Source organism: Halomonas sp. DP5N14-9, from assembly GCF_019802175.1.
Lineage (GTDB): Bacteria > Pseudomonadota > Gammaproteobacteria > Pseudomonadales > Halomonadaceae > Halomonas > Halomonas litopenaei.
In genome coordinates this window covers 287,391-330,144 of sequence record NZ_JAHVHR010000009.1, presented here as the reverse complement: position 1 = coordinate 330,144, position 42,754 = coordinate 287,391, and the positions used below count along the sequence as shown (strand labels likewise).

Annotated in this window: 38 protein-coding genes (1 of these 38 running past the window's edge); 23 read left to right on the top strand and 15 right to left on the bottom strand. The window is 65.8% G+C overall.

The window, feature by feature from the left end; genetic code table 11:
• Positions 1–951 precede the first annotated feature (951 nt).
• Positions 952–2,154, bottom strand: a complete 1,203-nt coding sequence (gene tyrS, locus KUW00_RS08170) for a tyrosine--tRNA ligase (protein WP_222568762.1) — start codon at positions 2,152–2,154, stop codon at positions 952–954.
• Between the two features lie 178 nt (positions 2,155–2,332).
• On the opposite strand from tyrS, the gene KUW00_RS08165 reads away from it, so the two are divergent.
• Positions 2,333–3,466, top strand: a complete 1,134-nt coding sequence (locus KUW00_RS08165; RefSeq protein WP_108448704.1) for an anhydro-N-acetylmuramic acid kinase — start codon at positions 2,333–2,335, stop codon at positions 3,464–3,466.
• Positions 3,467–3,495: 29 nt separating this feature from the next.
• On the opposite strand, the gene KUW00_RS08160 is transcribed toward KUW00_RS08165, so the two are convergent.
• The gene (locus KUW00_RS08160; protein ID WP_213229420.1) at positions 3,496–4,602 is read right to left on the bottom strand and encodes a type IV pilus twitching motility protein PilT; all 1,107 of its coding nucleotides are present in this window, start codon (positions 4,600–4,602) and stop codon (positions 3,496–3,498) included.
• 66 nt (positions 4,603–4,668) lie between these two features.
• Between KUW00_RS08160 and KUW00_RS08155 the strand changes: the two genes are divergently transcribed.
• The 7 genes from KUW00_RS08155 to KUW00_RS08125 all read left to right on the top strand — a co-directional run bounded on the left by KUW00_RS08155 (position 4,669) and on the right by KUW00_RS08125 (position 10,608).
• Positions 4,669–5,364 (top strand): YggS family pyridoxal phosphate-dependent enzyme, encoded by a 696-nt coding sequence (locus KUW00_RS08155; protein ID WP_222568761.1) that lies wholly within the window; start codon positions 4,669–4,671, stop codon positions 5,362–5,364.
• 78 nt (positions 5,365–5,442) lie between these two features.
• Complete coding sequence (proC, locus tag KUW00_RS08150) at positions 5,443–6,267, top strand: pyrroline-5-carboxylate reductase (protein ID WP_108132181.1); 825 nt, start codon at positions 5,443–5,445, stop codon at positions 6,265–6,267.
• A 20-nt stretch (positions 6,268–6,287) separates the two neighbouring features.
• Positions 6,288–6,881, top strand: coding sequence for a YggT family protein (locus KUW00_RS08145; protein ID WP_045993284.1), 594 nt, complete (start codon positions 6,288–6,290; stop codon positions 6,879–6,881).
• Positions 6,882–6,944: 63 nt separating this feature from the next.
• The gene (locus KUW00_RS08140) at positions 6,945–8,120 is read left to right on the top strand and encodes a homoserine O-acetyltransferase (protein ID WP_045993285.1); all 1,176 of its coding nucleotides are present in this window, start codon (positions 6,945–6,947) and stop codon (positions 8,118–8,120) included.
• Entirely contained in the window at positions 8,110–8,706 is a 597-nt protein-coding gene (gene metW, locus KUW00_RS08135; RefSeq protein ID WP_222568760.1) for a methionine biosynthesis protein MetW, read from the top strand. The genes KUW00_RS08140 and metW overlap by 11 nt, the downstream gene beginning before the upstream one ends.
• Before the next feature lie 107 nt (positions 8,707–8,813).
• A complete protein-coding gene (locus KUW00_RS08130; RefSeq protein WP_162816430.1) occupies positions 8,814–9,284 on the top strand; it encodes a DUF4426 domain-containing protein in 471 nt (156 codons plus the stop codon).
• Entirely contained in the window at positions 9,274–10,608 is a 1,335-nt protein-coding gene (locus tag KUW00_RS08125) for an RNA polymerase sigma factor (RefSeq protein WP_222568759.1), read from the top strand. The genes KUW00_RS08130 and KUW00_RS08125 overlap by 11 nt, the downstream gene beginning before the upstream one ends.
• A 25-nt stretch (positions 10,609–10,633) precedes the next feature.
• On the opposite strand, the gene sfsA is transcribed toward KUW00_RS08125, so the two are convergent.
• Both sfsA and KUW00_RS08115 read right to left on the bottom strand, forming a co-directional pair.
• On the bottom strand, positions 10,634–11,395 hold the full coding sequence (gene sfsA, locus KUW00_RS08120; RefSeq protein WP_222568758.1) for a DNA/RNA nuclease SfsA: 762 nt from the start codon (positions 11,393–11,395) through the stop codon (positions 10,634–10,636).
• On the bottom strand, positions 11,392–12,558 hold the full coding sequence (locus KUW00_RS08115; RefSeq protein WP_124805260.1) for an aminotransferase class I/II-fold pyridoxal phosphate-dependent enzyme: 1,167 nt from the start codon (positions 12,556–12,558) through the stop codon (positions 11,392–11,394). The genes sfsA and KUW00_RS08115 overlap by 4 nt, the downstream gene beginning before the upstream one ends.
• A 283-nt stretch (positions 12,559–12,841) precedes the next feature.
• Here KUW00_RS08115 and dksA point away from each other — a divergent pair, with 283 nt between their 5' ends.
• The 11 genes from dksA to KUW00_RS08060 all read left to right on the top strand — a co-directional run bounded on the left by dksA (position 12,842) and on the right by KUW00_RS08060 (position 24,585).
• Positions 12,842–13,279, top strand: coding sequence for an RNA polymerase-binding protein DksA (gene dksA, locus KUW00_RS08110; RefSeq protein ID WP_045993290.1), 438 nt, complete (start codon positions 12,842–12,844; stop codon positions 13,277–13,279).
• Between the two features lie 117 nt (positions 13,280–13,396).
• Positions 13,397–14,314: a tRNA glutamyl-Q(34) synthetase GluQRS gene (gluQRS, locus tag KUW00_RS08105; protein WP_108448697.1), complete on the top strand. Its 918-nt coding sequence runs from the start codon at positions 13,397–13,399 to the stop codon at positions 14,312–14,314.
• A 7-nt stretch (positions 14,315–14,321) separates the two neighbouring features.
• Positions 14,322–14,498 carry a hypothetical protein gene (locus tag KUW00_RS08100; RefSeq protein WP_045993292.1) on the top strand — a complete coding sequence of 59 codons (177 nt, stop codon included), beginning with the start codon at positions 14,322–14,324 and terminating at the stop codon, positions 14,496–14,498.
• Positions 14,488–17,484, top strand: coding sequence for an ATP-binding protein (locus KUW00_RS08095; protein ID WP_222568757.1), 2,997 nt, complete (start codon positions 14,488–14,490; stop codon positions 17,482–17,484). The genes KUW00_RS08100 and KUW00_RS08095 overlap by 11 nt, the downstream gene beginning before the upstream one ends.
• Entirely contained in the window at positions 17,462–18,856 is a 1,395-nt protein-coding gene (locus KUW00_RS08090) for a sigma-54-dependent transcriptional regulator (protein WP_108448695.1), read from the top strand. The genes KUW00_RS08095 and KUW00_RS08090 overlap by 23 nt, the downstream gene beginning before the upstream one ends.
• A gap of 1,134 nt (positions 18,857–19,990) precedes the next feature.
• The gene (gene pcnB / locus KUW00_RS08085; RefSeq protein WP_222568756.1) at positions 19,991–21,397 is read left to right on the top strand and encodes a polynucleotide adenylyltransferase PcnB; all 1,407 of its coding nucleotides are present in this window, start codon (positions 19,991–19,993) and stop codon (positions 21,395–21,397) included.
• Positions 21,398–21,402: 5 nt separating this feature from the next.
• Positions 21,403–21,921, top strand: a complete 519-nt coding sequence (gene folK, locus KUW00_RS08080) for a 2-amino-4-hydroxy-6-hydroxymethyldihydropteridine diphosphokinase (RefSeq protein ID WP_222568755.1) — start codon at positions 21,403–21,405, stop codon at positions 21,919–21,921.
• 205 nt (positions 21,922–22,126) lie between these two features.
• Complete coding sequence (panB, locus tag KUW00_RS08075; RefSeq protein WP_045993297.1) at positions 22,127–22,918, top strand: 3-methyl-2-oxobutanoate hydroxymethyltransferase; 792 nt, start codon at positions 22,127–22,129, stop codon at positions 22,916–22,918.
• A 10-nt stretch (positions 22,919–22,928) separates the two neighbouring features.
• Positions 22,929–23,777 carry a pantoate--beta-alanine ligase gene (panC, locus tag KUW00_RS08070; RefSeq protein WP_222568754.1) on the top strand — a complete coding sequence of 283 codons (849 nt, stop codon included), beginning with the start codon at positions 22,929–22,931 and terminating at the stop codon, positions 23,775–23,777.
• An 11-nt stretch (positions 23,778–23,788) separates the two neighbouring features.
• Positions 23,789–24,169, top strand: coding sequence for an aspartate 1-decarboxylase (gene panD / locus KUW00_RS08065; protein WP_045993299.1), 381 nt, complete (start codon positions 23,789–23,791; stop codon positions 24,167–24,169).
• 41 nt (positions 24,170–24,210) lie between these two features.
• Positions 24,211–24,585, top strand: coding sequence for a translation initiation factor Sui1 (locus KUW00_RS08060; protein ID WP_045993300.1), 375 nt, complete (start codon positions 24,211–24,213; stop codon positions 24,583–24,585).
• A 35-nt stretch (positions 24,586–24,620) separates the two neighbouring features.
• Here the strand turns inward: KUW00_RS08060 and KUW00_RS08055 are convergent, their stop codons facing one another.
• Positions 24,621–25,505 (bottom strand): NAD-dependent protein deacetylase, encoded by an 885-nt coding sequence (locus tag KUW00_RS08055; protein ID WP_108448693.1) that lies wholly within the window; start codon positions 25,503–25,505, stop codon positions 24,621–24,623.
• 165 nt (positions 25,506–25,670) lie between these two features.
• Here KUW00_RS08055 and KUW00_RS08050 point away from each other — a divergent pair, with 165 nt between their 5' ends.
• Positions 25,671–26,588, top strand: a complete 918-nt coding sequence (locus KUW00_RS08050; RefSeq protein ID WP_222568753.1) for a nuclease-related domain-containing protein — start codon at positions 25,671–25,673, stop codon at positions 26,586–26,588.
• A gap of 139 nt (positions 26,589–26,727) precedes the next feature.
• Here the strand turns inward: KUW00_RS08050 and KUW00_RS08045 are convergent, their stop codons facing one another.
• Complete coding sequence (locus KUW00_RS08045) at positions 26,728–27,471, bottom strand: ribonuclease T2 family protein (protein ID WP_222568752.1); 744 nt, start codon at positions 27,469–27,471, stop codon at positions 26,728–26,730.
• 151 nt (positions 27,472–27,622) lie between these two features.
• Here KUW00_RS08045 and KUW00_RS08040 point away from each other — a divergent pair, with 151 nt between their 5' ends.
• Positions 27,623–28,402 carry a RimK family alpha-L-glutamate ligase gene (locus KUW00_RS08040; protein ID WP_045992374.1) on the top strand — a complete coding sequence of 260 codons (780 nt, stop codon included), beginning with the start codon at positions 27,623–27,625 and terminating at the stop codon, positions 28,400–28,402.
• Between the two features lie 116 nt (positions 28,403–28,518).
• Here KUW00_RS08040 and KUW00_RS08035 read toward each other — a convergent pair whose 3' ends face one another.
• The 7 genes from KUW00_RS08035 to KUW00_RS08005 form a co-directional block, all read right to left on the bottom strand.
• Entirely contained in the window at positions 28,519–30,237 is a 1,719-nt protein-coding gene (locus KUW00_RS08035; RefSeq protein WP_045992375.1) for a BCCT family transporter, read from the bottom strand.
• Positions 30,238–30,412: 175 nt separating this feature from the next.
• Positions 30,413–31,750, bottom strand: a complete 1,338-nt coding sequence (locus KUW00_RS08030) for a deoxyguanosinetriphosphate triphosphohydrolase (protein ID WP_213229398.1) — start codon at positions 31,748–31,750, stop codon at positions 30,413–30,415.
• Between the two features lie 184 nt (positions 31,751–31,934).
• Positions 31,935–33,431, bottom strand: coding sequence for a tripartite tricarboxylate transporter permease (locus tag KUW00_RS08025; RefSeq protein ID WP_045992377.1), 1,497 nt, complete (start codon positions 33,429–33,431; stop codon positions 31,935–31,937).
• A gap of 2 nt (positions 33,432–33,433) precedes the next feature.
• Complete coding sequence (locus KUW00_RS08020) at positions 33,434–33,913, bottom strand: tripartite tricarboxylate transporter TctB family protein (RefSeq protein ID WP_222568750.1); 480 nt, start codon at positions 33,911–33,913, stop codon at positions 33,434–33,436.
• 5 nt (positions 33,914–33,918) lie between these two features.
• Positions 33,919–34,905, bottom strand: coding sequence for a Bug family tripartite tricarboxylate transporter substrate binding protein (locus KUW00_RS08015; RefSeq protein WP_222568749.1), 987 nt, complete (start codon positions 34,903–34,905; stop codon positions 33,919–33,921).
• Positions 34,906–35,080: 175 nt separating this feature from the next.
• A complete protein-coding gene (locus KUW00_RS08010; protein ID WP_222568748.1) occupies positions 35,081–36,334 on the bottom strand; it encodes a CaiB/BaiF CoA transferase family protein in 1,254 nt (417 codons plus the stop codon).
• Positions 36,335–36,401: 67 nt separating this feature from the next.
• Entirely contained in the window at positions 36,402–37,358 is a 957-nt protein-coding gene (locus tag KUW00_RS08005; protein ID WP_045992380.1) for a hydroxymethylglutaryl-CoA lyase, read from the bottom strand.
• Positions 37,359–37,659: 301 nt separating this feature from the next.
• On the opposite strand from KUW00_RS08005, the gene KUW00_RS08000 reads away from it, so the two are divergent.
• Both KUW00_RS08000 and KUW00_RS07995 read left to right on the top strand, forming a co-directional pair.
• Complete coding sequence (locus tag KUW00_RS08000) at positions 37,660–39,243, top strand: peptide MFS transporter (protein WP_222568747.1); 1,584 nt, start codon at positions 37,660–37,662, stop codon at positions 39,241–39,243.
• Between the two features lie 2 nt (positions 39,244–39,245).
• A complete protein-coding gene (locus tag KUW00_RS07995) occupies positions 39,246–41,063 on the top strand; it encodes an aminopeptidase P family protein (protein WP_222568746.1) in 1,818 nt (605 codons plus the stop codon).
• 78 nt (positions 41,064–41,141) lie between these two features.
• On the opposite strand, the gene KUW00_RS07990 is transcribed toward KUW00_RS07995, so the two are convergent.
• Together KUW00_RS07990 and ntrC are read right to left on the bottom strand one after the other, a co-directional pair.
• The gene (locus KUW00_RS07990) at positions 41,142–42,110 is read right to left on the bottom strand and encodes a hypothetical protein (protein ID WP_222568745.1); all 969 of its coding nucleotides are present in this window, start codon (positions 42,108–42,110) and stop codon (positions 41,142–41,144) included.
• Between the two features lie 168 nt (positions 42,111–42,278).
• A protein-coding gene (gene ntrC, locus KUW00_RS07985; RefSeq protein ID WP_045992383.1) for a nitrogen regulation protein NR(I) crosses the window boundary here: on the bottom strand, positions 42,279–42,754 show its end. 940 nt of this gene lie beyond the right edge of the window; the window shows 476 of its 1,416 coding nt (coding positions 941–1,416); the start codon falls outside the window, past its right edge; its stop codon occupies positions 42,279–42,281.

The following is a 42,754-nucleotide window of genomic DNA, read 5'->3' as shown; positions in this document are numbered from 1 at the left end:
TAAGCGGACCAAACTTGGCTCAAGGTTCAAACGTCTCGTTTGACGAGTCGCTTGCCTTGATATTTCAGTGACAGTGTCACTGACTCATCGGCAAGCGCCCACATGAATTACCTGATCAATTTTTAAAGAGCTTCTCGCTTTGCAGCGCCTGTTGGCGCAGCGCCCTGCGAGGAAGGCGTATTCTACAGAATCGAAGTGTTTCGTCAAGGCTTTCTTTTTTCGCCGTGCAAGCGATGCCTGCAGGACCCAAGAGAAAGCGAAGCGAGCCTGACGCGCATCCTGCGATGCCGTCCTGGCGACTCCGATCGAGTGGCGAGCATTTTACCGATTTCTCGTTGCCCGTCAAGTGGAGAATTTTTCGGAGACTTGAAAAAGCCTTTTCAAAACAATCACTTTTACCACTCTTTACCGCCTGTGACGTTTGCTCGTCGCCGGCAGCGGATGCGTACTTTACGGATCGGGACCGGCCTTGGCAAGCACTTCGTGTAAAAAAACTTCACGCCGGCGTCATCACATCGTCATGAGCCAGAAGCCTCCAACACCCACCCCATACTTCACGTCTCTACTGCGCTATTTCTACTGCGCTATTCCACACCATTGCTCAATAGCTGATTGGTGCAGCGAGCCGGCCTGTCCTTTCACTTGCCGCTACGCCCCCGGAAGCCGCACCTGTCGTTACCAAGCCACCCTTGCTGCGTCTCTTCCTTGCTGCGCCGTGCTTGATGCACCTTGCCTGCTGCACCTTGCTTGATGCACCTTCCTTGCTGCGCCAGCTTTCCTTGCTGCGCCAGCCTTGGCCCTGGCCTTCGCCTGCCCCACGACTCGCGCCTTCATGTTACCCACAGCCATCTTCTCGCACCCGCCTGTGGACAGGTCGCAGGCAGGCGGGTGGCAAAACGAAGGACGCCCGCCAGTGGCGAGCGTCCCGGAAGCGATGGTCACACCGGCGGATCAGCCGCGCAGCGTCACTCTGGCGTAACGCTTCTTGCCGGCCTGGATGACATAGCTCTGGCCGAGCGCCAGCATCAGATCCTTGGCCACCACTTCGCCATCGACGCGCACACGTCCATTACCCAGCATGTCCTTGGCCTGGGCGCTGTTGTTGGCAAGTCCCGAGCGATTGAGCACTGCCGCAATCGGCGCCTGATCGCTGCCTTCAAAGACCACCTCGACCTCGGGCAGGTCTTCGGGCAGCTCACCTTCCGCCAACTGGTTACCGGCGCTTCGGTGTGCGTTCGCCGCCGCTTCATCACCGTGATAGCGGGCAATCAGCTCGCGCGCCAGCTCCATCTTGATGTCACGAGGGTTGTCACCGCGCTCGATCCGCGCGCGCAGATCCTCGATGGCGGCATTGTCCTTGAGCGACAAGAGTTCGAAATAGCGCCACATCAGGCTGTCGGGCATCGATACCAGCTTGTTGAACATCGCCCCCGGCGCTTCGTCGACGCCGACATAGTTGCCCAGCGACTTGGACATCTTCTGCACGCCGTCGAGGCCTTCCAGCAGCGGCATGGTAATGACGACCTGGGGCTCGAGACCGAAGTGCTTCTGCACCTCGCGGCCCATCAGAAGGTTGAACTTCTGGTCGGTTCCACCCAGCTCGATGTCAGCCTTCAAGGCGACGGAGTCATAGCCCTGCACCAGCGGGTAGAGGAACTCGTGTACCGAGATGGCCTGGCCACCCTTGTAGCGCTTTTCGAAGTCATCGCGCTCGAGCATCCGCGCCACGGTGGTCTGACCGGCGAGTTCGATCATGTCAGCGGCGCTCATTTCGGAGAACCACTCGGCGTTGAAGCGAACCTCGGTCTTGTCGGGATCGAGGATCTTGAACACCTGCTCCTTGTAGGTCTGGGCGTTGGCCTTGACCTCGGCCTCGGTCAGCGGCTTGCGGGTGACGTTCTTGCCGGTGGGATCACCGATGCGTCCGGTGAAATCGCCGATCAGAAAGATGACCTCGTGGCCGAGATCCTGAAACTGGCGCATCTTGGTCAACAGTACGCTGTGGCCCAGGTGCAGGTCCGGCGCGGTCGGATCGAAGCCCGCCTTGATTCTCAGCTTGCGCCTGGAATCGAGCTTTTTCTTCAGCTCATCCTCCAGCAGAATCTCGTGCGTGCCGCGCTGAATCAGCGCAAGGGCCTCGTCCACATCGCTCATGGTATTCACTCCACTTATCAATTCGGCTTTCCAGCTCGGCTTGGCTTGGTCAATCGGCCCTTGCGCGGACATCGACGCCCCCGTCAGCAGGGGCACGTCGTCACGGCGCCGGCGCCAGGTATAGACAGTGGCGGGGATGTTACCATGAACCTTTCCACCGGTTGAGATGACAAGGCCCATGCAACGCTTCATTGGACTGATGTCGGGCACCAGCATGGACGGGATCGACGCCGCCCTGGTGCGCTTTGACGCCACAGGCACGGCAGCTCTGGAGGCCAGCGTCGGCATTCCCATGCCGCAGGCTCTGCGTGAGCGGCTGTGGCAACTGGCCCACGCCGATCAGGTCAGCTTTGCTGACCTGGCCTGGGCCGAGGAGGCTTTCTGCCAGTGCCAGGCCGAGGCAGTCCAGCGATTGCTCGAGCAACAGGGACTTGAACCCGAGGACATCGCTGCCATCGGCAGCCATGGGCAGACCATCGAGCATGCCCCCTACGGCCACCAGCCAGGCTCGCCCCCCTATACATTGCAACTGGACAATCCCAGCCGGCTGGCCGAGCTGACTCGCTGTGCCGTGGTCGCCGACTTCCGCCGCCGCGACCTGGCCGCCGGTGGTCAGGCCGCACCACTGGCACCGATCTTCCACCAGCAGGTATTTCGCCACCCCGAACGCTGGCGGCTGGTGCTGAACCTTGGCGGCATCGCCAACCTGACGCTGCTGCCGCCGACCTCGGACCCGCGTGCCCCGCTGGGCTTCGACACCGGGCCTGCCAATGCCCTGCTCGACGCCTGGCACCAACGCCATCGCGGCACCCCCTTCGACGCCAACGGCGATTGGGCTGCCGGCGGCCAGGTGGATACCGCACTGCTAGAACGTTGGCTGGCAGAGCCCTACTTTCACCGCCCACCGCCTCGCAGCACCGGGCGTGAGCTGTTCTCTCTCGACTGGGCAGAGGCGAAGTTGAACGGTTCAGAGTCACCACAGGACGTCCAGGCCACCCTGGCGGAACTGACCGCCACCAGCGTCGCCCTGGGCATCGAGATGGCGCGGGAGCACTTTACCGCCCCTGCCTCCCTCGACCTGGTGCCCTGCGGCGGCGGTTCACGCAACCTGGACCTGCTGGCACGCCTTGCGCGCCAGCTGCCGGAGGCCACTCTACTGGACAGCGAATCCCTGGGCTGGCCGGCCGACTGGCTGGAAGCCGCCGCCTTTGCCTGGCTGGCCCATGCCCGACTGAATCTGCAACCCGGCAACCTTCCGTCGGTCACCGGCGCCAGCGCAGAGCGCGTGCTCGGCGGGCTCTACGCCCGCTAAAGGGTCACGACTGGCTCTGAACCACCGCCTCACCCCCAGCCTTCGCCCTGGGGGCTCACCCAGCCCTCGTTCTGCCCGCCGCTCCAGCCGGCGCTCGGCGCGCTATCGACCAGAGATTCACGCGTCAGGCGCCGGGCATCCTCCGGCGCCACCTCGCCACACGCCACCAGTCTCGCCAGGTCGGCGTCCAGGGTCTGCATGCCGGCCTGGCCGCCGGTCTGCATCGATGAGTAGATCTGGGCCAGCTTGTCCTCGCGGATCAGATGACGGATCGCCTGATTGATCAGGAGGATCTCGCGTGCCGCCACTCGCCCGCCCCGGCTGCTGGGCAGCAGCGCCTGGGAGACGACCGCCTGCAACGACTCCGACAGCATGGTCCGCACCGCATTCTTTTCATCACCCGGGAAGGCATCGATGATCCGATCGATGGTCTTGACCGCGGAGGCGGTATGCAGGGTGGCAAATACCAGATGCCCGGTCTCGGCCGCGGTCATGGCCAGGCGCGCCGTTTCCAGGTCGCGAATCTCTCCGACCAGAATGACGTCGGGATCCTCGCGCAGGGCGCTGCGCAGGGCGACGGCAAAGCCCTCGGTGTGGCGGTGTACCTCTCGCTGGGACACCAGCGCCTGCTGGCTGTGGTGGATGAACTCGATGGGATCCTCGATGGTGAGGATATGGTCGCGACGGTGGCGGTTGATATGGTCGATCATCGCCGCAAGCGTAGTGCTCTTGCCGGACCCGGTGGGCCCGGTCACCAGTACCAGCCCCCGCGGCAGGGCGACAAGACGTTCGAAGATCTCGCCCATCCCCAGCTCCGAAAGCGTCGGGATGCGATCGGGGATGGTACGCAGGACCGCCGCCGCCCCGCGCTGCTGGACGAAAGCATTGACGCGATAACGCGACAGACCCGGTATCTGGTGGGAAAAGTCGGCCTCGTGGGTACGCGAATACTGCTCGCGCAGCTCCTCGTCCATCAACGACTCGAGCAACAATCTGACCTGACCATCGCCCATCGGCGGGCCAGGCAGACGCTCCAGTTCACCATTGACGCGCATCACCGGTGGCAGTCCCGCCGACAGGTGCAGATCCGAGGCGCCCTGCTTTGCCGAGAGTGCCAGCAGTTCGGTAATATCCATGGGCTTACCAGGCTTGAACCCCCGACTCGGGGGCAGGGAGCCCCACGATAGGACAGACCCAGGCCGATGACCACGACGATTGCCGAATCCTTGACCCAAGCCCGGACACGCCTGAATCAGGCACTTGCAACGGCGGGAAGAGCGCCCGACGCGGCCCTGCTGCTGGCGGTCAGCAAGACCAAGCCAGCCGACATGATCCGGGATGCCTATGCCCTGGGCCAGCGCGACTTCGGCGAGAACTATCTACAGGAAGCGCTGGATAAACAGGCCCAACTGGGCGACTGCCCTGGCATACACTGGCACTTCATCGGACCGCTGCAATCCAACAAGACACGTGACGTGGCCAGCCATTTCGACTGGGTCCATGGTGTCGATCGTGCCAAGATCGCTCAGCGCCTGAGCGATCAGCGCCCGGATGGCCTTCCCGCACTGAATATCTGTCTGCAGGTCAACGTCAGCGGCGAAGCAACCAAATCAGGCGTCAGCCTGGAGGAGCTGCCTGAGCTGGCGAGCCTGGCGGCGGCGCTGCCTCACGTGCGTCTGCGCGGATTGATGGCCATCCCGGCCCCCAGCGAAGACCCAGAAGCGCAGCGCGAGCCCTTCCGGCTACTGGCCGAGGCCTTGTCATCGCTGCGTCGAGAGCTGCCGGACGCACCGCTGGACACCTTGTCCATGGGCATGAGTGCCGACCTGGAGGCTGCCGTCGCGGAGGGCGCCACCATCGTGCGCCTGGGCACCGCGATCTTTGGCTCGCGCCAGTGAGCCCGTCGCCACGACAGGCCTGGTGACGCTACCCTGTTTGTCCGAATATCCAATGCCCTACCCTTCAAGGAGCCCCGCATGGCCAGCAACGTGACCTTTATCGGCGCCGGCAACATGGCCAGCGCCATCTTCGGCGGCATGGTGCACAGCGGCTACCCAGCCGATGCCATCACCGCCACCGCCACCCGTGACGCCACCCTGGCGCCGCTCGCCGAGCGCCTGGGCATCCATACCACCACCGACAATCTGGCGGCGATCGAGCACGCCGACGTGGTCGTACTGTCGGTCAAGCCACAGATCATGCGCCAGGTGTGCGAGACTCTACGGGATTCGGTGCAAAAGCGTCGGCCGCTGATCGTGTCGGTGGCGGCTGGCCTCAGCGCCGAGACCTTGGAACAATGGCTGGGTGGCGGCCTGGCGGTGGTCCGCTGCATGCCCAACACTCCGTCGCTGGTCGGTGCCGGTGCCTCCGGGCTGTATGCCAACCCGCGCGTCAGCGACGAGCAGCGCGCCCTGGTCGGCGAGTTGATGACGTCCGTCGGCATCATCGAATGGGTCGAGGACGAAGCCCTGCTGGAAGCGGTCACCGCCGTCTCGGGTAGTGCACCGGCCTACTTCTTCCTGATGTTCGAGGCCATGGAAGAGGCCGCCGTCAAACTCGGGCTAAGCGCAGAAAGCGCTCGCCGACTGGCGATGCAGACCGCCTACGGGGCCGCCTCGATGGCGATGCAGAGCGACCGTGATCCCGGTGAACTGAAACGCAATGTGATGTCCCCGGGGGGTACCACCGAGAGGGCCATCGAATATCTGGAGCAGGCAGGACTGCGGCAGGCGCTCGACGGCGCCATGCAAGCCTGTGCCAAGCGTGCCCAGGAAATGTCTGCCGAACTCGGCAAGGGTTAATCAAAGACGGAGGAGCCCACATGGGCAGTCAACTGGGAAACGCTGGCCTGCTGCTGGTCAACACCCTGATCAACATCTTCTTGTTCCTGCTGATGCTGCGCTTTCTGCTGCAGGCCTCGAAGGCGGACTACTACAACCCCTTGAGCCAGTCGGTGGTCAAGATTACCCAGCCGGTGGTGCGTCCCTTCCAGAGCGTGCTTGGCCCGGTGATGGGCCGCTTTGACCTGGCCACCCTGGCCGCGGGCTTTCTGGTCAAGGTGATCAGCATCATCATCCTGCTGCAGCTGGCCGGTGTCGGCATGCCGAGGCTCGATGGCCTGGCCATCGCCGGCGTCGCGGCCCTGGCCAGCGCGATCCTGAAGATCTACTTCTTTGCGCTGATCGTGATGATCATCCTCAGCTGGGTCGCCCCCAACGCCAGCCATCCCGGCGCGCTGCTGGTGATGCAACTGGTGGAGCCGATCATGGCGCCGGTACGCCGAGTGATTCCGCCGCTGGGGATGCTCGACCTGTCACCCATCGTGGTGTTCATCGGCATCAACCTGATCGATGGCATCGTGGTGGGCTCGCTGGTCCGGGCCGCCGGTATCTCCGGGATGCTGGTCGGGCTCTAGGCTCGACCAACGCTCGCGTACACGGCCACGACAACACCAACTTTCACTGGACACACACGACTGATGCCCGAGACGACTCGCGATTCGGTCGGACTGGTGACGCCGCAGGTGGCGCACTTCGACGACCCTCTGCCCCTGGTCTGCGGCAAGACGCTGCCGGCCTACGACCTGGTCTACGAGACCTACGGCACCCTCAATCAGGACCGCAGCAATGCGGTCCTCATCTGCCATGCCCTGTCCGGCCACCACCACGCCGCGGGTTATCATGACGAGGCCGATCGCAAGCCAGGCTGGTGGGACGCCCACATCGGTCCCGGCAAGTCCATCGACACCGATCGTTTCTTCGTCATCTCGCTGAATAACCTCGGCGGCTGCCACGGCTCCACCGGGCCTTCCAGCATCAACCCGGACACCGGCCGCCGCTGGGGGCCGGACTTCCCCATGGTCACCGTCTGCGACTGGGTCGACAGCCAGGTTCGCCTGGCCGATCGCCTGGGCATCAGCCGCTTCGCCGCCGTCGTCGGCGGCAGCCTGGGCGGCATGCAGGTGCTGCAGTGGTCACTGGCCTATCCGGAACGCATCGCCAACGCGGTGGTCATCGCCGCCACGCCCAAGCTGTCGGCGCAGAACATCGCCTTCAACGAGGTCGCGCGTCAGGCCATTCGCTCGGACACCGACTTCCACGACGGCCACTACGCCGATCACGAGACCCTGCCCCGTCGCGGACTGAAGCTGGCGCGCATGGTCGGCCACATTACCTATCTGTCCGAAGACGCCATGGGTTCGAAGTTCGGCCGCGATCTGCGCAGCGAAGACCTCAACTTCGGCTTCGACGTGGAGTTCCAGGTGGAGTCCTACCTGCGCTACCAGGGCGACGCCTTTTCCACCTCCTTCGACGCCAACACCTATCTGCTGATGACCAAGGCGCTGGACTACTTCGACCCGGCCTCGTCCCACCAGGGCGACCTGGCCAAGGCCCTGGCCCCGGCTGAGTGTCCGTTCCTGGTGGTCAGCTTCAGCACCGACTGGCGCTTCCCGCCGTCACGCTCCAAGGAGCTGGTCAACGCCTTGATTCGTGCCGGCAAGTCGGTCAGCTACGCCAATATCGACTCGCCCCACGGCCATGACGCCTTCCTGATGCCGGAGCCACGCTATCAAGCGATCTTCGCCGGCTTCATGAGACGCGTCGCCGATGACCTCAAGCTGCCGTCACGCCAGGAGGCCGACCATGCGCTCTGACCTCACCCTGATTCACTGCTGGATTCCCGAGGGCGCCCATGTGCTCGACCTGGCCTGCGGTGACGGCACCCTGCTGCACGCTCTGGCGCGCGACAAGGGCGTCACCGGTTACGGTCTGGAAATCGATCCTGACGGCATCACCGCCTGCATCGAGAAGGGCGTCAGCGTCATCGAGCAGAACCTCGACGAAGGACTCGCCAACTTCGAGGATGACGCCTGCGATCTGGTGATCATGACCCAGGCGTTGCAGGCGCTGCGCCGCCCCGACCGCATGCTCGACGAAATGCTGCGGGTGGCCCGGGAATGCATCATCACCTTCCCCAACTTCGCCTACTGGCGCCACCGGGTCCATCTTGGGCTACGCGGCTACATGCCGGTGTCCAAGTCGCTGCCCCACGCCTGGTACGACACCCCCAACATCCACCTGTCGACGTTCAATGACTTCGAGGCGCTGTGTCGTGACAAGGGGGTGACCATCGTCGACCGCGCGGTGGGCATCAAGGACCACGAAGGTAGACGGCTGTCACGGCTGTGGCCCAACCTGTTTGGCGAGATCGCGATCTTTCGCGTGAGCCGCGACGGCTGACACCTGGCGCGGGCGCGCCACAGGCCTCGGCGCGACAGGATGGGCCGAGGGTCAAGGCAGCAATGGGTCGGACGTCAGCAGGCAGGCCTGCTGCCAAGGAGGATGAGATGAACGTCAATCGAGCCAGCCACCGACGATACGCGCTCGCCTTGTCGCTGCTGGTGCTGCTGGCGCTGCAGGCATTGCCGACGGCGCCAGCCCAGGCCCAGCAGTTCGAGCGCTTCGGCGATATCGAGGCGCACTACAGCGCCATCACCACCGACTTTCTCCCCGAGGAGATGGCCCGCCGTCTGGATATCCAGCGCAGCCCGCACCAGGGTCTGGTCAGCCTCAGCGTTCGCGACGCCGATGGCCAGGCTCTCAACGTCGCCACCGAAGGCAGCGTCTCGGTGGTGGGCAAGCCCGGCGAGACACCTCTGGCCTTTCGCACCCTGCGGGAAGGCGATGGCATCTCGCGCTACGCCACCTTCGCCATCGACACCAGTGCGCCGATGCGCTTTCGGCTCTCGCTGCAGCTTGACCGCAACGCTTCCCCCGAGGCAGTCAGCTTCTTGAAACGGTTCTATCGTGACCAGTGATCCCCTTTTCTCTTCCGCGCTACCCGTCACCTCGGCGGTCGGCGACGCCCTGAAAGAGTGCGCTCAGGGCGCCACCGGCGGCCTCGAGACCCTTGCCAGGCTGACGGTGCCTCACCTGACCGCCATCGCCCGCCACTTTCTCGACGCGCCAAGGGATGTCGAGGACGTGATCCACGACACCCTGGTGCTGGCATGGCACAACGTCTGGCGCTTCGACCCCGCCGCCGAGTCCCCCCATGCGTGGCTGATGCAGGTGTTCGCCTCGCGCCTGGCGAGCCAGCGCCTGGCGTTGGCCACACCGGCCGATGCCACGCCCTGGCGGCTCGATGTCGACCGCGTCGTTCTGCCGCCTCCGCTGACGGATGCCCAGCGCCCGACGCTGGACGCCTTGATGGCGCTGTACCAGCAGTTGCCTCCGGCGTCGGTGGATGATGCCCTGAAGGCACGACTGTGCTGTGCCATCAGCCTGCTGGATGCCAGCCGCGACATGCCGCTGACGCCCGGCGGTGAGCCCGCCGACCCCAGCCTGTACGATCCCAGTCTGGGCCCGCGCATGAGCCTGTCACGACTGGCCCAGCGGGCCAAGGGACTGATCAATCGCTCGCTGACACTGCCGCTGGAGCACCTGGCCCTGCGCCTGTGGCTGTCCGAGGCCCCAGGCAGCCGGCCCCTCGAGGCCCGCGGCCTGCCCCGACGCGGTATCGAATCACGCTACGGCGAGGCCCTGGACGTCAGCGTCGACCCGCGTCGGCTGCTCAAGCAGATCCACTATCCACGCTCCTTCCCGGATCGGCGCGAGCGTCACCGGATCAGCGATCGCCTGTTATGGGACGGCGACTGGGATCTGTCGACGACCCACGCCCTGTCGAGCCGTCGCATGCACTTCATCGCCGACATCTGGGCACACCGTCGCGACCCAAGCCAGAGCCGCAGCTACCACCAGCTGGCCGAACGCCTGGCCAGAGGCAAGCCGGTGGCCTCGCACTCCGACGGCATGGTGCTGGATCGTCCCGAACGCATCCTCGCCTATCTGCGCCGTTACCTCCTGTACATGGAGGCCATGGCCTGTTTCGGCTTCGACAATGGCCTCGGCAAGGACCGTCTGGGCGCGGCGGTGGATCGGCACGGCGAGCTGGTCAAGATCAACAAGGGACTGCACCGCATGGCCATGGCCCAGGTGATCGGCATACCACGGGTCGAGGTGCGCGTCCGCGGCATCCATCGTCAGTGGTGGGACCAGGTCAGCGAGGGAGCCAAGGGCGACACCGCCATGCTGCGCGTCCTCGCGGCCCTGCCCGACTGCCGTCCGTCCGCAGCAGACTGAACCCGCCCCTCACAGAAGCGCCGATTCAGGCCTCGACGAACTGCGCCATCGGCCGCACCGGCAAGGCTGCATCCAGGGTCAGCGACAGTGGCCTGCCCTGGTCGTCTCGCCGGGCGCGGATGCGGTAGGCCAGCACCTCGACGCCCTCGGCCATCACCCGTCTCAGGGTATCGCCGTACCCCGGATCCAGGTGCATCGCCGGGGCGACATCGTCGATGCCCTCGTGGACGACCAGGAACAGCAACACCGCTCGCTTCCCCTCGGCCACCAGCTGCGCCAGGCTTTCGAGGTGCTTGCGCCCACGTTCGCTGACCGCGTCGGGAAAGTAACCGTGGCCATCGCTTTCCTTGAGGGTGACCTGCTTGACCTCGACGAAGCAGCTCGGGCGCTCGTCGTCATCCAGGCGAAAGTCCAGCCGGGCGTTGACCACCTTGGCCTCGCGCTTGATCGCCGAATAACCCGTGAGTTCGGCCACCGTCCCCGAGCGCAAAGCCTCCTCGACGATCCGGTTGGCTCGTCCGGTATGCACCGAGGCCAACGCCGACGCAGCACCGGCCTGGGCGTCGCCAGACGGCAGTTCGATCAATTCCCAGGTCCAGGCCAGCTTGCGCGCCGGATTGTCGCTGGGGGACAGCCAGACCCGGGCGCCGGGGACATTGACCGCGCGCATCGAGCCGGTGTTGGGGCAGTGGGCGACCACCTCGCGCCCGTCGTCGAGGCGCACATCGGCCAGAAATCGCTTGTAGCGGCGCAGCAATACGCCGCCGACCAGGGTGGGGTAGTTCATGAGCCCTGCCGTGCCAGAAAACGTTCCAGACGCGCCAGCGCTTCCTGCAGACGCGGCACTTCGGTGGTAAAGGCGATGCGCACGTGGAGCTCGCCGCCCTGCAGGGCAAAGTCGGTCCCCGGGGTAATCGCCACGTTCTCCTCTTCGAGCAGGCGCAGGCAGAACGCCTGGCTGTCGTTGCTGTAGGCGGAGATGTCGAGCCAAAGATAGAAGGCCCCCTGGGGCGGCAGCGACGGTGCCAGGCCGAGCCGCGACAGCCCTTCCAGCAAGGCGTCCCGGCGTGTCTGGAGCTCTCGCCGGCGCTCCTCGAACAACGCCTGACACTCCGGGCTGAAAGCGGCCAGCGCCGCGTGCTGGGCCGGCGTGGAGGCGGCCAGGAAGACGTTCTGAGCCAGACGCGTCAGCGGCTCCACGGCGTCCTCGGGCGCCACCAGCCAGCCCAGGCGCCAGCCGGTCATGCCGAAGTACTTCGAGAAGCTGTTGACGATAAAGGCCCGATCGCTGAGTGACGCCACCGACAGCGGCGCCATGCCGTAGTTGAGCCCCTGGTAGATCTCGTCCACCAAGAGTTCACCACCACGCTCGGCCACCGCGTCCACCACCGCGCCGAGCGCCGCGCGCTCGAGCACATGGCCGGTGGGGTTGGACGGCGAGGCCAGCATCGCCAGGCGCGTATCGTCGCGCCAATGCCGCTCGATCAGCTCGGCGTTCAGCTGCCAGCCGCTATCAAGCCCTACCGGCACCGCGTCTACCCGGGCGCCGGCCAGCGCCATGAAGTGGCGATTGCAGGGGTAGTTCGGGTCGGCCATCAGCACGCCGTCTCCGGGCCCCGCCAGCAATTGACTCGCCAGCAGCAGCGCCCCGGACGCGCCGGGGGTGACGATAATCCGCTCCGGCGCCACCTCGGCATCGAAGTGCTCACGATAGTGGCCGGCAATCGCCTCGCGAAGCGCAGGAATACCGGTGGCAGGGGTATAGCGGGTGCGTCCCTCGTCCAGGGCACGGTGGCCGGCCTCGCGCACCGCAGGTGGGGTCGAGAAGTCCGGCTCGCCGACCTCCAGATGGATCACGTCCTCGCCGGCCGCCTCGCGCTGCTGAGCAAGTTCCAGCAGATGCATCACACGGAAAGGGGCGACCCCTTCGACCCTGGCGTTAAAGCTCATGGCTTCCTCTCTTGATCGCGGCCCGCAGCGAACCCGAGCCCTGCTTGATGGTCCAATGGAGGTATTGAAACATGGAACCTGGTCGCCGTCCGTCACCGTCCAGGACGCCAATCATTGATCCGGACGATGCGGGCTACGACTTTCGGGGAGAAAACTGGTAGTTATCGCGCAAAAGTATTGCACTACGGCCAAATATCCGCTAAACAACCTTCCCTTTGGCGTGAGATACCTTAGCCTAGCGTGGGGTATTGATCAGCAGTCACTAAAGTAATGAGGCAATCCCATGCCAGTTGCACAGAAAAAACCGGAAGCGCCCAAGAAGTTCATCCCGTACGAGCCGGCGGCGGGTGAAGAATACATGAACGAGAAGCAGCTCGAGCACTTCCGCCAGATTCTGCTTGGCTGGAAGCAGGAGCTGATGGAAGAAGTCGACCGTACTGTTCGCCATCTGCAGGAAGAGGCCAACAACTACGCCGACCCGGCTGACCGTGCCACCCAGGAAGAGGGCTTCAGCCTGGAGCTGCGGACCCGCGATCGCGAGCGCAAGCTGCTCAAGAAGATCAACGAGACCCTCGAGATGATCGATGAGGACGACTACGGCTTCTGCGATGCCTGCGGCGTGGAGATCGGCATCCGTCGCCTGGAAGCGCGTCCCACCGCCACCCTCTGTGTCGACTGCAAGACCCTGGCCGAACTGAAGGAAAAGCAGCTCGGCGGCTGATCCCCCCCTCGCCGGACCTTCGACAACGGGCACCTCAGGGTGCCCGTTTGCGTGATCACCTGCCCCGCGGCTGCCTGTTCACGAGGGTTGCCTGTTCCCGATAGCGCTGGAGCCCCCATGCACCACGTCCATGGTCGCTTTGCCCCCACCCCCTCAGGACCGCTTCACGCCGGCTCGCTGGTGGCCGCGGTGGCGAGCTATCTGGATGCGCGTAGCCAGCAAGGCCGCTGGAGCCTGCGCATCGAGGATGTCGATCCCCCCCGCTGCCCTCCTGGCAGCGTCGATACCATCCTGCGCCAGCTCGAGACCTTTGGCCTCGCCTGGGACGGCGAGGTGCGCTACCAGAGTCATCGCCATGACGCCTATGCACGTGCCCTTGCGCGGCTGACCGAGCAGGGCATGGCCTACCCCTGCAGCTGCTCGCGCAAGCAGTGGCGGGACCACGGCATCTATCCAGGCTGGTGCCGCGACGGCGTATGCCAGCCCGAGGCCCCGCAGGCCTGGCGCCTGCGCAGCGACCTGGGGCAGCGCCCGGTCAGCTGGCACGATCGGCTGCAGGGTCTGCAGCGCTTCGACCCTGCCGCCCTGGGTGACGTCGTGCTCAAGCGCAAGGACGGCCTCTGGGCCTACCAGCTGGCGGTGGTGGTGGATGATATCGACCAGAACATCACCGACGTGGTGCGCGGCGCCGATCTTCTCGACAACACCCCCTGGCAGCTGCAGCTGCTCGAAGCCCTCGGTGCCGAGCCGCCGCGCTACCTTCACCTGCCGCTGGTGATAGGGCAGGATGGGCAGAAGCTGTCCAAGCAGAACCTGGCCCGACCGCTGCCCGAAGATCCCCGTGACGTACGCCGGCTGCTGCATGCCACCCTGGCACTGCTGGGGCAGTCCCCCGACCCGGCGGCGAGCGAGGCGCCGGTGGCCGAGCAGCTCGAGGCCGCCTGCCGCCGCTGGCGTCCTCGACAGATCCCCCGCGCAGACATCGCCTCGCAGGGGCTGCAAGTGGACGGCGACGACGCTGACACCAACGAGTGAGCCTGCCATGTACGTCTACCGCATCATGCTGCTGCTTGTGTTTTGCGGGTATCTGCTCTCGCCGCTGCTGATGACCGGCTGGGGCCAGCCCGGCAACGCCTGGTACCGCCCGTTCCTGATCTGGGGGGCACTGATCGCCCTGACCCTGTGGCTCGAGCAGAAGCGAGCGCTGGATGAGCGCTGAGCTCGTCTCCCTTGTACTGCTGGGGCTTGGCTACCTGTCGGTACTGTTCGCCACCGCCAGCGCGGTGGAGCGCGGCTGGATTCCGCGGCGGCTGGTCCACCACCCACTGATCGGCATCCTGGCCCTGGGCGTCTACGCCAACGCCTGGGCGGTGATCGGCAGTCTTGGCGTGGCCCACCAGCGGGGATTTGGTTATCTCGCCTACTACCTGGGTGCCGCCGGCGCCTTTGTGCTGGCACCGGTCCTGCTGCTGCCGTTGCAGCGCATGACGCGAACCCACCAGCTGTCTTCTCTGGCGGACCTGTTCGCCTTTCGTTTTCGCTCCCGCTGGGTCGGCACCTGCGTCACCCTGCTGAGCCTGGTGGCGGTCATGCCGCTGCTGGCGATGCAGGTGGAGGCCATGAGACATGCCATCCATCGCTACACCGACGCTGCCTCTCCAGGCCTGCTGTCGCTGTTGCTGTGTGCCTTGATCGCACTGTTCGCGATACTGTTCGGCGCCCGTCATACCCACGTCCATCGGCGCTACGACGGCTTGACCGCCGCCATCGGCCTGGAGTCGCTGATCAAGCTGGTCGCCTTTCTCGGGCTGGGCGCCTTTGCGCTCTACGCCATCTTCGACGGCCCCGGCGACCTGCAGCACTGGCTGGACGGGCCCGGCCGCGTCCACCAGGCACAGGCGAGCCAGTTCGATGCCGCCCAATGGAGAACCCTGCTGCTGCTGTTCTTCGCCGCTGCGCTGCTGATGCCTCACATGTTTCACGTGACCTTCGCCCGCCCGCTCAGTCGCCGAACCCTGCTCAGCGCGGGCTGGGGACTGCCGCTCGTGCTGCTGCTGATGGCACTGCCGGTGCCGCTGGTGCTGTGGGCCGGTCAGCGCATGGGGGTGGCCGATGATATCCAGGAGGCCGCCTACGTCATCTTCGCGCTGTCCGATAGCCCCGCCGTCACCGCCCTGGCCTTTGTCGCGGTACTGGCCGCCACCTGCGGCACCCTGATCCTGAGCGCGCTGGCGCTCGCCGGGATGGTGCTGAACCATCTGGTGCTGGTCGCCCATCCCCCGGTGGAGCACCCCGACCTCTATCGCTGGCTACGCTGGCTAAGGCGCGGCCTGATCGGCGCCATCATTGTGGCCGGCTGGCTGTTCGCCCAGGCCGTCGACGCCAATACCGAGCTGACCCGACTGGGGCTGGTGGCGGTGGTTGGCATGGCTCAGTGTCTGCCGGGTCTGCTGGCCCTGCTGTACTGGCCCGGTGCCAACCGCAAGGGGGTGATGACCGGCCTCGGCCTGGGTGTGGCGATCTGGTGTGCCGGCCTGTGGCTGCCGCTGCTCAGCGATCTGCCGCCGCTGCTTGCGCCGCTGGACGCCTTGCTCGGGCTCCTGGGCGACGAGGCTGTCACCGACTCGCCCGCCTGGTATCCGGTCGCCCTGGTATCGCTTGGCGTCAATGGCCTGAGCCTGATTCTGGTGTCGCTGATCACCCCCACCTCCGCCGGAGAACGAGCGGCCGCCGAGGCCTGCTCGGTGGATGCGGTCATCCGCCCCAAGCGCCTGCCGCTGAATCTGGCCGACAGTGATGACGTCAGGCGGCGCCTGGCCATGGCGCTGGGCGACGAGGTCGCCGAGCGCGAAGTGACCCGGGCGCTGGCAAGCCTCCATCAATCTGCCAAGGATGCCAGGCCCTACGCGCTGCGACGTCTGCGCGACCGTATCCAGGCCAACCTGTCCGGCCTGATGGGCCCATCGGTCGCCCAGGACATCGTCGATCACTACCTGCCCTATCGGCGCGATGGGCGAGTGCCGAAGGAAGATATCCACTTCGTCGAAAGCCGCCTGGAGGCCTACCGATCTCGCCTCACTGGCCTCGCGCGGGAACTCGATGAGCTGCGACGTCACCATCGCCGCATGCTGACGCGACTGCCTGTCGGGCTGTGTGCCTTCGGTGACGACGGCGAGGTACTGATGTGGAACGACGCCCTGGCCGAGCTCAGCGAGATTTCCGGCGAGGAGATCATTGGCGCCCATCGCCAGGCCCTGCCCGCGCCCTGGGCCGAGCTGCTCGGGACCATTCTGGAAAGCGACAAGGACCGGCTTTACCAGGAAGCTGTGGAGCTGCCCCGGGGGTTGCGTTACGTCAGCCTGCTCAAGGCCAGCCTGGTGGACGAGCCGGCGGCAGACGCCGCTGGTGGCACGGTCATCCTGGTCGAGGACCACAGCGAGATGAAATGGCTGGAGAACGAACTCATCCACGCGGCTCGCCTCGCCTCCATCGGCCAGATGTCCGCCGGCGTGGCCCACGAGATTGGCAACCCCATCACCGGCATCTCATCGCTGGCCCAGAACCTGCGCTATGACACCACGGATCCCCACGTGCTCGAGACCGCCGAACAGATCCAGACACTGACCAAGCGCGTGTCGCGTATCGTTGGCTCACTGGTGGGCTTTGCCCACGGCGGTCGCCACGTCACCGGCAGCGACTTCGCGCCGGTATCGGCCAGGCATCTGGCCGACCAGGCGCTGCACTTGCTCAAGCTGGCCCGCAAGAGCGACGATGTTCGCTACGACAATCGCTGTCCGGCGCGGCTCGACATCACGGGAGACGAGCAGCGCCTGCTGCAGGTATTGATCAACCTGCTGAGCAATGCTCGTGACGCCAGCCCGGCCAACGGCCTGGTGGTCATCGACGCCGGCGAGGAAGGTGAGCGTCACTGGCTGTCGGTCACCGACCAGGGGCCCGGCATCGATCCCAGCGTGCGCGAAAACCTGTTCGAGCCCTTCACCACCACCAAGCCGCCAAGCCAAGGTACCGGTCTTGGTCTCGCCCTGGTGGTAAGCATCGTGGCCGAGCACCAGGGCAAGGTCGAGGTGGAGTCGCCCCTGCCGGGGCAGGCCGGTGGCACCAGAATTCAGGTATGGTTACCTTCTCCCGATGTCCATCGACCTGCCGGGGATATGCCGATCCATGAGCCGAATCCTGATCGTTGAAGACGAAGCCATCATCCGCAGCGCCCTGCGCCGCCTGCTCGAACGCCACGACCACCGCGTGTGCGAATGCGAGTCGGTGGAGCAGGCATGCGGGCAGGGCTTTGGCGAGTACGACCTGATCATCAGCGACCTGCGCCTGCCCGGTGCACCCGGCACCGACCTGATCAAGGCCGCCGCCCCCTGCCCGGTACTGATCATGACCAGCTACGCCAGCATGCGCTCGGCGGTGGATGCGCTGAAACTCGGCGCGGTGGACTACGTCGCCAAGCCGTTTGATCATGATGAACTGCTGGAAACCGTGGCTCGAGTACTGCACCGCCAGGCGAGTCAGCGCAGCACGCCGCCCGCCATCGCCGACGAGGGTGGACGGCGCCACACCATGATCGGCAACTGCCCGGCGATGCAGGCGGTCTACACCCGTATCCGCAAGACCGCCCCGGCAGACGTGACGGTACTGATTCAGGGTGAATCCGGTACCGGCAAGGAGCTGGTGGCCAAGGCCCTGCACCAGCAGAGCCGCCGTGCCGAGGCGCCGCTGGTCTGCGTCAACTGTGCAGCCATCCCCGAGACGCTGATCGAATCTGAGCTGTTCGGTCATGAGAAGGGCGCCTTTACCGGGGCCAGCGCCATGCGTACCGGACTGGTCGAGGCCGCCGACGGCGGCACCCTGTTCCTCGACGAGATCGGCGAATTGCCGCTGGACGCCCAGGCCCGATTGCTGCGGGTGCTGCAGGAAGGCGAGATACGCCGCATCGGTTCGGTGGAGACGCGCCACGTCGACGTTCGGCTGATCGCTGCCACCCACCGTGACCTGCGCGCCCTGTCACGCAGCGGAGACTTCCGTCTCGATCTCTACTACCGCTTGAACGTCATGCAGATCGACCTGCCTCCGCTGCGCGAGCGCGAGGACGACATTCTCGAGATTGCCGACGTGCTGCTGGCCAAGGCCTGCAAGCGCCACGCCCGCGACGGTCTGCACCTGTCTCGCGCCGCACGGCGGGACATCGCCGACTACCCCTGGCCAGGCAACGTCAGGGAGCTGGAAAATGCCCTGGAGCGTGGCGTGATCCTTGCCGAAGGCCAGTTGATCCATCCGGACGACCTGGGCCTGGCAACGGTGCCGGTAACGCGCCCGCCCAGTCCCCCCAAGGAGGCGGCCACGTCACTGGAGGCGCCCGCCTCCGAAAGATCCGACACGGCTACCGAGGACGACCTGTCGCTGGAAGACTACTTCCAGCACTTCGTGCTCGAACATCAGGACCAGATGAGCGAGACGGAGCTGGCCAACAAGCTGGGAATTTCACGCAAGTGCCTGTGGGAGCGCCGCCAGCGTCTGGGTATCCCGCGCAAGAAGGCGGCGCGGCGCCACTGACGCGAGACCACAGGCTCGACACCCTGGGGCCCTCGCCCCGCGCTTCGCCCCGGCCTCCCTTGGGCCGCTCACCTTGCCCTCCCTTCGACTCACCCCTCGACTCACCCCTCGGCTCGCCCCTCGGCTCGCCCTTGCCTGCCGCTTCCTGCCATGCCCCCTGCTTTGGTTCATTCGACCATGGTGCAAGTGTCTGTAGCGATCAATACAGGCATTGTAGGCCCTGCACGCCAGCTACCTCTTGATGCACCGGTTGTTACCATCCCACACAGGGGAGTGCGCCAAAATGGGTAGCCCGAGGTAACACAAATGACCCGGCGGTTTGCTTCGAACCAACGACAATGAAGCAAGCGGCTGATAAAAAAGAAAAAAATCAAAGTAGGCACGACAACTGCAGTAAGTCTGGGCAAGAACAACAAATTCCGGCGATCGTGGGCAGCCAACAACAATAACCTGCACCGCCACGATCGAATCCGCCGCCCCAACAACAACAACGCTTCCAGGTGAAGCAGGCGGATTGGGCACTAGGCACCGCAGCCTTGACAACAACAATACGGACCTGCGGAGCTACCACTCGTCGAACAACAACTAGACGACGAGGCCCGGAGTACCAGGACGCGACGCGCCAACGATGACCGACCAACAAGAACAACAGGGTCGTCAGAGCGCACTCCCGGCAACAATGCCAATAATCCGGGAGGAGGCATGATCCCATGCCGTCGTGGTTGGACTATTGTTTTGAATACGAGACGGTCGCCGTCAGGAGCGCCAATAACAACAACATCATTGCTTGCCTGAAACTCCTTGGTGACTGTGGTGCGTATTCAAGGCGATGCGCCATCACGAAGAAAAATTAGCAGCACGGACGCTGCATCCTGCTTTGATGGGGAGGCCCTTGGCCTCCCCTTCTGCTGTCTGGCCTCCGAGCGTCAAGCCAGTCGTTGCCCCGCCAGACGAGACAGCCCCCAAGGGCTCAATCGCCATGGGCAACCGGACCTTTTGCGCCTCTTCGCAGCACGAACACTGCGCCGACTGTCGTCCTTGACACCCGAGCGGCTTTGTCCACTGCGCTTTGCAAGGCCGGGAGCGTCCGCTACACTCATCACCTTTCCGTACCCCGCGAGTCCAAATCGCCGCATGATCAAAGGATTTACCCGCTTTCTACAGAGCCCAGGCGAGCACTTGAAGTCGCTGTTCGGCGCTCAGGAAGCCGCCGCAGGACCGCCGATGCCCCGCGTACTCACACGCGACGAACACCCCGTGTCCCGTCGCCAGTTCAGCGAAGCCTCCCTCAAGGTGCTCTACCGCCTGCACAACGCCGGCTACGAAGCCTATCTGGTCGGAGGCTGCCTGCGTGACTCCCTGCTCGGGATCGCTCCCAAGGATTTCGACGTGGCCACCGACGCCACGCCGGAGCAGGTCAAGCAGCTGTTTCGCAATTCACGCATCATCGGCCGCCGCTTCCGTATCGTGCACGTGCGTTTCGGCCGCGAGGTCATCGAGGTCACCACCTTCCGTGGCAAGCCCCGTGACGACCACGGCGAGCATGTCGCCTCCCAGTCCGATGACGGCCTGCTGCTGCGCGACAACGTCTGGGGCAATATCGAGGAAGACGCGCTGCGTCGCGACTTCACCGTCAACGCCCTGTACTACAGCATCGCCGACTTCAGCCTGCATGACTTCGCCGGTGGGGTCGACGACATCGAGTCGCGCACCCTGCGCCTGATCGGCGACCCGGAGACCCGCTACCGCGAGGACCCGGTGCGCATGCTCAGGGCCATCCGCTTCGCCGCCAAGCTGGACTTCGATATCGCCCCGGATACCGAGGCGCCGATCGCCGAGATGGCGCCGCTGCTGTTGCAGATTCCTCCGGCGCGGCTATTCGATGAGATCCTCAAGCTGTTCCTGTCCGGCGAGGGTCTGACCACCTTCCGTCTGCTGCGGGACTATGGCCTGTTCGCGATGCTGTTCCCCGAAGCCGACGAGTGCATGGCCGAGCTACCCTGGGCCGAGCCGCTGATCGAGCAGGCACTGGAAAGCACCGACCGTCGCATTCGCGAGGATCGCCCGGTCACGCCCGCCTTCCTGCTGGCCGCCTTCATGTGGGGGCCGGTGCAGCTGCGCCAGTGTGATCTCGAGGCCGACGGCATGCCTCCCGTTCCGGCCCTGCAGACCGCCGCCCAGCAGGTCATCAGCCGCGAGCTGCAGCACGTATCACTGCCCAAGCGCTTCAGCATGCCGATGCGAGACATCTGGGACCTGCAGCAGCGTCTGCCGCTACGTCGTGGCAAGCGTGCCTTCCAGACCCGTGACCATCCGCGCTTCCGTGCCGCCTACGACTTCCTGCTGCTGCGCGAGGCCGCCGGCGAACTCGAACCGGGACTGGGTGACTGGTGGACCGCCTTCCAGGAAGCCGACGAGCACGAACAGCGCCGTCTGCTGGGCAAGGTAGGCGCCGACCCTGCCGGCACCGCCGCCCCGCGCAAGCGCCGTCGCCGGCGGCGCAAGCCGCGCCCGCAACAACCGCCGCAGTCGGACGAGTGAGCCAGGTGGGGCGCCATACCCAGGCCTTTATCGGCCTCGGCAGCAATCTCGACGCCCCCCGTCGTCAGGTCGAGCAGGCTCTCGAGGAGCTCGACCGGCTGCCGTTGACGCGCCGTGTCGCGGCCTCTCGGCTGTACGCCAGCCGCCCGGTCGGTCCCCAGGACCAGCCCGACTACGTCAACGCCGTGGCCGAACTCCACACCCGGCTGTCGCCGCTGGCCCTGCTCGACCAACTGCAGGCGCTGGAGCAGCGTCATCGACGCCTACGCCGGCGCCACTGGGGGCCCCGCACCCTGGATCTCGACCTGTTGTGGATGGATGCCGCCGAGTGGCGCCACCCGCGCCTCACGCTGCCACACCCGGAATTGGCGAACCGCGCCTTCGTGGTACTGCCGCTGGCCGAGATCGCAACAGACCTCAGATTGCCCGACGGTCAGACCCTGGCATCGCTGGCCGAGCGCTGGAACGGCGCCCTCACCTCGGGTGATCTATCCCCATTGAACGCCACCGAGGCCGTTCGCTGAGCACCTGGAGCCCAGGTGGCCCGAAGCCTCCAGGCACTCACTAGACGCCGATCGACCTCTACCACTTTGGTCGCTGTTACCTTGAACCCTGCTCTGCCTTGGTCAACGTTACCTATCGACACAGATTCACCCATCGGTAACAATCCGCGGTGATCACTCTGGGGCAGTCATAGAAGTCGCCCCACCGCCAACACGAGAACACGCCATGACTTCCGTCACCCTGAGCTCGCTGAAGGCTCGCAAGCGCGCCGGTGAACCCTTCAGCTGCCTGACCGCCTATGACGCCTCCTTTGCCGCCGCCGCCGGGCGCGCCGGCATCGACGTGCTGCTGGTCGGGGATTCCCTTGGCATGGTCCTGCAGGGGCACGACAGCACCCTGCCGGTCACCATGGACGACATCCTCTACCACACCCGCTGCGTGGCACGCGGCAAGGGCGACAGCCTGCTGATGGTCGATCTGCCATTCATGGGCAATCCCAGTCGCGAGCGCCTGCTGGACAACGCCGCCGCGCTGATGAGGGCCGGCGCCGAGCTGGTCAAGGTCGAGGGTGAGGGCTGGATGGCCGATGACATCCGTGAACTCACCCGTCGCGGGGTGCCCGTCTGCGCCCATTTGGGGCTGACCCCCCAGACCGTGCATCAGCTCGGTGGCTACAAGGTCCAGGGACGCGAGGCCGAAGCCGCCAGCCGTATCCTCGAGGACGCCCGAGCGCTGGTCGAGGCCGGCGCCTCGGTGATCCTGCTGGAGTGCGTGCCGGCGAGTCTCGGTCGTGCCGTCAGTGAAGCTCTGGAAGTGCCGGTGATCGGTATCGGCGCCGGCCCCGACACCGACGGCCAGATCCTGGTGATGCACGACGTGCTCGGCGTGACCCACGGGCGGACCCCGCGCTTCGTCAAGAACTTCCTGGCCGAAGCCGAGGACATCGAAGGCGCCTTCCGTCGCTACCACGAAGCGGTGCTGGCGCGGGAGTTCCCGGCTGCCGAGCACTGCTTCTAGGAGGTCTGCGATGCACGTCCATTCCGCCATCGCCAAGCTTCGCGAAGCGCTCGCGCCTCACCGCCGCAGTGGTGCCCGCATCGGCCTGGTGCCGACCATGGGCAACCTTCACCAGGGCCACCTGGCGCTGGTGGAAGCGGCCCGCGAGCGCTGTGACCTGGTGGTCGCCTCGATCTTTGTCAATCCGCTGCAGTTCGGCCCCAGCGAAGACCTGGACAACTATCCGCGCACCCTCGAGGCGGACCTGGCCAAGCTCGAGGCCGCTGGCTGCGACATGGTGTTCACCCCGACCCCGGCGACCATGTACCCCGACGGCCTCGACGGCCAGACCCTGGTGCGGGTACCCGAGGTCAGCGAAGGCCTGTGTGGCGGCGCCCGACCCGGCCACTTCGACGGCGTCTCGACCGTGGTCAGCATGCTGTTCCATATCGTCCAGCCTGACCTCGCCTGCTTCGGCGAAAAGGACTACCAGCAACTGGCGGTCATTCGCCGCATGGTCCACGACATGCACATGCCGATCGAGATCGTCGGGGTGCCCACGGTGCGCGAGGCCTCGGGACTGGCGCTATCGTCGCGCAACGGCTACCTGAGCGAGGCCGAGCACGCCACCGCCGCCGAACTGCAGGCCACCCTGGTGACGCTTGCGCGCAGCCTCGAGGCCGGCGCCGACATCGACGCCACCCTTAAAGAGGGACGCGCGCGCCTGGCCTCCCACGGCTTTGCTCCCGACTATCTGGAGCTGCGCGCCCGTGACCTCGGCGCGGTGACCGCCACCACCCGTGACGCCATCCTGCTGGTGGCCGCCCGTCTCGGCGCCACGCGACTGATCGACAACCTCACTGTGACGCTACCTCGATAGGAGCCCCCTAGATGTACACCATCATGCTCAAGGCCAAGCTGCACATGGCTCGCGTGACCCACGCCGTGCTCAACTACGAAGGCTCCTGCGCCATCGACGGTGAACTGCTCGACCTCGCCGGTATCCGCGAAAACGAACAGATCCAGATCTACAACGTCGAGAACGGCCAGCGCTTCACCACCTATGCCATCCGTGCCGAGGAAGGCTCCAAGGTGATTTCGGTCAACGGCGCCGCTGCCCACCTGGCAAGCGAAGGCCAGCGCGTGATCATCTGCAGCTACGCCCACTACAGCGACAGCGAACTCGACCAGCACAAGCCCTCCCTGGTCTACCTCCAGGAAGGCAACGAGATCAGCCACACCAGCAACGCCATCCCGGTCCAGCTGGCCTGATCCGACCGCACCATCGCACCACCCGACAGGAGCGCACCACCATGGCATCGCTGAAGGAACAACTCGGCTCGCTCGTCTACTCCACCGAACACGGCGACATCTGCCCGGACTGCCGTGAACCGAAGGACGCCTGCCGCTGCGACGAGATCCAGGACCAGGCGCGCCTGGCCAGCCTGGATGGGGTGGTGCGAATCCGCCGGGAAACCAGCGGGCGCAAGGGCAAGGGTGTCACCACCATCGACGGCGTGCCGCTTGCCGACAAGGAGTTGAAGGCCCTGGCCAAGGAGCTGAAGAAGCGCTGCGGCACCGGTGGCGCGCTGAAGGACGGCGTCATCGAGATCCAGGGCGACCATCGCCAGGTGTTGAAAGACGCCCTGGAGAAGAAAGGCTACAGGGTCAAGCTGGCCGGAGGCTGAGCTCTGGCTCGTCTGAAAACTGGCTGGGCCGGCGCCTAGCCCAGGTCCCGGACCAGCGCTTCCAGCGCCTGATCGGCCGGGGCCTCGAGCTTGACGTCGAACAGTTCATCGGCGCGGGTGCGCCCCAGATTGATGCAGGCCACCGGGCGTCCCGCCTTCACGCTTTCGCGCACGAAGCGAAAGCCGGAATAGACCATCAGCGAACTGCCGACCACCAGCAGGGCGTCGCTGTCCTCGAGCAGCCCTCGGGCGCTGGCCAGCGTCGCCGCTGGCACGTTGTCGCCGAAGAACACCACATCGGGCTTCCAGATACCGTCGCCACAGCGGCCACAGGAGGGCACCCGAAAGCTCGAGAAGTCCGCCTCCAGGTCTGCATCGCCGTCCGGCGCAGGCCGCACCGGCGACGTTTGCGCCACCCACTGCGGATTGCAGCGTGCCAGCTCATCGTGCAGAGCATGGCGCATCTGGCGCGCACCGCAGCTCATGCACACCACCAGATCCGCCCTGCCGTGCAGATCGATGACCCGCCGGGAACCCGCGCGCTGGTGCAGTCCATCGACGTTCTGGGTGATCACCCCGGAGACCTTGCCGCGCAGCTCGAGCTCGGCGATGGCCCGGTGCGCCGCGTTGGGGCTGGCCTCGTTGAGCACGCGAAAGCCGATCATCGCCCGCGCCCAGTAGCGCTGACGCGAGGCGTGGCGAGACATGAAGTCGCGATGGTCGATCGGCGGCGAGCGCTTCCACTCGCCCTGGGCGTCGCGATAGTCGGGGATACCGCTGGCGGTGCTGATGCCGGCGCCACTGAGCACGGCGATGCGCCGGTGACGACAGACGAGGGCGTACAGCGCATCCATCGCCGACGCTGACGCTTCTCGGTTGACGCAAGTTCGTGCCTCGCTACCGCCGCCGACATTCGTCATTGCTCCTCCCCTTGTGACCGCGCACCAGCACCCGGGACAGGCCCGCCGGCCCTGCCCCCATGGCCAAGACTACCCCCGGGCGATCGATAAGACCAAGGGCGCCATGGCCCAACAGGCACGTCGTTGTCTACAATGGACGGGATTCTTCACGGGCAAGGAGTGCCGATGGCCTGGCTGGACTACCTGCTGCCGCTGTTCTTTCTGTTCCCCCTCGCGGCGGCCGCCACGGTGGTGGTGGCACTCCGAAGCTTGCACGACGCGCGAGTACGCTCGCCGTTCGACGCCCACCCGCTGCGTGAGCCTGGGCAGGCCCTGCGCGATCGGCTGGATCGCGCCTTCGCCACCCTGTTCCTCAACGCCGCCCTCGGCCCCGTGCTGGTGCTGACCCCACTGGTCTACGGCATGGGCCGGATGCTGTTCTCGCGCCACCAGAACTGGATCGAATGGGCGCTCTACGGTGTGCTGTGCACACTGCTGGCGATCGTGGTCAGCTTCCGACTGATGCGTGACTACCAGCGTATCCGTCGCCTGAAGCTGGGGCTCGCCTGCGAACTGGCCGTGGGTCAGGAGCTCGAACGCCTGATTCGCCCCGAGGCCCACCCCTACTTCGTGTTTCACGACGTGCCCGCCGACACCTTCGTGATCGACCACGTGGCGATCACCCCCCACGCCGTCTTCGTCATCGAGACCCGTGCCCGCACCCCGGCCATCAGTCCCGCCGGCGAGACCGAGGACACCGTGGTGGTCGAACACGAGCGCCTGCGCTTTCCCGGCTGGATGGAGCGACGCCCCCAGCGCAAGGCCCGCCAGGCCACCCGCTGGGTCGCTTCCTGGCTATGTCGCGAACTGGGGCAGCCGGTGCCGGTCAAGGGCATCCTTGCCCTGCCCGGCTGGAAGATCGAACGTGAGGTCCCCGACGACGATCTTGCCGTGGTCAGCGGAGAAGGGCTTGCCGCCCATCTGACCGACGTCTGCCCTGGTATCGCGCCGATGGATCCGACGCTGCACGACCGGGTCATCGAGGCCTTGAACCGGCGAACACTGACGCGGGAGCTTGGCCACCTGGAAGGCCCGTCCATCTAGGCTCTGTCCGAAAAGTCGACGAGCGAAGGTTAGACAAGGCAAAAATCGGTGAGAAAGCGCAGTTTACGGGGTGTAAATGAGCATTTTGATCCGATTTTTAACGCAGTATTACCGAGCGCAGGCACTTTTCGGACGAGCCCTAGAAGCGGCGCAGCTCGATCCGGCTGGGGCAGCGTCCATGATCCACCGGAGCGAAGCTCTTTCTGGCCGGAAAGTCATCGATGTGCTCCGCCTCCAGGCCAATGCGCACCTCGGTGAGCAGTCGGTTGCCCGAGCCCCCGCACTGCAGCGACAGGGAGCTGCCGGTACCCCGTCCGAAAGCCTCCTCGAAGGCCGCGATCAGCGCATTGCGCCTGACCGTCGAACCTCGGTTGTCGCGCATGAAGTCCCCCAGGGCCCCGGCGTTGACGATCTCGGTCAGCGCCAGGGCACCGTCGAAGAAGTCATCATCGCTGATCGACAGGCAGGCACCGTGCTTGGCGTACTCGTAACGGTCGAGACAGCTGGCCCTGCCGGGCATGGCGTCGTCGAGCTCCTGTTCAAGCGATGAGCCGATATCGATGGCAGGCCCTGCCTGGCAGAAGTCGCCCGCTGGCCTCGGGCGTTCAAGAAAGCAGCCCTGGCGGCGCCACTCGCTGACACTGACGCCCTGTGAGATCAGCCTGACGGGGCGTGACGGCCACAGCCCGTGGATCACGAAGCCGTCGTCGGCCCCGACCATCAGCGACGGATCCCGGCACTCTCGTGGCGGCTGACGGCGGCTGGCGCAGAACCCGGGATGCCAGGTCAGCGCCAGCACATAATGATCGAAGTGCTCTCGCTCGAGATCCTCCAGTGCCTCACGCTGCTCCTGCGGCTCGTGGGCCTGGGTGCCAGCGACCATGGTGAGGGCCAGCAGCACCGCAGCCAGCGCACGCCATGGTTGCCGTCGACGGGCTCCCCGGTCCCCCTGTCGCCTTGCAATCGGCGACCACAGTTGGCAAGGTGCGCCGCCTCGCTTCAATCCTCTTTCGTCTTTCTCGGATGACTGTCTCATGAACCTGATCACCTTCGATCCGTTACGGAGTCTGGGGGTCCCGGGGGCGCGATACATCAAGCCTGAGCACATGAATGACCATCGCCAGGCCCTGGCCGATGCCGACGCCCTGCTGTTCCCCGAATACTGGCAGATCAATGCCCTGGCCTACGGCCTCAATCCGCGCGTCTTTCCCAGTCTACCCAGCTATCACCTGGGTCACGACAAGATCGAACAGACCCGCGCCTTCCAGGCCTGCTGCCCCGAGGCAACGCCCGATACCGCCATCCTCGGGGTCAATTCAGACGCCATCCACCAGGTGGAGGCGCGCTTCGGCTACCCGTTCGTGGTCAAGCGGGTGCGCAGCTCCATGGGCGAGGGCGTGCGCCTGATTCGCTCCCGCGAGGCGCTGATCGATCACCTGTCCAGCGAGAATCTGCTCTACGCCCAGCGCTACCTGCCCATCGAACGCGACCTGCGCATCGTGGTGGTCGGGCGCAGGGTGCTGGCCGCCTACTGGCGCGAGAGCCCGCTGGGCGACTTTCGCACCAATGTGGCACGCGGCGGCGAGATCCGCCACGACCCGGTGCCGGCCTCCGCCATCGAGCTTGCCACCACCCTGGCCCAGCGCCTGGGCATCGATCATGCCGGCTTCGACATCGCCATGGTCGACAACGCCCCGATGGTGCTGGAGTTCAACCGCCTGTTCGGCAACCAGGGCATCGACTCCCCCGAGACCAGCGTGGGAGAGGCGATCCTCGAACACCTCGAGCAGGATAGCTGGCGCCAGGCGGCCTGATCCTTGAGCCTTGCTGGTCGCCGCTCTCGGAGCGATCCCCCTTCACAAGATCGACCACAAGAAAACGGGCCACCGTCGCAATGACGGTGGCCCGAGCAGTCGGCGCTGAGCGCTGATTACAGCCGTGAAGGATGGCTCGCCGGGTCGCCCTCCTGGTGGGGCTTGTCGTCATGATCGACACCGTGGTGCTCCCCTTCCGGCAACTCCCAGGTGCCATCCTCGGTCCAGGGGTCGTCCTCGGGGAATTCCTCGATATAGATTTCCTTGTCGGTGTAGTCCGGCTGATAGCGCAGATCGTAGTGGGCCGCCCGCACGGTCGAGATGCACAACAACAGCGCCACCAGCAGCAAGGGCACACCCCCTACCACCGAGGCCGTCTGCAGGGTCTCGAGCCCACCGATGAACATCAGCACCGCCGGCATGAACGACAGCGCAAAGGCCCAGAACAGTCGATTCCAGCGCATCGGTTCCTCGTCGACCTCCTTCTGCACCACCGCCGCCAGGATGTAGGAGATGGAGTCGAAGGTGGTGGCGGTGAAGATCAGCGCCAGCAGGGTGAAGGCGAAGATCACCAGGTAGCTCAGCGGCAGGGTCGACAGGGTGGCGAAGATCGCCGCCGTGGGGCTCTGCTCATTGAGAATGGTGACCAGATCCAGGGTGCCGGACAGCTGCAGGTAGAGACCGTAGTTGCCGAGGATGATGAAGAAAAGGGCGCAGCCCAGGGTACCGAAGAAGATCGAGCCCGCGACCATGGAGCGGATGGTGCGGCCGCGGGAGATGCGCGCGATGAACAGGCCGACGCTGGGGGCGAACACCAGCCACCAGGCCCAGTAGAAGATGGTCCAGTCCTGAGGGAAGTGGGTGTCCTGGAAATTCTCGAAGCGGGCGAAGGGCTCGGTCCAGGTACCCATGTGCACCAGATTGCTGAGCACCCTGCCAAGGGCATCCAGGCCGGTGCTGGCCATGAACTGGGTCGGCCCGACGATGAAGACGAAGGTCAGCAGCGACACCGCCAGCCAGAAGTTGATGTCCGACAGCACCTTGATACCCTTCTTGAGGCCGACGAAGGCGCTGTAGCCGAAGACAACGGTACACAGCATCAGCACGAAGATGCGCGTCGCCAGGGTCTTCGGAAAACCGAACAGCTCATGCAGCCCCTCGTTGATCAAGGGCGCCGCCAGTCCCAGGGTGGTGGCACCGCCGCCCAGCATACCGAACACGAACAGCACGTCGATCAGCTTGCCCGGCCAGCGGTGGGCACGGCTCTCGCCCAGCACCGGCATCAGCGCCTCGCTGATCTTGAGCACGCTGTGATTGCGCACGTAGTAGAAGTAGGCAATGGGAATCGCCGGGATCAGATAGATCGACCAGGCCACCGGCCCCCAGTGGAAGATACCGTAGGCCGCCGCCCAGCGCGCCGCATCCGGCGACTGAGGCTCCACATGGAAGGGTGGCGCCTGGTAGTAGTAGATCCACTCGATCATCGACCAGTAGAGAATCGAGGCGCCGATACCGGCGCAGAACAGCATCGCCGCCCAGGACAGGGTCGAGAACTCCGGCTGTTCCTCGGGGTCACCCAGCTTGATCTGGCCGATATCGCTGAACACGATGAACAGCATGAAGCCGCTGGCCCCGAGCCCCAGGGCCAGATACAGCACACCAAGTTCATTGGTAATGAAGTTCTTGGCCGCGATGACCCAGGTTGCCCCCTGTTCGGGGAACACCACCAGAGGCAGAGTGACAGCAAGGAGGAGAAACAGCGAACCGAAGAAGGTGGGCTTGTCGATCGCATCAAAGCCTTGATCGGAAGAGGCGGGGGAGGATTTCCTTTTCACGGGCCATACCCTTGTTATCGTTTTCCCCAGTATACGCAGTCTTCCTGCATCAAACGTCATCCATTGACTTAGGCCGCGCAGCGACAAACGCCCTATCGTCCGCCGCTGGACTCCCTTGGCCGGAACGCCCTGGTTCAATCACCCCGCAGCTTGCCGCCTGAACACACTCAATTCTTCAATCACCCCGCAGCTTTCCGCCCATCTCTTGCGCCAGGTCGACCGCGTAGTGGTCCGTCATCCCACCGATAAAGTCGAGCATGCGTCGATAGCTGTCGTACAGGGACCAGGACGGCAGCGGGGTGTTCTCGCCGATCAGCGCCAGCACCCGTTGGTGCTTGAAGCTCGAATGGCCGGTGTGGTGCAACTCGTGGGCCGCGCCGATAAAGGCCTCGAGCAGAATGCCGAGGGTGGTGTAGGCACCGATCTCCAGCTTGGCCTTGCGGGTATTGCGGAAGATGCGCTTGCGCGCCAGCTGCTTGGCCAGCTTGACCCCCCAGTCCAGATCCGGGTGGCACAGCTCCAGCAGGTCATCCTGAAGCGTCCCGGAAAGCAGCTCCTGCTCATGCTCGACGAACACCTGGCCCACGTCGGTGACCGCTCGCTCCATGGCCGCCCCTCGCAGCGCCGCGATACGCCGGCGTTGAGACACACCGGTACGGTTCATCTCGGCGTAGTCCGACGGCTCGCCACCGGCGATCTGGGTCAGGATCTCGGCCACCTCGTCGAAGGCCAGGATATCCATCTCCACCCCGTCCTCGAGGTCAAGCAGGGCGTAGCAGATGTCATCGGCGGCCTCCACCAGCCAGGCCAGCGGATGGCGACACCAACGGTGCTCGCCCTGGGGAATCAGTCCCAGATGGTCGGCCACCTGCTCAAGTGCACCGAGTTCGCTCTGATAACAGCCGAACTTGCCGGCCTTGCCACCGTGGGTCACCGTCCACGGATACTTGAGCAGGGTACCGAGGGTCGCTGCGGTCAGGCGCATGCCGCCGCGAAACTGGTTGTACTCGATCTGGGTGACGATACGAAAGCCCTGGGCGTTGCCTTCGTAGGTCAGCAGGTCCTCGCGCTCCAGCGGCGACAGTCCCTCGAGCAGCCCGCTGCCGTTGACCTCAGCGCACTTGAACCAGTCGCGGATGGCGTACTCACCGGCATGGCCAAAAGGTGGGTTGCCGATGTCATGTCCCAGACAGGCCGCCTGGATGATTACCCCCAGATCCGCCGGAGTGATCCAGTCGGGCAGGCGGTCACGCAGCAGCTCACCCACGCTCATGCCCAGCGAACGGCCGACGCAGCCCACTTCAAGCGAGTGGGTCAGGCGGGTGTGGATATGGTCGTTGTCGGTGAGGGGATGCACCTGGGTCTTGCGTCCCAGGCGACGAAAGGAGCCGGCGAAGACGATGCGATCGTGATCCTTGTGGAAGGGACTGCGTCCCACCTCGTCACGAGTCCCGCCACGCGGATCGTGCAGTCGGCCCGGATCGAGCAGTCGTTCCCAGTTCATGGTCTTCATCGATGGCCCCTCCTTGTGGCCCTCCATTCTGACACCCGGGACGACACCTGCAAGGCCACGACCGCGAGGTCGCCAGGACCCTCATGACAGGCCCTAGGCGCATCGATGGAAAGTCGATGGAAAGGCCCGGTGGATACACCTCCACCGGGCCCTCTTTCTTTAGCGACGCTTTAGCGACGCTTCTCTACGCCAGCCGACGCTTGAGCATCATGGCGTAGACCGCTCCGGCCACAATCAGGGTGGCGGCGAAGGCGTAGATCCCGATCGAGATCCCGCTGTTGACCAGGATGCTCCAGTCACCACCGCTGATCGACATCGCCCGGCGCAGATTGAACTCCATCTGCCCGCCCAGCAGCAGGCCGAGCACCACCGGCACGGTGGGAATCTCGAGTTTTCTGAGCACATAGCCGAGCACCCCGAAGGCCAGCATCATGTACAGATCGAAGGGACTGTTGTTGAGCGAATAGACCCCGACAAAGGCGATCAGAACCACCATCGGCATCAGCAGCCAGCTGGGGGCCTGCAGCACCCGAGCGAACAGTCCCACCAGCGGTACGTTGAGCACCAGCAGCATGATGTTGCCGATAAACAGCGCCGCCACCAGGCCCCACACCATCTCGGGCTGCTGGGCGAACAACAGCGGCCCCGGGGTGATGTTCATCGACAGCAGCAGGGCCAGCAGAATCGCGGTGGTGCCGCTGCCGGGAATGCCCAGTGACAGCATCGGAATCAGCGCGCCACCGGCGGCGGCGTTGTTGCCCGCCTCGGGCGCGGCCACACCGCGCGGGTCGCCGTTGCCGAAGTCACCCTTGGCTCCCAGCCAGCGCTTCTCGAGCATGTAGGACAGGAAGCTGCCGAGCGAGGCGCCGGCGCCGGGCAGCACCCCGGAGACGAAGCCGATCAGCGAGCCACGACCGATGGTGCCCTTGCACGACAGCGACGCCTTCATCCCCGGCCAGGCCGAGCCCAGCTTGATATGCGGCTTGTCGGCGTCGTGGCGCTGTTCGAGAAACACCAGGCATTCGGAGATGGCGAACAGTCCCACCAGGGCCACGATAAAGTCGATGCCGTCGTAGAGCTCGAAGGTACCGAAGGTGTAGCGCGCGACGCTGGACACCGGGTCGATGCCCACGGTCCCCAGCAGCAGGCCCAGACAGGCGGCGATGAAACTCTTGGTAAAGCTGCCGCTGGTCACCCCGCCGATGGTGGCAAAGGCCAGCAGGAACAGCGCGAAGTACTCGGCCGGACCGAACTTGATCGCCAGGTCCACCAACAGCGGCGCGAACAGCGTAAGCCCGATGGTGGCGATGGTGGCGCCGACGAAGGAAGCCACCGCCGACAGCCCCAGGGCCTCGCCTCCGCGCCCCTTGAGGGCCATCGGGTAGCCGTCCAGGGTGGTCATCATCGCCGGCTCGTCGCCGGGGATATTGAGCACGATGGAACTGATCCGCCCACCGTACATGCAGCCATAGTAGACGCTGACCAGCAGGATCAGCGCGGCGGTGGGATCCAGGCCGAAGTTGAAGGCCAGCGGGATCATCAGCGCCACCCCGTTGACCGGGCCGAGCCCTGGCAGCGCCCCGATCAGGGTTCCCACGGCGCAGCCGATCAGCGCCAGCAGCAGAAATTCCGGCTGGGTCGCCACGGCGAAGCCCTGGGCAAGAAAGGCAAGCGTTTCCATGATCAGTGTCCCCCTCCCCACCAGGGCACGTCCGGCAAGGGCATGCCGAGGGCAAACTCGAACAGTGCGTACAGCCCCAGCGCCAGTCCTGTGCCGGCGATCAGCGCCTGGCCCCAGGCCGCGCCGAACAGCCGCGTCAGTACGATGGCGAAGGCCAGGGTGGCGGGAACAAACCCCAGCGGCTCGAGCAGGCCAGCGTAGGCCGCCAGCAGCAGCAGCACCGCCAGCTGTCGGGCCAGGCCGGCACGATCCGGCCAGCGCTCGTTGAAGCCCGGGCGCAGGATCAGGTAGGCCGACAGCGCCGCCAGCGGCAGGCTGACCAGCCGGGGGAAAGCCCCCGGCCCCACCGGCTGCATGAAGCCGGTGACGAAGCTATGAGAATGCCACCAGGCCCCCAGCGCCAGCACCAGCAGCACCGCGCCGGCCAGGCGATCGCCGACCTGGGCCGGCCGGCGATGCTGGTGAGCGTCGAGGTCGCTCATCTGACTCATTGAATAACCCCGATCTCGCGCGAGATGGCCTCGACGCGCTGGATGGATTCCTCGACGAAGCTCGAGAAGTCGTCACCGCCACGCCACAGCGGCACCAGGCCATTCTGCGCCGCCACGTCCTTCCACTCGTCGCTGGCGTAAAGGGTCTCGAGGTCTTCGACCATGCTGGCGTAGTCCTCGTCGGAGACCTCGCCGCCGGTGTAGAAGCCGCGCCAGTTGTAGCCGGTGACGTCATAGCCCTGGCTGACCGCGGTGGGCAGCTCGTCGAAGGGCTCGGGCAGCGGATCGTCCGACATCACCGCCAGTACCCGCACGTCGCCGGACTCGATGAAGCCGGCGACCTCGCCCAGGTCGGTGGAGACCACGTCCACGTGGTTGCCCATCATCTGGGTTACCGCGGGGCCGCCGCCGTCGAACTGCACCCAGCGCAGGGCGCCGACCTGGTCGCCGGGCAGGCCGGCGGCCTTGGCCAGCATCAGCGCGCGGATGTGATCCCAGCCACCGGCACCACTGGAGCCGGCCATGGCCACCGAGGTCGGATCGGCGACGATGGCCTTCAGCAGTTGCTCGAGGGACTCGTACTCGCTCTCGTCGTCGACCAGGATGACGCCGACGTCGGTACCGAGCATGCCCAGCCAGCGCATGGTCTCGGCACCTCCGGGATAGCGACCCTGGGCAATCTGGGTCATGCCCACGGTGCTGGTGGCGACGATCAGGTTGCTGTCATCGGCACGCTTGGAGGCCACGTTGGAGAAGGCCACCGCGCCGACACCGCCGGGCATGTTGGTGACCTGCACCGAGCCGTCGGTCAGTTCCAGGTCGGTGAGCAGCTTGCCGACGCTGCGGCAGGTAAAGTCCCAGCCGCCACCGGGGTCGGCCGGGGCGATGCACTCGTCGATGGGCAGGGCGCTGGCCGAGGTCGAGATACCGAGGCCGAGCGCGAGCAGCGGCAGGCCAAGGCGAGTGGTCAGAGTCGAGGGCATGGAAGGCTCCTTGTTTTTCGTTGTTGGCGTTTTCGTTGTGGGTGTTGCGGTCCTGCGGTCCTGCATCGTTGTCACCAGCCGGCACCGGCCATCCGGCGGATTGCCTGGCGGTTGTCGAGTCGCCATCTTGCGCGGCCACTCGCCTGGCGTTGTCCGGCGGGGACCGCCACCCAGCCTAGACGATCCCGCGCTGGCGCAGCGCCCGACACTCGTCGGCACCGAAACCGAGTTCGGCCAGTACCTCGTCGGTATGCTCGCCAAGCTGTGGCGCCGGTCGCTGGATCATCGCCGGGGCCTCGCGCATCTTCACCGGAAAGCCGGTGGTGGCGATCTGTCCGGCCTCGCCCTGATCCAGGGTCAGGCGCATGCGCTGGTCGATGATCTGGGGGTCATCGAAGGTCTCGCGCAGATCCTGCACTCGGCCACAGGGCACGCCGGCGGTGTTCAGGTGTTCGATCCAGTCGTCCACACTGCGCCGGCGCGTCACCTCGTTGAGGATCTCGCGCAGCGCCTCGCGGTGCGCCATGCGCTGGGCGTTGTCGGCGAAGCGCGGCTGCTCGAGCAGATCGACACGACCCAGCGCCTCCAGCAGACGACGCACCATGGTCTCGCTGCTGGGGGCGATGGCGACCTCGCCATCGCTGGCCTCGAACAGGCCGTAGGGGTAGAGCATGGGATGGTCATTGCCGGTACGTCGGGGGACCTCGCCGGTGGCGAAGTACTCCGCCGCCAGATAGCCCAGCATCGCCACCAGACCGTTGGTCAGGGCGGTCTCGAGAATCTCGCCCTGGCCGGTACGCTCGCGGCGCACCAGTGCCGCGCTGACCCCGAAGGCCAGGTTGAGGCTCGCCACCATGTCGCTGATCGGTGGCGCGGCGCGCATCGGCTCGCCCCCCTCGACCCCGTTGACGCCCATGAAGCCGCTCATGGCCTGGGCGACAAAATCGTAGGCGGGTCGGTCGCGGTAGGGCCCGGTGGATCCGAAGCCGTTGATCCGCCCCACCACCAGGCGCGGGAAGCGCTGCCTCAGGGTGTCGTCGTCGAGTCCCATCTTGGCCAGCACCCCGGGGCGGAAGTTCTCCACCAGCACGTCGGCGTCCTCGAGCAGGCGGCTCAGGATCTGGCGTCCCTCGGGCTCGCGCAGATTGAGGGTGATCGAGCGCTTGTTGCGGTTGAACTGGGCAAAATAGGCGCTGAAGCCGTTGACCATATTGCCCTGGCGGCGCACCACGTCGCCCTCCCCCGGGGTCTCGATCTTGATCACCTCGGCGCCGTGATCCCCCAGCATCTGGCTGGCGAAGGGGCCGGAGATCACCCGGGTCAGATCGATCACACGTATGCCGGCCAGGCTGCCCGGGGCAAGGCCGGTGGCGTCCTGGGTCGATGGCCGCGGGTCGTCGCTGTCATCCCTGCCGGGGCTAGCATCCATAGGTTTGCGTATCCGTCGGTATGTCTGTGGTGGTGTCGTCTGGTCTTGCCAGGTTCAGGGATCTGGCTCAGCCCTTTGCGGTGGGCACCGCATCGGGTCGATGCAGCCTGAGCCGAGTGCCGGCTCGGGCCAGCTGAGAGCCCGGCGCACGTTCCAGTCGCCGCGCGGCAAGCCCCGCCACCTCGATCAAGGACTCCAGCGAGACGCCGGTGTCATATCCCAGCTCCTCGAGCAGGTAGATCAGCTCCTCGGTGGCCAGATTGCCGCTGGCACCGGGGGCGAAGGGACAGCCTCCGAGACCACCGACCGCACTTTCGTAACGCGTGACGCCAAGCGACAGCCCCTGCATGACGTTGGCCAACGCCAGGCCCCGGGTATTGTGAAAGTGCAGGATCGGCCGCGCCGCGGGGGCCTGTTCGGCGATCTCACCCACCACCCGCGAGACCACGGCGGGGGTGGCCATGCCGGTGGTATCGCCAAGGGTGAGGTCATCGATACCCAGCTCGCCGAGGCGACGCGCCAGCTCACCGATGCGCCCGGCCGGCAGGTCACCCTCGAAGGGACAGCCGAAGGCCGTGGCGATGGCGCCCTGTACCTCGATACCGCTGCCGGACAGGCGCTCGACGATATCGGCGAAACCGGCCAGGGAGGCGTCGATCGAGCGATTGACGTTGCGCGCGTTGTGGGTCTCGGAGGCGGACACGAACAGCACCACCCGATCGATGCCCACCTCCAGTGCGCGCTCGGCACCGCGCAGGTTGGGCACCAGGGCGCTGAAGCGGGCATCCGCCAACCCCTTGGCGGCGGCCACCAGTTCCGCGGCGTCGGCCAGCGCCGGTACCGCCCGGGGACTGACGAAAGACGTCAGCTCGAAGCGCCTGAGTCCGGCCCGGTGAAGCCCGTGCAGCAATTCGAGCTTGTGCTCGGTGGACAGCACCCGCGCCTCGTTCTGCAGGCCATCACGAAGCCCCACTTCGGTCAGTTCGATCCTGGCAGGTGCTCGCTGGGGCGGCGATGACGTCATGGCGAAGAAGTCCCTAAAAGTCGATATTTCACCAATATAGAGGCTATTGGCTCATGTTGGACATACGCCTTTTCGCTGAGACGTCCGTACGCTGACGGTGCCAGACCGCAGAGGTATTCCCCTTGACCGGCGATTTCCATAGAATTCACCGCCCAAATCGTGATCCACAGCAATTTTTGTTGCGGACTCGCACATTATCGTGTTCTTCACACGTTTTTCTGTTCGCATGCCGCCTCCGTCCCGGGGCGCTTGATGTAGAGGCGTCGACGTTCGCCTTCCCACCCTGAAAAGGCCTGGTTTCATGCAATCCACTTCCTCCGACGGCTCGGCCGCCGACAAGGGCTTCTTTGGTCACCCCCGCGCCCTGGGGCCACTGTTCTTCACCGAGATGTGGGAGCGTTTTTCGTTCTACGGCATTCGCCCCATGCTGGTGCTGTTCATCGCCGCCTCACTGTTCGACGGCGGGCTCGGCTTCGACCCCAAGACCGCCGCTGCCATCGTCGGCATCTACGGTGGCGCCATCTACCTGGCCGCGCTGCCCGGCGGCTGGCTCGCCGACAACTGGCTCGGCCAGCGCCGGGCGGTGTGGTACGGCTCCATCCTGATCGCCTTCGGTCATCTGTCCATCGCGCTGTCGGCCCTGCTCGGTGCCGTCGCCTTCTTTGTCGGGCTGATCTTCATCGTGCTCGGCACCGGGCTGTTCAAGACCTGCATCTCGGTGATGGTCGGCAGCCTGTATGACGAAAGCGACGTGCGCCGCGACGGCGGCTTCGCCATCTTCTACATGGGCATCAACATCGGCAGCCTGTTCGCGCCGTTGTTCACCGGGCTATTGATGGACTCGTTGGGCTGGCACTGGGGCTTCGCCATGGGCGGCCTTGGCATGCTGATCGCACTGCTGCTGTTTCGCCTGTGGGCGGTGCCCGCCATGCAGCGCGCCGACGCCGAGCGCGGCCGCGCCTCCACCTGGGACGCCCCGGCCCAGCGCCGTCGTCACGTCGGCCCCGTCGTGTCGCTGTGCCTGGCGCTGATCGCCGCCCTGGTGGCGCTGGTCGCCACCGGCGTGGTGACCATCGACGCCCGCGCGGTGGCCGAGGCCATGACCAGCGTGCTGATCGTCGCCTCGCTGAGCTTCTTTGCCTACCTGATGCTGTTCTCCGGACTCAGCGGTGACGAGCGTATTCGCGTCACCATCTGCTTTGTGCTGATCGTCGCCGCCGCCTTCTTCTGGGCCGCCTTCGAGCAGCAGCCCACCTCCTATAACCTGTTCGCGGCCAACTACACCGACCGCAACGTGATGGGCTGGGAGGTCCCCACCCTGTGGTTCCAGTCATTGAACCCGGTATTCATCGTGCTGCTGGGTCCGCTGTTCGGCTGGCTGTGGCCGGCGCTCGGTCGTCGCCAACTGGAACCGGGTAGCCCGATGAAGTTCGTCTTCGGCCTGCTGCTCGCGGCCTGCGGCTTTGGCCTGATGGTGCTGGCGGCGCAACAGGTACTGACAGGCACAGGGCTGGTGTCACCCTGGTGGATCGTCGGCAGCATGCTGCTGTTGACCCTGGGCGAGCTGTGCCTGTCGCCGGTGGGGCTGTCCACCATGTCGGGGCTGTCGCCGCGTCGCACCCAGGGCCAGTTGATGGGCCTGTGGTTCACCGGCGCCGCCCTCGGCAACCTGGTGGCTGGCCTGATCGGCGGTCACGTCAACGCCGAGGAGCTTCAGCAGTTGCCGGAACTGTTCGGACGGTCGGCCATCGCCCTGGTGATCTTCGCCGGGGTGCTGCTGTTGCTCGTGCCGGTGTTCAAGCGCATGCTGAAGCATCACCGTCTTATCGATCCGGCGGCCGCCCACCGCGCGGACGCCGAAGCCATTGTCAGAACAGGAGTCTGAGCATGACCTCAGCCAGTGCCGATACCGCTCGCCAACGCTTGAGCGATCTGCGCGAGGCGATGCGCCGCCACGCCATCGATGCCTGGTGGTTACCGTCCAGCGATCCGCACAACAGCGAATACCTGCCCGAGCACTGGGCCGGTCGCGAGTGGCTGTCCGGCTTCGACGGCTCGGTGGGTACCCTGGTGGTGACCCAGGACGAGGCCGGCCTGTGGGTCGACAGCCGCTACTTCGTGCAGGCCGAGGCACAACTCGCCGGCACCGGCATCAGCATGATGAAGCTGACCCAGGGCCAGGCCAGCGCGCCGATGCAGTGGCTGGCCGAGCGTCTCGAGGCCGGCGACACCCTGGGCTACGACGCCCAGGTGGTGTCCCTGGCCCACGGCCGCCAGTTCGAGGACATCCTGGGTGAACGGGGCGTCGTCCTGCGCGGCGACAGCGACCTGCTCGACGAGATCTGGCGCGATCGCCCGAGCCTGCCGAGCGGGGCCATCGAACCCCACGCCGGCCGCTATCTGGACGAGACCCGGCGCCAGCGTCTGGACCGGGTACGCACGGCCATGGCCGAGCACCACGCCGACTGGCATCTGGTGTCGACGCTGGACGACATCGCCTGGCTGACCACCCTGCGCGGTGCCGACGTGGGCTTCAATCCGGTGTTCCTGTCCCACCTGCTGATCGGTCGCGCCACCGCCACCCTGTTCGTGGCACCGGGCAAGCTCGCTCCCGAACTGGTCGACGCGCTCAAGGCCGATGGCGTCGAGGTGGCCGACTACGCCGACTGGGCGGCGCGGCTGTCCGCCCTGCCGCGGGACGAACGGGTGCTGATCGATCCGGCCCGGCTGACGCTGGGGACCCGCCAGGCCCTGCCGGACGAGATGACCGTGGTCGAAGCCTTCCAGCCCAGCACCCTGGCCAAGGGCATCAAGACAGCCCACGAGCTCGGCTTCGTGCGTCAGGCCATGGAAGCCGACGGCGCGGCCCTGTGTCGCTTCTTCGCCTGGCTGGAGGCCGCCTTCGCCGCCGGCGAACGGGTCACCGAGCTGGACGTCGAGGCCCGCCTGTATGAAGAACGCACCAAGGACGAGGACTTCGTCTGCGAGAGCTTCAATACCATCGCCGCCTTCAACGCCAACGGTGCCCTGCCCCACTACCGCGCGACCCAGGAGGCCCATTCGGTGATCGAGGGCGACGGCCTGTTGCTGATCGACTCCGGCGGCCAGTACCGCGGTGGCACCACTGATATCACCCGCATGGTCCCGGTCGGCACCGTCAGTGAGGCTCAGCGCGAAGACTGCACCCTGGTGCTCAAGGGCATGATTGCACTGTCGCGGGCGCGCTTCCCCGAGGGCATCGCCGCCTCGCGGCTGGACGCTCTGGCGCGGGCGCCGCTGTGGGCCACCGGCCGCGACTACGGTCACGGTACCGGCCACGGCGTGGGCTACTTCCTCAACGTCCACGAAGGCCCTCAGGTGATCAGCTCGGGCGCCTCGGTTGCCGAACATACCGCCATGCGCGAAGGCATGATCACCTCCAACGAGCCTGGGGTGTACCGTCCCGGCCAGTGGGGGGTGCGCATCGAGAACCTGGTGGCCAACCGCACCGCGGCCCCCAGCGACTTCGGCGACTTCCTGGAGTTCGAGACCCTGACCCTGTGTCCCATCGACACCCGCTGCCTGAACCTGTTCACCCTGGATCAGGCCGAGATTGACTGGCTCAACGCCTACCACGACGAGGTCCGCCGCCGGCTGGCGCCGAGGCTCGACGGCCAGGCGCTGGCCTGGCTCGAAGCCCGCACCGAACCGCTGACGCTTGCCTGATAGCGGGCCTGCTGGTCGGCCGCAGATGCAAAGGGGCCCCGCCATGGCGGGGCCCCTTTGCGTAGGCTGCCAGCGCCGTTACATGAACGGGTTCTTGACCACCGGGATGAACATCAAGCGGAAGTTCCAGTCCGCATCCCACTCATCACCGCGGATCACGCTGTGCTGGATCTCGGCGGCCAGGCGCACCGGGGTGCTGCCCATGCGGACCACATTGGAATAGCCCAGGCCGATCGGGAAGTTGACCTTCTCGCCGCTGTCGGCCTCCCAGTTGATGCGCACGTTGGGTGTCATGCCCACCAGTTCGGTGCCGCTGAGCCGGTAGTTGAGGAAGTACTGCAGATCGGTCTGGCTGGTGTGCTCGCGGTCATCTTCGCCGGCGTAGGACCACCAGTGCTGAGCCAGCAGGCCCATGTTCCAGCCACCGGGATTGGGCGCCAGGCGCGCGATCAGGGCCGCCGGGCCGGCCTGGAACTTGCCCTGTCCCAGAACGTCATGCTCGGCGGTGGGGAAGATCTGGGTCAGCCCCAGGCCCCAGATGACGCCGTCGGCGCGGGCCGGGCCGGCCAGGGTCACCAGGGCGGTGTCACCCAGGCCCTCGGTACGCCCGCGATGGGGGGCGTTGCGGCTCCACTCGTCGGGATCGATGTCCAGCGGGCTGCCGCCCCGGGCCAGGGTACCGAAGCTCTCGTCCATCGGAGTCGAGTTGTACTGGAACACCGGGCGCACCACCAGGTTCCAGTTGTCGTCTGCCATCTCGAAGGGGAAGGACATGACCGGCTGGAACTTGAAGGAATTGGACCAGCGACCGTCGAAGTCGTCGCCGTCCAGGTGGGTATAGTCGTTCTGCATCCACAGCATCCAGGCCGAACCCACCGGATTGGTGGTTTCCTTGGCGATGGCAGCAAGATCCTCGCTGCTGGCAGCAGGCTCGCTGTTGGCCGGTACGGTGCGTGGCGAGGACCGCTCCTGGGCAAGCGAGAGGCTCGAGATGAAAACCAGCGACATGGCCACCAGGCCAAGCCGACGAGAGCGTGAAAGGTTCATGGGGGTAGGCCTCAGAATCGTGACGCTACCCCCGACGCCGAGAGTAGCGGTGCAACGTCGCCACCACTCTAGGCCACCGATAACAGGCTGATGATATGCCCCTTGGGGTAGGCCGGTCCGGGCAGGCTGGTTAAACCGGTGCCCCCCGGACTCGCCGCCCCGGCCCGCTCAGACCTCCTGGTCTTCCGCTAGCGACGGCAGCAGCACCTTCAGCTTGCGGGTCAAGGTATTGCGCCCCCAGCCCAGCAGCTCGGCAGCCTCACCCTTGCGCCCGGCGGTGTGCTTGAGCGCGGTCTCGATAAGGATGCGCTCGAAGTCCGGCACCGCCTCTTCGAGCAGGTGGGTGTGGCCCGAGGCCAGGGCGCTGTCGGCCCAGGCGCGGAAGGCTTCACGCCAGTCTCCGCCTGCGGCGCTGTCATCGCCGCCGCGCAGCTCCGGCGGCAGGTCCTCGACCAGGATCTCGCGCCCGGAGGCCATCACCGTCAGCCAGCGACAGGTGTTCTCGAGCTGACGCACGTTGCCCGGCCAGTCCACCCGGGTCAGGAACTCCTCGGCTTCGCGGGTCAGCACCTTGACGTCGGTGGACAGCTCCTTGGCCGCCTCGACCAGGAAGTGCCGCGCCAGCCGTGGAATATCCTCGCGCC

Excerpts from the sequence above, each read along its gene's own strand:
- tyrS (WP_222568762.1), bottom strand. The coding sequence starts at position 2,154 with ATGAGCGATGTGGACGAGGCCCTTGCGCTGATTCAGCGCGGCACGCAC.
- KUW00_RS08165 (WP_108448704.1), top strand. The coding sequence starts at position 2,333 with ATGCAACGCTTCATTGGACTGATGTCGGGCACCAGCATGGACGGGATC.
- KUW00_RS08160 (WP_213229420.1), bottom strand. The coding sequence starts at position 4,602 with ATGGATATTACCGAACTGCTGGCACTCTCGGCAAAGCAGGGCGCCTCG.
- KUW00_RS08155 (WP_222568761.1), top strand. The coding sequence starts at position 4,669 with ATGACCACGACGATTGCCGAATCCTTGACCCAAGCCCGGACACGCCTG.
- proC (WP_108132181.1), top strand. The coding sequence starts at position 5,443 with ATGGCCAGCAACGTGACCTTTATCGGCGCCGGCAACATGGCCAGCGCC.
- KUW00_RS08145 (WP_045993284.1), top strand. The coding sequence starts at position 6,288 with ATGGGCAGTCAACTGGGAAACGCTGGCCTGCTGCTGGTCAACACCCTG.
- KUW00_RS08140 (WP_045993285.1), top strand. The coding sequence starts at position 6,945 with ATGCCCGAGACGACTCGCGATTCGGTCGGACTGGTGACGCCGCAGGTG.
- metW (WP_222568760.1), top strand. The coding sequence starts at position 8,110 with ATGCGCTCTGACCTCACCCTGATTCACTGCTGGATTCCCGAGGGCGCC.
- KUW00_RS08130 (WP_162816430.1), top strand. The coding sequence starts at position 8,814 with ATGAACGTCAATCGAGCCAGCCACCGACGATACGCGCTCGCCTTGTCG.
- sfsA (WP_222568758.1), bottom strand. The coding sequence starts at position 11,395 with ATGAACTACCCCACCCTGGTCGGCGGCGTATTGCTGCGCCGCTACAAG.
- KUW00_RS08115 (WP_124805260.1), bottom strand. The coding sequence starts at position 12,558 with ATGAGCTTTAACGCCAGGGTCGAAGGGGTCGCCCCTTTCCGTGTGATG.
- dksA (WP_045993290.1), top strand. The coding sequence starts at position 12,842 with ATGCCAGTTGCACAGAAAAAACCGGAAGCGCCCAAGAAGTTCATCCCG.
- gluQRS (WP_108448697.1), top strand. The coding sequence starts at position 13,397 with ATGCACCACGTCCATGGTCGCTTTGCCCCCACCCCCTCAGGACCGCTT.
- KUW00_RS08100 (WP_045993292.1), top strand. The coding sequence starts at position 14,322 with ATGTACGTCTACCGCATCATGCTGCTGCTTGTGTTTTGCGGGTATCTG.
- KUW00_RS08095 (WP_222568757.1), top strand. The coding sequence starts at position 14,488 with ATGAGCGCTGAGCTCGTCTCCCTTGTACTGCTGGGGCTTGGCTACCTG.
- KUW00_RS08090 (WP_108448695.1), top strand. The coding sequence starts at position 17,462 with ATGAGCCGAATCCTGATCGTTGAAGACGAAGCCATCATCCGCAGCGCC.
- pcnB (WP_222568756.1), top strand. The coding sequence starts at position 19,991 with ATGATCAAAGGATTTACCCGCTTTCTACAGAGCCCAGGCGAGCACTTG.
- panB (WP_045993297.1), top strand. The coding sequence starts at position 22,127 with ATGACTTCCGTCACCCTGAGCTCGCTGAAGGCTCGCAAGCGCGCCGGT.
- panC (WP_222568754.1), top strand. The coding sequence starts at position 22,929 with ATGCACGTCCATTCCGCCATCGCCAAGCTTCGCGAAGCGCTCGCGCCT.
- panD (WP_045993299.1), top strand. The coding sequence starts at position 23,789 with ATGTACACCATCATGCTCAAGGCCAAGCTGCACATGGCTCGCGTGACC.
- KUW00_RS08060 (WP_045993300.1), top strand. The coding sequence starts at position 24,211 with ATGGCATCGCTGAAGGAACAACTCGGCTCGCTCGTCTACTCCACCGAA.
- KUW00_RS08055 (WP_108448693.1), bottom strand. The coding sequence starts at position 25,505 with ATGACGAATGTCGGCGGCGGTAGCGAGGCACGAACTTGCGTCAACCGA.
- KUW00_RS08050 (WP_222568753.1), top strand. The coding sequence starts at position 25,671 with ATGGCCTGGCTGGACTACCTGCTGCCGCTGTTCTTTCTGTTCCCCCTC.
- KUW00_RS08045 (WP_222568752.1), bottom strand. The coding sequence starts at position 27,471 with ATGGTCGCTGGCACCCAGGCCCACGAGCCGCAGGAGCAGCGTGAGGCA.
- KUW00_RS08040 (WP_045992374.1), top strand. The coding sequence starts at position 27,623 with ATGAACCTGATCACCTTCGATCCGTTACGGAGTCTGGGGGTCCCGGGG.
- KUW00_RS08030 (WP_213229398.1), bottom strand. The coding sequence starts at position 31,750 with ATGAAGACCATGAACTGGGAACGACTGCTCGATCCGGGCCGACTGCAC.
- KUW00_RS08025 (WP_045992377.1), bottom strand. The coding sequence starts at position 33,431 with ATGGAAACGCTTGCCTTTCTTGCCCAGGGCTTCGCCGTGGCGACCCAG.
- KUW00_RS08020 (WP_222568750.1), bottom strand. The coding sequence starts at position 33,913 with ATGAGCGACCTCGACGCTCACCAGCATCGCCGGCCGGCCCAGGTCGGC.
- KUW00_RS08015 (WP_222568749.1), bottom strand. The coding sequence starts at position 34,905 with ATGCCCTCGACTCTGACCACTCGCCTTGGCCTGCCGCTGCTCGCGCTC.
- KUW00_RS08010 (WP_222568748.1), bottom strand. The coding sequence starts at position 36,334 with ATGGATGCTAGCCCCGGCAGGGATGACAGCGACGACCCGCGGCCATCG.
- KUW00_RS08005 (WP_045992380.1), bottom strand. The coding sequence starts at position 37,358 with ATGACGTCATCGCCGCCCCAGCGAGCACCTGCCAGGATCGAACTGACC.
- KUW00_RS08000 (WP_222568747.1), top strand. The coding sequence starts at position 37,660 with ATGCAATCCACTTCCTCCGACGGCTCGGCCGCCGACAAGGGCTTCTTT.
- KUW00_RS07995 (WP_222568746.1), top strand. The coding sequence starts at position 39,246 with ATGACCTCAGCCAGTGCCGATACCGCTCGCCAACGCTTGAGCGATCTG.
- KUW00_RS07990 (WP_222568745.1), bottom strand. The coding sequence starts at position 42,110 with ATGAACCTTTCACGCTCTCGTCGGCTTGGCCTGGTGGCCATGTCGCTG.